Source organism: Paenibacillus sp. FSL H3-0310 (genome assembly GCF_038002785.1).
Lineage (GTDB): Bacteria > Bacillota > Bacilli > Paenibacillales > Paenibacillaceae > Paenibacillus_AQ > Paenibacillus_AQ odorifer.
In genome coordinates this window covers 57,672-115,342 of the sequence record NZ_JBBODC010000003.1, presented here as the reverse complement: position 1 = coordinate 115,342, position 57,671 = coordinate 57,672, and the positions used below count along the sequence as shown (strand labels likewise).

Genomic DNA, 57,671 nt, shown 5'->3' with positions numbered 1-57,671 from the left:
CTCACAAGAACGTTTTGTGCCGGTCAGCTCCAAATCTTCACGTATGACCTTTAAAAGCCGGCGGGAGGGTGGAATCTCCGTGGATATCGCTTTGCCATTAAGATTGCAATTAAAGGTGAACCTCTCTTCTGCAAAGGCTTCCTCAGACGATAAGGGGGCAAGGTTATCTTCATCTAGATTCGCATCTGAATTATGGCTCGACATGGATGTTCACCACCTTTTGTGGAATAAACGGTGTAGACTGCAGCCATTCGGGATCAATGGGAAGCTTGGTTATCCGCTTCCCTACAGCCTGAAATATGGCCGACACGACTGCCGGAGCTAAATTGACGGAACCCACCTCTCCAATGCCGCGAGGACCGTACGTGTCATGATCCGGCAAATCCTCTATCGGCTGCACCTGAATGCTGCCATTCATATCGGCAATGGTCGGCACCAAATAGGTGTCTAAATTTTTGGTGACATAGCTGCCGCCAGACATCACAGCATCCTCTGACAAGGTGAAACCGACCGCCATACTGCTGCCACCTTCGATCTGTCCAAGATAACCTTGCGGATTAGCCACCGGTCCCGCCGCTACCGCATGATATTGATCCAGTACACGAACACGTCCTGTAAGCAGATTAACTTCCACACGGACCGCGATTGCGGAATAGGTGTATAGGAAATGTGCCCCCACTCTTTTAAAGGGTGTGGTTGGATAAGTAAACTTTGTATTACAGACAATGGGTTCTGAAATACGCTGTGCCAAGTCCTTGTAAGTCAGAAGCAGACCGCCGTCTTTTAGCCAAATACCGCCAGGGCCGAGCTTCATTTCATAGTTATCCAGCTCTGGCTTTATCATCGCAGCTGCCTGCAGCACTCGAGCGGTGAAGTCTGGACGCAGCCGTTTTAAGGCCATCCACATCATGCTGGTTGATCGGGAAGCCGTACTAGATCCGCTATCGGGCACAACATCCGTATCGCCAATGACGATGCTTAGATCCTCTGCCGCCAAGCCAAACTGTTCAATCAGCATTTGTTCCATTGTTGCGATTAACCCCTGACCAAACTCCTCGTAACCAAACACCGCCTCAATCTTGCCCTCTAGCGTCAAAGAGAGCCTGCCACCCGCCGGATCGGGAATACCATAGCCAAGTCCTGCACCATGCATAGCTATAGCAGCACCCGTTCCAGTTACGATCCAAGGTTCCACAACACCTGAATCACTGTCTGTAGATGCGGCCTCAGTCATAAGAGGCGAACCCGCCAGCGCTTCCCACACCTGAAAGGCACCATCGGTCTGAGCAATTTCCTGACCCAGCGGCCCCAGATCTCCATATTTACGCAAATTGCGGCGGCGCATTTCCCACGGATCGATCTGCAATCGCTCAGCCAACCGATCGATTTGTCCCTCCAAAGCGAAAATCGCCTGATTGCCGCCAAAACCGCGAAATTCACCAGATACACCGTTATTGGTATATACAGCAAAACCCTTCACATCCACATGATCGATGATATAGGGGCCCATCACATGTTCTGTCGCAAAGTTGAGCACCTCCGCCCCCAGTGTTGCGTAAGCTCCCGTATCCGAAATAATTCTGACCTGATGTGCCCTGATGATTCCTTCGGGGTCGCAGCCAGTTTTCATGGTGATTTTCATGGGATGGCGTTTTAGTCCTGCACGTACCGATTCAGCTCTCGAATTATGCAGTCTTACCGGACGGAGTGTCCGCAAGGCGAGCAGCGCTCCATACGGTTGTACATTCAGCTCGTCTTTTCCTCCAAAGGACCCGCCGATAGGACTCGAGATGACGCGAATATCTTCTTGAGGAATAGCCAGAATTCTGGATAGCTGCAGGCGATCCATCAACCCATGTTGTGTAGCTGAATATACGGTAAGCCGTCCGTTATCCTCTGGGATAAACAGTCCACCTTCAGTCTCCATATAAGTGTGCATTTGGCGTGGTGTATAATAAGTCTCCTCTACCACATGACAGCAATCCGTAAATACCGCTTCCGGCTCCCCTTTCCGATATTCCGTATGATGAAGCACGTTTCCCTCGGCATGCAGCAGAATTGCGTCCTTTTTCATCGCCTCTTCCGGGTTCTCGAGTAAGGGTAGAAGCTCATAATCCACTTCGATAAGAGATAAGGCGTATTCCGCAATTTCGTCCGTCTCTGCCGCGACTGCCGCAATCGCATCGCCAGTGTAACGCACACGGTCACTGCAAAATACCGGTTGATGCGGCAAAGCTATGCCAAAGCCGTTAAGTCCGGGCACATCCTCATAAGTAATTACAGCGTGTACACCAGGGACTTCAACGGCCTTCTCAATGCGTATGGACAAAATACGAGCATGTGCCTGCTCACTGCGGAGCACGCGGCCGATCAACATTCCTTCTGCCCTCATGTCGGTCAAATACTGCAGCTTACCGGATACCTTGCCCTCTCCATCGGGTCGTGTACGCCAGCGGCTACCGCTGGATTCCTTATTCAGCAGCATTTTCCCTCTCTCCTTTCGTCGGGTTATTCACCTCTTAACTCCGTATATTCATAGCCTTCCACAGCTCAGATACAACCAAATTCCCAGCAGTCTTTTTCTTGTAAAGTTCTGTTGCAAAGGGATCACTATACGTCTCAAAGCTGTTCTCAACCTCTTCATATAAAGAAGCCAACAGCTCCTCTGTATACCTCACACCTTCAAGCATAACTTCAGCTCTACTTAGTCGCTGCGGCCGCCCAGAGCCCCCACCTGCGGCGATACGCACCTCACGGAAACGGAGTTCCTCATCGATTGATGCTGAGATTGCTACCGTTACAAGTGAAGGGGTGAACACTTCCCTGCGGCCAACCTTACGAAAAATTTCTAGCCTATCCGTTAACGGACTCTCTAAGCGAGTAGGTGAGATGCGAATCTCAGCCACAAGATCTGCCGCAGGTTTTATCCCGCTCCAGTGATTGTTTAGCCACTCTATCAAAGGTAGTGCCGTCATAAATTTGCCGTCAAAGGAGATTAACTCCGCGTCATAGACCAGTAACGCAGGTAGAATATCTCCGAAGCCAGAAGCGATATTGCCCCCGAGCGTGGCAAGATTACGCACCGACGGAGCCGCTATGCAACGTGCAGCCTCTTGCAGCGCAGGAGCCACGGCCTGCAAATGCTCATTACTGCGGCACTGGGAGAGTGGAACAAGAGCGCCCAGAGATAAGTGAAATTCCGTTAAGGTAATGTCGCCGAGATTTGTGATTTGCCGAAGATCAATCAGCTGTTTGGGCATATGATCCGTTCCATTTTCCCACCCTGTTCTCAGCAATGTTCCTCCTGCGACATATCGGGAACTGTCTCCAAACGCCGTTTTTCTCTCCCAAGCTTCGTGCAGGCTGCGGGGTTGAATTACTTCAGGTAGCCTTCCATCCTCTTCCCTTATAACTCCCATACACTCCGCCCCCCTTTTTGAGTACCAGATTGCCGCTTCCCTTCTCGTATAGCCTGCCTTAAAACCTTTGTTCCCGAATATAAGGAACTCCCAGCGCCTCCGGTGTACCGGATGGTTTGTTGCGATTGCGGTACCCCAGGTACATCAGGACCAGAATGGTCACAAGGTACGGAATCATTTTGAGAAAATAGGGCGGAACTGCACTGCCCAGCAATTGAATGCGGAAGCCAAGTGAATCCAATGCCCCAAAAAAGTAAGCGCAGAACAAGGCGCGCAGCGGATTCCATCTGGCAAAAATCACTAGCCCTACCGCAATCCAGCCTCGACCGGCTGTCAGCCCTTCATTCCAGGTTGGCGCATAGGCCAATACCATATCCGCTCCGGCCAGACCGATGAGAGCAGCACCGGTGATCACATAGCTGTAGCGGATAAGCTGCACACGGATCCCCATCACATCTGCGGTAGCCGGACTGTCTCCGACTGCCCGCAAATGCAGGCCCCATGAAGTGCGGTGAATTAGCAGATGCAGAGCAAGCACTAGCAGCAGGCTGAACCAGGTTAGGTAGTCCATGTTGCCGAATATTTTTCCGATGAACGGTACATTTTCCAGCCAAGCCAGATGCAGCTTAGGGGAGGTTCCCGGCAAAGGAATGCCGCTGATCGGTTTACCAAGATAAGCGCTCAACCCACTGCCGAACAAGGTCATCGCAAGACCGGACATCGTTTGATTCGCCCGCAAGGTCACACAAAGAAAAGAATGCAGCAAACCAAGCACAGCCGTTACAGCTACGGTAGCCAGCAGAGCCAGCAACAGGTTTCCGGAGCGAATATACACGATACAAGTGGTGACCGCCCCCATCAGCATCAGACCTTCAGCCCCAAGCTGTATAATGCCGGCTCGTTCATTTAGAATGCCTCCCAGCGTAGCCAGCAGCAGCGGGGTCCCTGCGGAAATAGCGGCAATAAGTAGCTGTGTTGTAAAATCCATCGCCTATCTCCCCCCTTTCAGCTGAACCCGGCTACGACGAATGCGGAAACGATAGATCATATCGCCAGCAATCAAGAAAAACAGGATGGAGCCCTGCAGCATTTCTGAAATTGAAGAGGGCAACCCGATGGTTTGAACACTATATCCGCCAACAATTAAGCCACCGAATAAAATAGAAGTAACGATTAGACCGAGTGGATTCAATTTGGCCAACCAAGCCACAATAATGGCGGTGTATCCATAACCCGGTGAAATGCCCTGCATCAGCTTGTGTGTAACACCGGAGACCTCCGCCATGCCAGCGATCCCGGCGAGCCCCCCACTGATCAGCATGACGATAATAATATGGCGCTTGATAGGAATCCCCGCGTATCTGGCTGCAACAGGATTGGCCCCAATCAGCCGGAGCTCGTAACCCCACTTGGTAAAACGAATCATTAAGTAATAAATCACAACGGCGATAAGACCAAATAACAATCCAATATGCAATCTTGTACTTCCGAGAACAGGCAGCGACTGAGCCGCAGTAAACATAGGTGATCCCGGGAAATTAAAACCTTTAGGATCTTTCCAAGGTCCGAATACCACGTAATCGAGCGCCAATAGGGCAACATAATTCAGCATTAATGAAGTGATTAGCTCATTCACTCCAAAATGCGTCCGCGGAATAGCAGTCAGCAGTCCCCAAAGCGCACCCGCGGCAATCCCGAACAGCAGCATTAAGCTCAGGGACCAGAATGAAGGTAAGTCAGGAAAATAAATCGTGACCGCTGTGGCCGCCATAGCCCCAACGGTTAACTGGCCTTCTGCTCCAATATTCCATACCGAAATGCGGTAAGCCACAGCAATCCCAAGCCCACATAGAAGTAGCGGGATCGCTTTAACCATCGTTTCCGTGAGCCCATACGCAGTGCCAAATGCGCCACGGAACATTTTTTCATAGACCAGCACCGGATTCATACCATTCGCCGCAATAAATAGGGCACACAACAATAGCGCTAAAACTATAGATACAATAGGTGTCCACCAAAGAGAACGGATGCGGCTGGCATCGTATTCGAAACGTAGAGAGAATCGTTTTCCGGAGTGGGAGGGGAGGGGTTCCAGTACAGCTGCTGCGGTATTTCTTCCATTCTCCGGGCTCATACGGCGCTCTCCTCTCTATTATGAATACCAGCCATTAGTAGTCCGATGCTCTCTCGATTCGCTTCCTCATGTGTACTCTCACCAATAATTGAGCCGTTATAGATCACTAGAATCCGGTCGGACAACTGAAGCAATTCATCTAAATCCTCCGAAATTAACAACACGCCACTACCTGAACCACGCAACTCCATAAGAAGATCGTGAACACCAGCCGTGGCACCTACATCCAGCCCTTGTGTCGGATGAACGGCGACCATCAGCTTAGGCCGATGACTGATTTCACGTGCAAAGAGCAGCTTCTGCTGATTACCACCTGACAACTGTTGTACTGGCGTCTCCAGCTCAGGTGTTTTGACGTTAAAGCGCTGGACCAGCTCCTGTGACCACAAACGGTTCTTCGCGGACTTCAAGAAACCAAATTTGGAGTGCTCCTCTGAGCGGTAAGACTTAAACAAAAGATTATCCACCGATCCGAGGCGTCCAGCTAAACCGCTCTTCATCCGGTTCTCCGGCACGTGGGAGATTCCTGAATCAATTGCCCCTCTAACCGAAGCCGATTTCACCGTTTTTCCATCAAACGTGATTTCACCACTTTTCCAGCCTCTAAGACCTGTTAACACTTCAGCCAGTTCCTTTTGCCCGTTGCCAGCTACCCCAGCTACGCCTACAATCTCCCCTTTACATACGTTCAGAGAGAAGTGATCCAGTGCTTTTCGCCCGTGATCGGCATATACGTCCACATCTTTCACTTCTAATAAAGAATCCCCTTCAGTGGCTTCCCGTTCTTGACGGGTGATGGTTACTTCCTTGCCCACCATCAGACGAGCCAGCTCCAGTTCATCTGTATCTGCCGTGGTCAGTGTGGCGATCATTTTCCCTTTGCGCATGACGGAAATCCGATCGGAGGACGCCATAACCTCTTTCATTTTATGAGTAGTCATAATGACCGTTTTTCCTGCCTGCTTCATGACCCGCAGCGTTTCAAATAGCTGTTCCACCTCTCCCGGGGTCAATACAGAGGTTGGTTCATCCAGAATAATAATGTCAGCCCCGCGATACAGCGTCTTAACGATTTCAACACGCTGCTGCTCACCCACGGACAGCTGCCAGATCGGGCGATCCACCGGGAAATTCAGTCCAAACCGTTCCGCTAATGCCTCGATCTCCTCGCGTTTGTTCTTCATCCACTTACGGCCGCGCCAGAAAGACGACTTTTCGCCAAGCACGATATTTTCTGCTGCTGTGAGGCTTTGCACCAGCCTAAAGTTCTGAAACACCATACCTACACCCAGCTGCGCAGCATCTTTAGGAGAACGGATCTGAGCACCTTTCTCATGAATGAAGATTTCTCCTTCATCTGCTCTGTACACCCCTGACAGCATGCTCATCACCGTGCTCTTCCCGGCCCCATTCTCCCCAAGCAAAGCATGAATCTCACCCGCATTTGCCGAAAAGTCGACTTGATCACTGGCGGTTACCGAGCCGAATTTTTTCACAATCCCCCGCATTTCAACTGAAGTTCCCCGCATGGCCTGAACCCCTCCTTCCTTCAAGTTGTAGTACGGGTGGGGAAGTTTCCGCTTAACGGAACCCGCCCCACCCATAGATTGTGCACATCTTATTCCCTATTTTTAAACATTATTGCGGGATAGTTCCTTCCACACCTTTTACGAGCCAGTTCATGCCCAGCACTTCCTCCAAGGTCAGCTTCTGACCCTCCTGAACCTTCACATTCCCTTGATTATCTGAGATCGGACCTGTGAAAACCTCAAGCTCACCACTGATAATTTTGGCTTTGGCGTCTTCGACAAGCTTTTTCACATCATCTGGGATCTTGTTCCCGAAAGGAGCCAGCTCCACCATACCGTCAGCCATATCACCGGAATATTGCTCGCTCTTCCAGGTTCCATCCATAACTGCCTGCACAGCTTTTACGTAATACGGCCCCCAATTCCATACCGGGTTCGTCAAATAATTGTCCGGAGCGTATTTGCTCATATCCGAGTCATTTCCCCCGGCAAAAGCCCCTCGTTCAGCAGCAGCCTGCAGGGTTGCAGGTGAATCCTGATAGGCCAAAAGCACATCCGCACCCTTATCCAGCAAGCTGATTGCCGCTTGACGTTCAGTCGTCGGGTCATACCATGTATTCGTCCATACCACATTCACCTTTACATCAGGATTGACACTTTGTGCTCCAAGGGTAAAAGCATTCAAGTTATAGATCACTTCGCTGATCGGAAAAGCGCCCACATAACCCAGCTGATTATTTTTGGTCATTTTCCCTGCCGCTATGCCGCTCAGATAGCTGGCCTGATAGTTTTTCCCGAAGTAGGTCCCCATGTTCTCTGCGGTTTTGTAACCCGAAGCATGCAGGAACTTCACGTTGGGAAATTTGCCCGCTACATTTAATGTAAAATCCATATATCCGAAGCTCGTTGTAAACACGATGTCGTGTGATTGCGCAAGCTCTGTGATGATTCGTTCGGCGTCAGCACTTTCAGGGACATTTTCTACAAAGTCAGCTTTAATCCCCAGCTCCTTCTCCATATACAGCCGTCCTTGATCATGTTGGTACGTGTAGCCGCCATCCCCTGGAGGTCCGATATAAACAAAAGCAACCGTCGGTTTCTTTGCAGCCGGTTCTGTTGTTGCAGTTGCCTCTGTTGCCGCTGTAGTTGTCGCTGGTGCCTCCGTTGCATTTGTAGAAGTATTATTATTGCTGCCACACCCCACCAAAGCCACCGTCATTAGAACCATTAATGCAAGACAAGATGTTATGAACTGACCCCTTTTTTTCATAATTCTCCTCCTCAAAATCATCTCTCATCATGGCTGCAACCATTAATGTACTTCTACTATACTTAGAGGTGGCCTTGGCGTAAATTTATATAACATACGTTTGTATAGGAATATAAGAATCAGAACTTTTTTTGTGTGTAATGCACTAATTGGTTTTCGGAAGGTGAGTTGCGTGTCATATTATATGACCAAAGGTGGAAAAGGAACACTGTTTCAGATTACTTTCCACACTATTCTTTACTTCACTTTCCATTTCTCAGAATCCATTGCTCCTGAATCTCACCAAAATCTTCTTTTGTATCTGCGTCCATGAAATAATGGGCAGACTCAGATTCCAGAACAATCCCCTTATAATCAGGTGAACGCAATATCCCCGCCGCTCCTCGATCTCCATCTAATCCCTGTAGTGCTGGAAACAACGTCTTCGAGAACAAAGCCGGGGGCATAGCCGACCCATTGCTGACGCTAGCGACATAGTCCATCTCCGGAGATTGTTCAAACGTTTGTATTAGACGGTTCACTAATGCTGTAGTAATAAATGGCTGATCCGCAAGCGCCACAACTACTGCATCGGGCTGTAAAGGTAATACCGCATTAAGGCCGCAGCGCAATGAAAAAGACAATCCCAGATGTGCGGTTAAGCAAGTTTCGGTACGTCTGGAGCCTTGCGGCTCAATCGCGGGTGGCAGCCATTCCAAGTTGTCATCCGCACGCACTACCACGATTAGCGGTTCTAGATTGCAACGATCCAATTCACTAAGAGCGACGCTCCCGAGTGAGACCTCCTGCGACAATTTCAGTGAAACCTTGGACACGCCCATCCGCCTGCTCTGCCCCGCTGCCAAATATATTCCTGCTACCTTCAATACTATCCGCTCCTTTGGGCAGCTCTCGTGAGCCCACCCTTCTAATTTGAATAATTTCTGCTATAATACTGACCGCAATCTCCTCCGGACCTTCTCCTCCAATCGGCAACCCTACAGGTGCATGCAAAGATGCAGGAGCCTCAAACCCTTCCAGTAAAAGAGATATTCGCGCCTTCGAACCGATAATCCCTATATATAGAGGAGCAAGCGGAATCACACTCTCCAGGAACTGTCTATCCCGCCCAAGTTGATGACTGCAAATCAATACATAATCCTCCCGAGCTACGCCCAATCGCTGAACAACCTCCATGGGGGAACAAATTACTTGTTCAGCTCGAGGAAACTTATTGTGCAAGCTTCCTTCACGCCAATCCGCAACCGCTACCCGAAAGCCAACTCTGTCAGCAAGTTCCGCAATAGGAACCACATCACGTCCCCCGCCAAAAATCACAAGCCGCGGTTTAGGTACGAAAGACGTATGGAATGCTGTCAATTCTGCTGGAGCGGCCATAAAGCGACCTGCCGCCAGGCTTTCTTTTTCCGAGTGGGATAATTTCGGATGTTTCTTGCTCTGCGGCAGTACAAGGTCTGGATCCAGCTCCAGCTTATAGGCAAAACCGTTCTCCACTGCTTCGCGGAACAGAATTAGCTTCTCTCCCCTAGCCAATCTGTCACTCGCCTGCACTAAAAGCTTGTAGAGCTGACCCTGCACGGGTTCAAGCACTACTTTGATTTTGCCTCCACAGCCGACAACCTCACCCCAGGACAGATCATCCGGAGACAGCATGTTGTATTCCACAATTTCGGGCAGCTCTCGTTCCCAGATTTCAGAAGTTCGCAGTTGCAGATCGTTTTCCAGACAACCTGGACTCAGGCTCCCAATCGTACCTCCTTCAAAAAACAACATCACCGCTCCGGGTTTACGATACGAGTGTCCCTCCACCTCTATCAGCGTTGCCAGCACCGCAGGCTTCTGATGGGTTTGAATATGCATTGCGATCTCATGTGTATTCACGAGGTTCCCCTCCTCCGTGTTTGCATTTCAACCCAGAACTTAGAACTTAGAACTTAGAACTTAGAACTTAGAACTTAGAACTTAGAACTTAGACCTTAGTCCCGTCCGAGCATCCTCCGAAACATGAATACTAACTTCAACCTCATGAGATCATTTATTTTTTTAAAATCGACGTCCAGCAGCTCACTAAGCTTCTCGATCCGGTAGGTAGCCGTGTTTCGATGAATAAACAGTTTCTTAGCCGTTTCATTAACATGACCATCGTTCTCTAGATAAACTTCCAGCGTCCGCAGCATTTCCCTGACATACTCCGGTTCTCGGCTAAGCAACCCTCTAAGACTTCCATTACAATATTTCTCCATAACCTCTGCCGGGATTTGCCCGAGCAGCAGGTTAAGCTCAAGCTGCCGGTAATGCACAACACTCCCTTTTACTCCCCCGCCCTGAAGCATTCCCATACAATCCTTTACCTCGGCAAAAGCCTCCTTCAGCCCCTCCGGCTTCGCTTTACAACTGCTTATCGCAGCTCGCGGATAATATCCCTTATCAAACTTCATGTTGTCAAAACAAAGCTGGATTAGATCCCGAAATTGTTCAGGACGCTGACGATCTCCCGGATATATAGACAAAAGTCCTTGATCTATGATCACATGAATTCCCTTTACTTCCCGCAGCCCGGGATGTTCAAGATATTCTTCTTTTAGCCTGAGTAGCTCCCCTTGGCGTTCTTCCCCAGTCGCAGCTGTATCGGTCAATAAGAGACAAAATGGTAATTGAAGCAGCTCAATCTCCAAATCGAGAGCAGCCTGCGCCAATTCTGTGTAAGATAAATTACCACTCAAACAACGTCTCAGCAATCCGCTAAACTCCCTGTGTTCTGCCTGTTCAAAATAATCTTCGTATCCTGAATGAATATGATATGAAATAAGTTCAGCTCCCTGAACAAACAAACTTTCTTCCATTGGGAGCAACAAAGGGTCGATGGCACAAAACAATAGATATCCGGAGCACTTCTCTCCTTGCAAAAGTGGTGTTCGGTAGCTCACATGATCTCCCACACGAAAGCGCTGATTCCGTTTCTGCCATGGCCACCCCTCCAGCAGCTGTGAAGGATGGTATTCAGAGTTGTTGTAGATCACATCCCCCCGCGCGCTAACCACCACAAGTGAATGGCCAATCACTTCAGACACCGAATCAAACAATGGACGGCTGCGGACAGATCTTAAGGCGAATTGCATCAGCTTTTTCTGCTTCTCCATAATGCTCTGCAGAACGTGAGTGCTGCGGCTAAGCTCGGCGCGAAACAGACCATTCATCTGATCCGAAAAAGTAAACTCGAACGGCAGCTGGATTAGAGGGAAGTTAAGACTCTCCGCTTCTGCGACCAGTTGCTCTGGTACTTCATCCCAAAACCGCCCCAGCTTAATGCCCAAGGCCGAAGATCCCCGGCGATTCAAAGTCTGTAGCAAGGCAGAGGCTTCCTCCATATTGTCCTTTATCAAATAGGCTGTCGTTAGCAGCATCTCGCCTTCTTTGATCCAATCCGAAATATCGGGGGCATCCATCACATTAATTGACTTCACAATTCGATGTTTCCCTTTAGACCCAGCGATAAGCTTCGCCTCGGACAAAGGATAAATGGACAACGCTTCTTCAACCGTAAGATGCATGCCACCCCTCCTTATTAGGATCAATAGAACCATTTCTGATTTATAATGTTATTTTATGTAACATTATAATTAAAATGAACCGTGTTGAATAGAGGGAAGTTAAAATTTCATGATTGTATGTAAATAAACTTAACACAAAATGAACATGGATGATGAATTATGAATTATGAATGATGAATGATGAATGATGAATTATTGAACTTTAGCTCATATCGTTCATGTGAATTGTATAAGGGGATTGGAAAATAGTAGGTGGAGTTGAGGGAGGGCTTTCGAGTAAAAACAAGTTTTTACGGGTTCAACATGGGAGTTGATGGGAGGGTATTCTCGGGCCATTCGAATTGACCATCGGATCGAAGTTGCAGGCACACCAGCGCTGCAAGACGGGGAATTGAGCGGTGGAGGAGATCCATACGAGTAGAGATAATACCACCCCACTGTAGCTGTGGCGGAGGTACAAGCGCTTATAGATCTACTGCTGCCGGTAGAAGTGGAGGGCTTTTTTGCCCTTCTTTTTGGCTATTCGACCGGAATTGCCGAGGTGTGAGGCATTTTTGCCCTTCTTTTTGGCTGTTTGGCCGAAACTGCCGAGATGAAGGGCACTTCTGCCCTTCTTTCCAGCTATCCAGCCGAAATTGCTGAGGTGAAGGGCACTTTTGCCCTTTTTTTTGGCTACATAGGCGTCTTCGCCACATTCTGCGGGATTTATACCGTTCTTTTAGCTTCTTTAGCCATTCCCCTAGATTCTGCGGGATTTATACTGTACTTTTAGTTACTTGAGCCATTTCCCCGACTTCTACGGGATTTATCCCGATCTTTTTAGTTACTTGTGCCACTTCCCAGACTTCTGCGGGATTTATACCGTTCTTTTTAGTTACTTGTGCCACTTCCCCGACTTCTACGGGATTTATACCGTTCTTTTTAGTTACTTATGCCACTTTCCTAGATTCTACGGGATTTATACCGTTCTTTTTTAGTTACTTATGCCACTTTCCTAGATTCTACGGGATTTATACTGTACTTTTTAGCTTCTTTAGCCATTTCTCCGATTTCTGCGGGATTTATACCGTTCTTTTCTCTCCAGCGACGTATTCACTTAATTCCACTGGTCTTACACCACACAATCGAGCGCTGAATTTATCTTTTTCACACTACTGCCCCACTATTGAGCTAACTCCAACTACCTTAGTATTAAAAGCAACTCCACTAGGCTCCCCGGTGTCAATAAAACTAAAAGCAGGAGGGAATGACATGTGCATTTCGTTAATTTGTGAATGAATAAGTGAGTGTGGCGTTAGAGTGTATTGCTAGAATGTAATCCAAGAGTGTACTCCTAGAGTATATTCCAAAAGTGTATTCCAAGAGTGTACTCCTAGAGTGTATTCCAAGAGTGTATTCCAAGAGTGTACTCCTAGAGTGTATTTCTAGAGTGTATTCCAAGAGGTAATGGAGGAGTACCGGTTAATAGTAACTAGAAAAGTATCATCAAGCTATGTTGTTCAGTAGCTACGATCTGTTTAGTATCGCTTTTTCAAGGCCGCTATACCCAGCTTCTCAGGACTGCTGCCACACTTCATTTACCCAAGAGAGTAACCGGAGATCCTGACCATGTCCGGCAATAACGGATAATCCCAGTGGCAATCCACTTGTGGAGAGCATAGGTATTGTTACCTGAGGCAAACCCGCCAACCCTGCTATGCAACTCAACATCATCGCACCGCTACGATTCTCCTCCAATTGGCGCAAATCCCCTCCACGCAGCGGCGCTGGTCCCGGAACTGTCGGAATCACAAGACAATTGTCCTCACCTAGCAGCAAGCGCATCTGATTAAAAATCTCTTTTTGCTTACATTTCGCAACACTATGATCCTCTTCCGCCAAACTAGCAGCCCACGAGAATCGCGCTGCAATATCAGGTCCAAAGACTGGTTTCTCGTTCTCAATCCAAGCGCCATGAGTTTCCCAAATTTCATTCCCCTGCAATTCTCTAAAAACATCCATCCAGACCTTTAAACCCTCCAAAGCAATCTCTATCTCCATGAGATGATCTGCCCCTGATCGCAAACACCTTAATCCCTCCGATAATATAGCTGCATCCTCCAGATTAACCAAAGCCCAGCAGTCAGTAGCAACAAATAAAGTACCCATTGTGTTTTTGTCTTCCATATTCTTTTTTACCTTGTTCTCCGGGCCAATCTCTAAAATTTCCTCCGTACTCTTCTCAATACGCTTCTCTAAAATCGTTTCTAAACTTTCCTTCTGGCTCATTTCTAAATTATTTTCATCAGTCTTCACCATGTCTCCCTCTAGGTTGTTCTCTAAATTTTTCATTACATTCTTCTCCATGCTCTTCCCTACAGTTTCCTCTATACTACTTTCTATTTTCTTCGTCGTCTTCACAGATGTACTCCCAGCCACAAGCAACACTTCCCCTACCTGCTGGAGCACATCCAAACGATCTGACATCCAGCCAATGGTATCAAAAGCCGGAGATAATGGAATAACACCTTGAAAATCTACAGCTCCATGCGTTGGTCGAAAGCCATATACTCCGCAATAGGAGGAAGGTACTCGAATTGAGCCACCGGTGTCCGTACCGAGCGCAAAATCAACACTACCAGAAGCTACCGCTACTGCCGAACCACTTGAAGATCCGCCCGGGATACGACCTACAGCACGCGAATTAATCGGCGTTCCAAAATGATGGTTCTCGCCGCCCAGACTATACATCAGCTCATCCGTGTGGGCAGCACCACGAAGTGTAGCACCCGACAACAGTAAACGATGTACAGCCACCGCATGCTCCGTGGACGGATGGTGGCTATGCAGCCAATCAGGATTCCCTGCTGAAGAGCTGTGTCCAGCTACAGCGAATACATCTTTTACTGCAAAGGTCAGTCCATCCAATATCCCGCTACCTAAACTCTCAACCGTAAGCTCAGGATCTATAAACGCACCATACCGATTATCCAAAACCATAACTCCCCTCCTCCCTTGACCATTACTATTACAATCCCTCTAGTAGCCTTTCGGATCCCACACAATCCCGCCTACGATTGCTCCAGCAGTCCCTTCGCTCCCTGATCTTTCCACCTAGGCCCCCCTCCACTCCTTTCGACCCCTCATCTTTCTTCTACGACTCCTTCATAGCCCGTTAGCCTCTTAATCCTCCCTCTTACGATTCCTTCAGAGTTCTTCCGGCCGCTCCATCATTCCTATACTTACCACCCAATCGCCGCACCATCGCAGCGCGGGTCCGTTCCCCCACTGCGGTATCCATTGTCATCTATCGAAATCACGTGAGCATGACCCATAACCCCATCATAGTCATCTACTTTCCGGACAGTATGACCGGCTGCGGCCAAATCTGCCAGCACCTCATCAGCTACCCTGCTCTCCACATTCAGTTCTTGCGTAGGCTCTCCCCACGTTCTCCCCCACACAAAACGCGGCTCATTCACAGCCATTTGTGGATTCATGCCATAATGCAGCATCCTTGTGAGCAGCAGAGTTTGAGTCTGTGGTTGACCTTCGCCACCTTGCGTCCCATACAGAATTGCAGGTTTTCCCTCGCGGCAGGCCATCGCTGGCATCAGTGTGTGGAAACTGCGCTTATGCGGCTCAAGCGTATTGATGTGCCCGGGATCCAGCGAAAAAAACGAACCTCGATTCTGCAGCAAAATCCCCGTATCCCCAGCGATCACGCCCGAACCAAATTCAAAATACAGACTCTGAATAAAAGAGACCGCATTCCCGTCTTCATCCACAACCGCAGCATAAGCTGTATCACTGCCGATAGGCTGACTTGTCAGTTGTGCAGCTTTTTGCATCGAGATCGCAGACGCTAATTGTCCTGCATAACGTTTATCCAGCAGCTGCTCCAAAGGTATAGCACTAAAATCCGGATCCGTAAGCACCCTGTCCCGATCGCGGAAGCTTAACTTCAACGCTTCAACAAGCAGGTGATAATATTCATACGATCCATGCTCGATTGCTTCAAAATTGAAATATTCCAACATATTAAGACTCATTAGTCCTGTGAAACCTTGAGAGTTAGGCGGCACTTGGTACACTGTATGCCCGTGATAATCCGTATGAAGCGGCTCGCCCCACTCGCCCTGATGATCCGCAAAGTCATCCCGAGTCAGATACCCGCCAGATGCCAGCATAAAGTCACAGATGTCCTCCGCAATCTTCCCCTTATAAAAAGCGTCCCGCCCACCCGCCGCCAATGTCCGCAGGGTGGCCGCCAGCTGTTTTTGCTGGAATCGCGATCCAGCACAAGGAATCACGCCGCCTGGCGTGTAAATCGCTGCCGCCTCCGGCGACAGCGCAGAGCCCGCAACAGCCGTGTTATTCCGCTGATCCGGAGACAGCGGAAACCCCTCCAAAGCGTAACCAACGGCAGGCTCCAGTACTTCCGCCAGCGTAAAGCGGCCATACTTACTCAGTATGGCATCCCAACTGTCCGCCATCCCCGGCACCGTAATGGCGCTGCGAATCCCCCGCCGTGGGATGAAAGCTTCCCCGGCGTAGCTGCTTCTGCGGACTCCGTACCCGGAGCGCCCGCTTCCGTTATAGGCCCGAACACGCGCCTCTTGCGTGTTATAGGTCAACCAAAAGGAATCTCCGCCTAGCCCCGTCATATGTGGATATACTACAGCTAATGTCGCACTGATCGCCACCGCTGCATCAAAGGCATTCCCCCCTTTTTCCAGCATACGTGCACCAGCAGCCGAGGCTAAATAATGGGGGCTAACTACCATAGTTTTTGTGCCTATTACGGGTTTCTCCGCCATGTCCCATCCCCCTATGTTTTACGGGTTTTTCCGCCATGTCCCAACTCCTTATTTTTTTGCGGCGGGTTTCTCCATCATATTCAATCTCCTATATTCTGCGGCAGGTTCCTCTGCGAGCCCCCTATATCTTCTGGTTTAATTAGTGTCATTTAACATTACACGAAAATCCTTTGTCAATCGGTTACGCTGAAACGCAAAATAAACCTCTTCTTTTTGTGAGCTATGCACAAATAAGAGGTCATCTTTGTTTAACCTTGTAGATTCACGCCTACGAATATTATAAAATCATTTTAATTACAGGGAGCTGCATACACCCATGGCGTACTACCGTGACCTTTTGCCGCCAAATCGCTACCTATCTCGAATATATATAGTCACCTTTTGCCGCCAAATCGCTACCCATCTCGAATATATATAGTCACCTTTTGCCGCTATATAGCTACCTATCTCGGTTATGTCTTGTGGCTGCCTATCTCAGATATATCTAGCTGCATCTAACCTTAGTAATCTTAGCCACTTTTACTTAGGGGGGCTTGTGCTTTGGAACACCAAATAAACAATTTATTTTAAAATATATTGCGATAACACGGCCTGCACCTCGTAAATATTTACGGATTTATTGAAGGTCTTCTTCACCGGAAGCGTGCTGCTGGAAATGTAGATACATAGCTCCGCATCCAGATCAAAATGCCCTGCCGTCTCCACGGAATAATGCGAGATGCTTTTGTAAGGGATCGAATGATATTCTGTTTTTTTGCCCGTCAGACCTTGTTTATCCACCAAAATAAGCCGCTTGTCCGTAAAAATGAACATATCTCTAATCAGCTTATAGGCGCGTTCAATTTTCTCCTGAGGGGCAAGAATTTGTGCGTATTCCCGCTGGACCTCCGTAAGATTCACTTGCGATGCATTGCCCATTAATCCGTCAAAAAGTGCCATATCTCTTCCTCTTTTCATCCGTTAAATTTAGCCACTTGCCCCCCACTACAGAACCATATTATTCTATTTTTCATATTCTATGCTGTGTAAAAATACTCTCTGACATCTTTTTACTTGCTTATTTTTTGATTTTTGATTACACTGTCATTAAATTTACTAAGAGAGGGGTGTGGAAGGAATGGATCACAATTGGACCAACAGTGTTATGAGTCGGCTACCTAAAGCGATAGCTGGCATTGCTCATGTAAATGGCGATAACGGGAGAAGTCTGTCCATTTGTATGAATTTAATAACACTACACAATTGTGAAATGCCTTTCCTGCCATCACCCGGACGGATCAGTTAACCGGAGAATGATAAGGCCGTGGGGAAATTTCCCTACGGTCTTTTTTTATGGTTTTTTACAGGATTTCGGAGCCATTTAGGGTACTGGCGGTGCGAAGGGCATTCTTAAAGGAGAATATATATGATCATCCAATGCCAAAATGTTCAAAAATACCACGGGGCACAACTCGTGCTGAATAGCATTACCTTCGATATCCGCCAAGGGGAAAAAATTGGCCTGATCGGCCGCAACGGTTGTGGCAAAACGACACTATTCCACCTGCTGAACGGGGAAGAACGTCCGGATGAAGGGCAAATTTCAATACGCAAAGGTAGCGTAGTAGGCCTGCTGGCTCAAATACAAGAAGTTAGCGAAAAAGAAACCGTATATGATGTTCTACAGCGCAGCTTTGCTGAACCTTTGCAATGGCAGCACCGCCTGCGGGAGCTTGAGCTGGAAATGTCCAGCTTTAACAGCGGAACGGATGAAACCCTCTGGAATCGGCTGTTAAAAGAATATGGCAGCTTGCAGGATAAGTTCGAGGCCGCCGGAGGTTACGAGATCGAATCCTCTATTCAGCGCGTAGCCTCGGGTCTCGGGATCGGAACCGGACAATACAGCCGACTGTTCGCCTCTCTTTCAGGAGGAGAAAAAACAAAAGTCGGACTTGCGGAGCTGCTGCTACGCCGTCCAGACATCCTTCTACTGGATGAACCAACCAATCATCTCGATATGAATGCCATCGAATGGTTGGAGCAATTTTTACAGAGTTATGATGGAACAGTGCTGGCGATCTCCCATGACCGCTACTTTCTGGACGCTGTAGTCAAGAAAGTCATCGAGATTGAAGATGGCGAGGCTTTTACCTTCCACACCAACTACAGCGGCTATCAAGTGGAGAAGGAAACACGACTTCTTCAACAATTTGCTGATTATCAAGAGCAGCAGAAAAAAATAAAACAAATGCAGGAAAGCATCAAACGTCTCATTGAATTTGGCAATCGCGGGACTCCTCCTAACCCTTCCTTTTACCGGAGAGCAGCATCCATGCAAAAAGCACTGGATCGTATGGTGAAGGTTAAACGTCCCATTCTGGAGCGCAAATCAATGGATTTGCAGCTACAGCAAAATGACCGTTCCGGTAATCAGGTTGTCATTTTGGAGGATATCGGAAAAGCATATGGTCAGCGAAGCCTTTTCACAGAGGCAAACGAAGTGCTTCGCTACGGAGAGACTACGGCACTCATCGGCGGTAACGGGGCAGGTAAAAGTACACTTTTAAGAATTATTTTAGGGCAGGAAACCCCGGACAGCGGAAGCTGTACACTCGGTTCAAGAACTGTGGTCGGCTACCTCGCACAAGAGGCTGTTCCGGAAAATAACAAACAGTCTGTACTCCGCTACTTTCGCGAAGAAGCTGGACTTGAAGAAGGTGAAGCTCGCGGGCAGCTTGCACGTTTCCTATTCTATGGTCCCGATGTATTCAAAGACATTACGAATCTGTCCGGTGGTGAATGGACCCGCCTGCGTTTCGCTGTACTAATGCATCGCAAGCCAAACCTGCTGATTCTCGATGAGCCGACCAATCATCTGGACATAGATTCTCGTGAAGCACTCGAAGAAGCATTAGAGGAGTTTCCAGGCACAGTTCTGGCGGTATCTCATGACCGTTATTTCATCAATCGTCTATTTCACAAACTATGGTCCATTGAAGACGGGCGGTTTGGAGTGTTCAACGGAAACTATGAATATTACAAGGAAAAACAAGCTGAAAAAGCATTATTAGCTCCCTCTTTTGCGGATCAAGCTAAACCTTTCTCTGCAGAACGAACAAGTTCAGGCTCTGATAAGCCTCAATCTAACAATTCAGGGAAAGAAACCAACGCTAAATCCTCCAGTTCCCGTAGGAAAAACACCACCTTCGACTGGGAAACGGCCATTGCAGAGGTAGAGAAACGCCTTGGCGTGATCGATGCCAAGATGTTAGAGCCCCTGATCAGCAGCGATGCAGTTGAACTTGCTGAACTGCAACAAGAACGTGATGCGATACAGGAACAGTTGGATGAGCTCTATACAGGATGGATGGAGACAACTGATCTATAAATTGATCTATAAGGAGATGAGCATATGAGCAACAAAGAGAAAATTAAGTTGTTATGGAAAGAATATACCCACCTTCATCCACAAACAGCGGATAAATATGACGCCTGGGCCTTTGGTGACAGTCCCCAGATGGCCGATAAACTGCTCGATCTGGTGATTCGTGGGATCAAGACAGGAACTGCTTCAAATTATGATATATTTGAAACTTGTGACGAGACGTTTCCGCAAGTTGGCAGGCACAGTATCGTGCTGGATGGTTCTGGTGATCCGCAGGCAATAATTATTACTGCAGAGGTACAAATTATACCTTTTGATGAGGTTAGCGCTGAGTTTGCCTATACTGAAGGAGAGGGTGACCGGACGCTTAAGTCATGGCGTCATGATCATGAGCAGTTCTTCACCCGAGAATCCTTAAAATTCTTAAACAAACCCTTTGATCCAAAGATGAAAGTTGTTTGTGAGAATTTTAAAGTGGTATATACAAAAGGCTAAGATCTTCAGAAAACGCAAAAGGCTGTCTCTTCCATAAGGAAGGGACAGCCTTTTGTGTATACTATAAATTCAACAGAATTAGATCCTCATTAATTTATGGTTTAGTGCCAAAATCCCAAAATCCAGCCAATAACAGAGATCCATAACGGAATGCTGATTAAGATACCCCAAACCAGCCCAGTGGCAATATTGCCTTCTGCAGGACGCACCACATTTTCCTGTTTCAATGGAATGCTCAATTCTTCTTGTTCCATGCGATCCCCTCCTAAAATATCTTATCGTCACAGTAGAGGAAAAAATGTAGACCGCTCGACCCAAAAAATTAAAATTTTGAATTTTGGTAGATATAAAGGCTCAGCGGCCAAACCGTTGTAAGTGCTTACATATTAGATATTAACCAAATTTTGAATAATTAAAAACTTAAATTTGCGGAAGTCATACAGTATATGCAGATTCTTAGTCCAATATTACTACTTTTTCCGGATTTCGTAAATATTCAAACATCGTCCGAATCTGCGCCTCTGTATTCCGCTCTGCTGAGAGCTCAGGCAGCTTATCTTCTGCAAAAAAAGAAACTTCGCTTGTCTCTACCCCTTCCATTGCCTCTCCGCCCACAATGCGGCATAAAATAAAGAACTTATACACGTGATAAGGCTCCGGTGGATGGTTATGAAATTTCTTATCTAATACAGCCAGTAAGCGAACTGCTTCTGCCTCAAAACCCGATTCCTCTTTGATTTCTTTCACAACAACCTCACTCGGGGACAGTCCAATGTCTCCCCAGCCACCAGGAAGCGCCCAATTCCCGTCCAACTTCTCGCGAACAAGTAGAATTTCATCCTCCCGGAATACAACACCACGGACATCAACTTTTGGAGTAGCATAACCCCCTTCACCCGCAAAGGAGAGTCTAATTCTCTCCTTGCTTTCGAAGGTATAATTAGCGAGGATATCTACACTGAGCTCCCGCAAAGCTTGATACCGTTCTATATCATAAACATCCTTAGCATAAGTTAATCCAGTCTGTGCGATGGCCTGAATTTCTTTGGCCCACGTTAACCATTTCTGCTCCATTGCTGCACCCCTTTTTCGGTACCTTGATTAGGATTACTGGCAAAGCATTAAATGACGCGAGAAGGCTCCTTTTTTAGCTTCACAACGGTCTATGATTGTAAATCCAGCTTCAGTGATCATCTCGTCCATCGGTTCAATCGCAACGATAACCACCCGATCTGCAATCCGGCGCGCATTCACTAGAATCGCGAACTGCTCCTCAGGTGTAATACTAGAATATAGATTATATGGCATATCTACAATGGCTACATCGTAATGATCAGTGATATCCGCAATATCCCCAAGCGTTACCTCACTGGTGAATCCAAAATGGGCAATATTTGTTCTCGCACCGGTAGCAATCATAGGGTTAATATCACGTCCAACCATGTCGATTCCCATTGACAAGGCTTCTACCATTACAGTTCCAATACCACAGCAAGGATCTATAGCACGTATACCTTCAGGATTCGGAATAGCCATATTAACCGCGGCACGGGCAACACGTGTACTAAGCGCGATAGAATAGCTGCGTGGCTTCTTCATTTGGCGGAACCAAGTTGCCTTGTTTTTATGATAAGATCCGAAGTACCAGCGTCCACCCAGCGTAACAATGCCGTATACCAGCTCCGGATGGTTAACATCCGCTTCTCCTTCAATCCGCAACCCAATTTCCCGCTCGATCACTCTGCGCTCATCATACTCTATTTTGTATGCAGGGCCCAGATCATTGGTCTTCACAAAAATAACCTTAAACGTCTTGCCGTCAAGCTCCACCTGCTCCGTTTGATCATAAATCTCAGGCAGACTATCCCCTTCATACATTACATCAATCCGCTCTTTAATGAAGGGACTGCGGCTGACATCCACTTCAACCTCACTCTTAAAAATAGCAGTCGGCACCTGCTCGCCAAAAAGACATCGCAGCTCCATCTGACACAGCGATAACTCGTCCTCTGAACAGGTGTAAGTATAAATAAATGTGTTTGTTCCACTTTCCTTATGCAATATAATCCATCCTCTATCCCAGTGAATTGTTCTGCTGTCTTGTTACTCCTGTGTGTCGTGCTGGTGGTCATAATCTATACGCGCTTTGGCGATCTTCCCATTGTTTTTGTTGACCCAGTCCACAAGCGAGGTTAAAGGTCCCAACAATGATTCTCCTATGCTCGTCAGACCATATTCCACAGTCAATGGGACTGTAGGCGTTGCTTTACGCCAAACTAACCCATCCCGTTCCAAATGGCGCAGGGTCTGGGTCAGCATCCGTTGTGATATCCCTCCAGAGCGCCTTTGCAACTCTTTGAACCGCAAAGCTTCAATACCTAAATTGACTATGATCAGCACACTCCATTTGTCTCCCACCCTGTCCAGAATCTGGCGGGTAATGGAGCAATCCTCCAGCATCGGCATGAACCGGGTGGGTTCTTCCTTTGAATGTTCCAACTGTGGTTACCTCCATGTAACTTAAGCATGTAATAGTGCCTTCTTGTCCCTCAAGCCTATTCAGCTTATCATGGTTACTGTTAGTAATCAACAACCGGAAAGGAACTAATAAATCATGAAAAAGACCATTGCCATCATGGGTGCCGGACCCGGCCTAGGACTCTCAATCGCCAAAAAATTCGGAGCCAACGAATTTCAAGTGGCATTAATCTCTCGAAATGAAGAGAAGCTGAACACCCTTGTTCAGGAACTGCAAGCACTGAATATCGAGGCTGCTGCTTTTCCTGCCGACGTATACAATAAAGAACAAGTAGCCACAGCCTTCGATAATATCAAGAAAAAATACGGCTTTATCGATGTGCTCGAATTCAGCCCGACAAGTGGAAATTACCCTCCTACTCCTGCTTCACAAGTAACCGAAGAAAATGCACAGGATGCCTTTCAGGCACTGGTTGTAGCCGCTATCCGCAGCGTAGCACAGGTATTGCCTGAGATGCTGGAGAAACGCAGCGGCGCACTGCTGTTCACAACCGGATTGTCCTCCATCTATCCCATGCAGATGATGGGTAATGTTGGCATTGCGCTTAGCGGATTAAGAAACTACGCACTTAACCTGCATGCAGATTTGGCTCCACAAGAAATCTATGTAGGTCATTTAGCACTTGGTGTATTCATTAAACCCGGCACCGCTACAGATCCAGGACTCATCGCTGATGTTTGGTATGAGATGTATATGGACAAAAGCAAAGCTGAGGATACTTTTCCCAAAAGTGTGACACCGGCTACAATCATCTGGTGAGAGGTTTGCCCCATCGCTTTTGATCCATAGTGAGTTCTCCAGTATAATGGTTCCTATAGAATGCTAAACAAGACGGTCACGCATGGCCAATAAGCTTATGCCCAGGCGCTTACAAAGCCGGTTTTGCGCAGCAAAACTTAAGGAGGTACATACTCACTATGTCATACGAAACTTATTTTTCAACCCACCGGGATGAACATCTCGAAGAACTAAAACAATGGCTCAGAATTCCAAGTATTTCTGCCTTATCTGAACATAAGGACGATGTACTGAAGGCAGCCCATTGGCTGACAGACACCCTGAAAAAAGCCGGACTTGAGAACATTGAGTTGCATCCGACAGCGGGACATCCCGTTATATATGCCGATTATCTTCATGCTCCAGGCAAACCAACCATTCTCGTGTATGGTCACTACGATGTACAACCAGTAGATCCATTAAACCTATGGACCACACCTCCATTTGAACCAGAGATTCGTGATGGCAAGCTTTATGCACGCGGAGCAACAGATGACAAAGGACAAGTATTCGTTCACCTCAAAGCCATTGAGGCGATCCTGAAACAAGAAGGTACTCTTCCTGTGAATCTCAAGCTTTGCATCGAAGGTGAAGAAGAAATCGGCAGTGTGAATCTGCCTCCGTTCCTTGAGGCCAATAAAGAAAAGCTCGCTGCGGATGCGGTGTTAGTCTCCGATACATCCCTATTGGAACGCGGTCGTCCTGCCATCTGCACTGGGCTACGTGGACTAGCTTCCCTTGAAGTTGATGTAACTACCGCTTTGACAGACCTGCACTCTGGTTCTTACGGCGGCGGTGTTCCGAATGCACTGCATGCCCTAGTATCTTTGCTAAGCTCGCTTCATGACGACAAAGGACGTGTATCTGTAGACGGATTCTATGATGGTGTTCCTGAACTTTCCCCAATGCTGCGGGAAGAATTCGTGAAGCAAGGTGTGAATGAAGATAAAATCCGCGAAGGTCTTGGATTGGAATCGTTATACGGGGAAGAAGGTTATTCCTTTGTAGAACGGATTGGCGCTCGTCCTACGCTTGAGCTTAACGGCGTATACGGCGGTTTCCAAGGGGAAGGCAGTAAGACGGTTATCCCTAAAGAAGCACATGCGAAGATTACCTGCCGCCTAGTTGGCGATCAGGATCCACAGCATATCCTCGATGCCGTTGAAGCACATCTGAAGGCTAATATTCAGACCGGAGCGAAAGTGCATGTTAAGCAAATGGAGAAGGCACGTGCCTTTAACATCGATCCGTCGAATCCTATTCTGCAAACTGCAGCAGACGCATATGGCAAAGTATATGGAACCCGTGCCCTCTTCACCAAAGACGGCGGCTCCATTCCGATCATGGAGAGCTTCTCCCGTGTACTGGAAGCACCTGTCGTTCTGATGGGCTTTGGTCTCGATGATGAGAACCTGCATGCACCGGATGAGCATTTCAACCTGGAGAACTTCGACAAGGGATTACTCACCATTGTTGAGTTCCTAAAGACTGTATAAGCTCCCTACAAACAATTAAAGCCAGGTTCCCTAAATTGGGAGCCTGGCTTTTTAGTATGCGGCCAAACAAAAGAGCATCATTGCTTAGTCCATTTATAAAACCACCATACCATTGCTATCACCATTATTATTAAAAGAAAAATCAGGCTTTTAACTGAGCTACTTATTATTAAAGGTCTTAAATAAGCGATCATTATCCGTCCCCCATATAGAATGAATATAAAAGAGATATAATCACCATATCACTTAATACAAAATATTGAAATAGCAGAGAAACTCTGTGCTTAATCACAATTCTTATCCTTCATGTAATATCGGTTTGTTAGCCAACTGTTCATGTTCGGGTTCAATGTGAATTAACACTTGAGCACGTTCAAATATGCCTTGAATGGCTAGTTCAATTTCGTCGCATAATTGATGCGCAGTAGCAACACTCATTTTAGAAGGAATCACAAGATGGAAGTCGACATACTCTTCTGGACCAGATCGGCGGGTACGAAAATCATGAAATTCAATATATCGCCCTTGAAATAACTTAATGACACGTAATATTTCGTTTTCTTCTACCTCAGTTAATCGTGCATCCAACAGCGGAGGAAATGACTCCTTTAGAAGCTTATAGGCTTCACCCATAATATACAGAGCCAACACAATCCCAATGACAGGGTCGAGTATCGTCCATCCAGTGAGGGTGACCAATAATAAACTGAATGCAACACCCAAAGAGGTGAAAACATCCGTATGCAAATGCAGAGCATTCGATTTCATAGCCACAGAGTGAAGTTCGTCTGCCTTCTTTTTAACCTTGCGTGAAACCATATAATTGATCCCCGCTCCGACCACCATCACAATAATGCCCAAAAAGGGAAGTTCGAGCGCGGTTGGATTCATTATTTTATGAACACACTCATTTATAATCCAGAATCCAGCTACAAAAATAAGCAACGTTTCAATCGTCCCTGAGATATTCTCCACTTTGCCATGACCATAAGGATGAGCTTTATCCGCAGAGCGACTCGACCATCGGACCGAGAAAAAAGCAATCAACGAAGCAACTAAATCTAAGGAGGAGTGGATCGCTTCCGAGATAATTGCTACTGAACCTGTAAGTACTCCGACCATAAGCTTTAAAGAAACGATAAATGTATTGCTAAGTACAGATAGGAACGCAATCTTTGCACCATTCAAAAGTTTCACAACCTTTTCTTAAAAGTACGCTATATTAAAGTTTTTCCATTAGGCAAATAGTATAAACAAAAAGATCCCACCAACCATTAATAGGCTGATGGGATATAAAAAAACCCTTGCATCGCAAGGATTTGGAAGTTTGAATTATGGAGCGGGTGATGGGAATCGAACCCACGCTATCAGCTTGGAAGGCTGAAGTTCTACCATTGAACTACACCCGCACTAGAAAGTGAATACAAGAGTTATTGTATCATCTCTACAAGTAAAAATCAACATTTTTTTAGTTTACAGGGAAGCGCCGAGGGGTGCTTTTTTTAAAAATATCGCCTCAAACTCTGCTGGTTGAATAGGTTTGCTGAACAGAAATCCTTGAGCTTCATGACAATGCTGCTCACGCAAAAACTGCAGCTGCTCCTTGTTCTCAACACCCTCAGCCGTAACCTTCAGCTTCAAATGATGCGCCATAGAAGTGATTGTAGAGACTATAGCAGCATTGTTGCTGTCCTCCATAACCTCTGATACGAACGACCTGTCTATTTTCAATCTGTCGATCGGCATGTTCTTTAGATAATGCAGGGAGCTGTAGCCTGTACCAAAATCGTCAATACTGATGAAGACACCAAGCTCTTTCAGACGCTTCAGCTGATCAAAGGCTGTTTCTTTATCCAAGGTCATACTCTCAGTAATCTCAAGGTCGACATAACACGGATCTAATCCAATGTCGGTTAAGATGGTATGAATCCTCCCTGCTAGATTAGGCTGAAGGAATTGCCGCATAGATAGGTTGATGGAGACGCAAATCGGCACATAGCCGGCCAGCTGCCATTTTTTATTCTGCAGACAAGCTGTTTTGAGTACCCATTCCCCAATCGGAACAATGAGTCCACTCTCCTCAGCTAACGGGATAAATTCCGCCGGAGAGACCAGACCACGTTTCGGATGATTCCAGCGGAGCAGAGCTTCCATTCCTACGATCTCTTCCGTCTCCAATAAAACCTTTGGCTGATACACCAGAAAGAATTCATTGCGTTCAAGCGCTCTGCGGAGGTCATTTTCCAGCTTTAGACGTTCCTTTGCTTTCATCTGCATAGCTGGGATATACCGGCGAATTTCCACTCCCTGTTCCTTGGCATTATGTACAGCCGTATCAGCATTCTGAATTAGATGTTCCGCAGTTTCACCGTCACCGGGATAAATACTTAACCCCATACTAAGCGAAATATGGTACTCCCCCGACTCTAAGGCAATAGGTACCTCAAACAATCGATGCAGCTCCGTAGCTCGTACCAAACATTCTCCAAGACTTGCTCTCTCCATCATAAGAAAAGCGAACTCATCCGCCCCCATACTATAAAGCTCTTCAGTAGATTTGGCCTCATTCACAAGGCGCTCAGACACCAGCTTCAGTAAATGGTCTCCGGCAAAATGGCCCAGGGAGTCATTTATATTCTTGAAATGATTAATATTCATAATAGCTAACGCTGAGAATTTATCGCTCGTTTTCTTCTCTCCAGCAATAATCATCTCTTCTACACGCTGCGTCAGACGACGTCTATTGGGAAGTCCCGTTAAATCATCATGATAGGCTAAATAATTGATCCGCTCCTCAGCCAACTGCTTTTCGTAAAAAGGTTCTTCAATCGTCAGACGATATACTCCGGTAAGCAGCAAGTAGTAAGCAACTCCGCTACACACCATTCCAAAAAGATCATCTATATTGCCACTACTGAATGGACTCATAAAAAAGGCTTGGCCCAAAGAGAAAAAGATAAGTGCTCGAATAATAATAAGCAGTGAGGCTGACTTTTCACTTTTTTCAGGAAATACAATAACCGCAACACCTGCCAAGTAAACAAAAAGAACTGCTAAATCAGCAATCTGCTTCAATGGATTCATCCAAGGCTTAGTTAATAACTGAGGCAATGCCGAGTGGCTGAAAATAAACAAAACAATGGAAAGCACAATCAACATGAAGGCTATTCTAAACAATTTTCTTTTTTCAGAGACAGACACGGGCTTATCTTCCCTGCTAAAAATAAACAACATTCCTAAACCGCTGATTAGTCGTGAGAGGGTTCGCAGCCACAACGATTCTTCAAAAGTTATGAATGATGAAATCAACGGGACGCCGACAAAACCCAGTGTATGCAAGAAATCAATAATACATATTCCACCAAAAAGAGCAGCGGCATATAATCTTCCTTTAGATAATCTGCTAGAGAAGAATAACCAGCCCTGTGCAAATATTGCAAATCCAAAAGCAACATTACAGCAGCCGACAATGAGATAGAGAGAAGAAATAATATCCCAATCGTCCAATCGGTTAAGCGATGTATGGAAAATTTGAATTAAAAGGAACAGCAAGGCGCCTACAGCAGCTGCTTGAATTGTCTTTTTCTCTTCTTGTCTCATAAGTCCCTCGCGTCTGAAAATAATATCTATTAATTAACATTCAAGTATAGTTATGTCCTATGTATAAATATCGGCGGGATAGGACTTTTAAGTTACATTTCTTTTATGGGCATTCAAATGGAAGGCGCGTTTATAAGTTATATATTCATAAATCTTGCATAAATATAAACCATTTTCTGCTAGCAGGCAACCAAAAAAGCACTTCCCCCTACGAAAGGGTTCAGTGCTTCTAAGAAACTCAAGTTTATTTGTCACCAAAGGTTACTTCTGGTGTTGTAAGCTTATCAAAAAAATCAACGGATTTATCCTTGTCTGCAGATGCACGAAGTGCCATTGCTGAACGTGGATGCTCATCAAGTGTACCTGTGATCATATAAGGAATGATATAGCCCCACTCCTCTTTCTCACGCAAAGGAATCATCAGGCGTTCAATAATATCAAGCACAGGGCGCAAGGAGTAACGTGTATTCTTCAAATGAGTTACTAACAGCTCTGTAGGGCAATTTCCTGCAGCTCGTCCCATTCCATAACAAGAAGCATCCAGTAACTCTACACCATTCTCAGCAGCAATCAACGTGTTGGAGAACGCCAACTGAAGATTATTGTGAGTATGTACGCCTAGACGTTTGTTTGGCAGATGTGTCTTGAACTTCTCAACCAGATAATTCATGTCATTGTGATCCAAGCTGCCGTATGAATCTACAATATATACCACATCAACAACGCTCTCACGGATCATTTCAAAAGCTTCCAACAATTCATTCTCCATAACATTAGACAAAGCCATAATGTTGATCGTTGTCTCATAGCCTAGATCATGGAAAGTTTGTACCAATTGCAAGGCTTTCTCTACATCTTTGCTGTAGCATGCCACACGAATCAAATCCAGCATACTTTCGCTGCGGGGCAAAATATCATTCTCATCCACGCGGCCGATATCAACCAAAGCAGATAGCTTGGTGTGACCTTTTTGCGGAATCACTTTACGCAGGAAATCATCGTCCAGAAAACGCCATGGTCCGGCACCCTCTGCTCCTTTGAGCAATTTTGGTGAATTTTTATAACCGATTTCCATATAATCAACACCAGCTTCATTCAAGCCGGCATATAAGTTTTGTACAAATTCCACACTAAAATCCCAGTTGTTCACTAGGCCCCCATCTCGGATGGTGCAGTCAACAATCTTACATTGATTAGTCTTCATAATTATCTCCCTTCAACTATTGCAATCATTATAACCGCGAATATAGCTTTACTATGCAATTTATATCGTATAATCATACTTTAATGAAGAATAAAATGTAAAGGAATTTCATCTTCTTCTCTTTAATGCTATTACCACATCGTGTCAGCGACAATGATCACAGTAAATAAGCCCTAAAAATGCTACATTACAAGAAAATCATTGAGATTGATTATCAGTCTCTTTTGGAGGGATAAAAATGGCTTCTACCTCTTGCTCATTACTGCGACTACAACCGGGTTCGACCGGATATATTCATAAAATAGAAGGAATCAACCCCATCCTGCGTCGTCGTCTGGCTGATCTTGGAGTGTCCGAGGGTGTGAGCATTCGCCTGAAAGGAAAAGGACCTTTTTTAGGACCTATTACCTTGGAATGCAATGGACAACTGTTCGCCATCCGCCGGAAGGAAGCTTCATTGATTGAGGTGAACGTGTCTTGAGTTCAATAGCACTTGTAGGTAACCCCAATACAGGTAAAACCTCTCTCTTCAATACATTGACCTCCTCATACGAATATGTTGGTAACTGGTCAGGGGTAACGGTAGAAAAGAAGATCGGCAGCCTGAAGAACGGCGCTGGCAAGCTCATTGATTTGCCGGGCATCTATTCCTTGCACCCACTCTCACGTGATGAGGGAGTTGCTGCCCAGTATTTAATAGAAGAATCTCCTGAAGCCTTAATTAATATCGTGGATGCTTCACAGCTGGAACGAAATCTGCTGCTCACGCTTCAATTACTTGAGTATGGCAAACCTACCTTACTCGGACTGAATATGATTGACGTCGCCAATGCACGTGGAATTCGCATCAATCATGAAGTCTTACAATCACGACTGGGTATAACTGTCCTCCCGCTTGTTGCAAGAACGGGAAAAGGCTGCGCACAAGTCCTCAGTATTTTAGAGAAATCCTCTGCGATTCCCGCTGTAAAGTTCAAGTTGAACTATGGTGAGATTGTAGAGCATGCGATATCTTCTATAGAAAAGGAATTACTTCCTATCAAGGACTTACCCAATCACCGCTGGATTGCTCTACAGCTTATGGAGCAGAATCCGGTTATTCTTCATTTTCTAAAGACACGTATGGACACCTCTCGCCTGCTAAACATCTGTGAATCCTGTCAGAGTGAGCTACAGATCAAAAAGCTGGCCCTGACGCTCCCCCAATGGATTCGCTCACAGCGGATGGATTATATCCCCTTCATTTGTGAGGTTGTACTTGATACAACAACGCAGAAGCCTCATAACTTAACAGAAAGATTAGATTCCATATTGACGCATCGTTTTCTAGGACTGCCCTTATTTATCTTCTTTATGTATGCTCTCTTTAAGACCACATTTGACTGGGTTGGCGGACCTCTATCAGATCTCCTCGATGGCCTGATCTCCGGACCGATTAGTGATGGAGCCAATTCCCTGCTACAGACGCTTGGAGCATCCAGCTTCACGCATGCCCTGATCGTCGATGGATTAATTAGCGGTGTAGGGGGCGTCCTCGTCTTTGTCCCGCAAATCTTCATTCTCTTCCTGATCATTTCCTTCTTGGAGGATTCAGGATACATGGCTCGGGTTTGCTTATTAATGGACAGCACGATGGAACGTATGGGACTAAACGGAAAAGCATTTATTCCATTCATCATTGGCTTCGGCTGCAATGTACCTGCCATAATGGCGGCGCGCAGCATCGAACAGCCCAAAGACCGAATGCTGACCACCTTGCTAATGCCACTGATGTCCTGTTCTGCGAGACTGCCTGTTTACGCTTTATTCGCAGCAGTATTTTTCCCGGCGCAAGAGGCCGTAGCAGTTCTGTCCATGTATGTGATGGGTATTGTGTTTGCGCTGATTCTTTGTAAGGTATTCTCTAAATATTTATTCAAAAATGAATCCTCAGTTTTCATGATCGAGCTTCCACCTTATCGTATGCCGCAGATCAAGACCTTATCGCGCAGCACTTGGGAAAAGGGCAAAGGTTTCCTGCGAAAAGCTGGAACTATTATTCTTGCAGGCTCAGCAATTATTTGGTTTATGTCTTATGCGGGTCCTGGCGGGTTTGATGTGGACATGGATCACAGCTTCCTGGCTAAGTTTGGAGGTATGATCGCACCGCTACTGGCACCGCTTGGTTTCGGAACATGGCAGGCTGGCTCTACATTGGTTCCGGGCTTTTTGGCAAAAGAGGTCGTAGTCTCTACCATGAATATCATCTATCATGCACCAGATGCTGCTGGTTTAGAAAATCAAATTTCTCAAGTCTTCACACCATTGAGTTCGATCAGCTTTATGGCCTTTATCCTGCTATATATTCCTTGTTTGGCTACTGTAGGGGTGATCAAAAAAGAAACAGCATCTTGGAAATGGACCTTCTTCTCCATGGGGTATTCTCTCGTTCTGGCGTATATCGTATCTTTAATTATTTTTCAAGGCGGACGGTTATTAGGATGGTCGTAGACTTGTAAATTATAAGATTCTCATGATGAAAGTGGGGTACCATTATGATAAATGTTGTGATTGTCGCCTTAATTTTCGGTTATTCTGGCTGGACCATCTATCGACATGTGCAAAAGGGGAAGCAGGGCGCTTGTGCAGGCTGTGATAAAGGAAAAAGCTGCTCGGCAGCATCGATGGATTCCCCTCTTTCTTGTTGTTCAACACCGGTTAACAACAAGAAGTAAGCTTGTAAAACGAGCAATAAATAGAGATTTATCGTTTAGCCTCCTTAACTAACGGGTATGTTTGTTATAAGCAACTACAGACAATACCAAGGAGGTAATTCCTATGAATACCAAAAAGACATTATTTACAACAGTCGCATTGGGAGCAGTATATTTACTGAAGAATAAGGGAACTCGCGATAAAATTATGAACGGCATTCAATCCTACACTTCCCAATCGAAGGCAAAAAAATCCAGTGGTACTGTTTAAGCTTCTGCTCTTGGATTTCAATAAAGGGGTGTTCCCTAAACCAGACTCTGGTTTAGGGAACACCCCTTGTTGTTTAGAACGGACAGCTCCCCGGATGTTTAGATCTCGCTTTCGCTCAGCAGCCACTGAATGATAGAACGAACCATGACACCTGTTGCTCCCTTAGGATTAACTCCACGTTCTTTAGATACATATGCAGTGCCAGCAATGTCTAGATGAATCCATGGCAAGCCCTCAGCAAACTCACCTACAAATAATCCGCCTGTAGTAGCTCCACCATATCTTCCAGCAGTGTTACGGATATCGGCAACCTCGCTCTTTAGCATCTCACGAAATTCCGGGTATGCCGGAAGCGGCCAGACCTTTTCCCCTGAATAGCTTGAAGCGGCCAGAAATCGCTCCAGAAACGCTTCATCATTAGTCACAGCACCCGTTGCTATATCTCCCAAAGTGGACAACACAGCGCCTGTCAGCGTAGCTACATCGATAATACGTTTCGCTCCCCATTCCCTAGCATAAGTCAGAGCATCTCCCAGGACAATTCTGCCTTCAGCGTCGGTATTCAACACTTCTATCGTTCGTCCGCTCATGGAGGTAATAACATCTCCAGGCTTAAAAGCATTGGCCGATGGCATATTCTCCGCAGAAGGAATAACCATAACGACATTAATTCGTGGACGTAAGCGGCCAAGTGCCTCCATTACTCCGAGTACTGCCGCTGCCCCTCCCATATCACTAATCAGCTCTTCCATACCTGATGCTCTTTTTAAGGAGATCCCGCCGGTGTCAAAGGTAACTCCCTTCCCTACAAGCCCCACTACGTTATCCCAATTCCCTGTCCCCTGATAACGGATGACGATCATTCGTGGAGGGTTTACACTTCCTTTTCCGACGGCGAGCAATCCGCCCATTCCTTTTTGCTCAATTTCCCGTTCATCCAGCACCTCAGAAGGAAAGCCATATCGCTCAGCAACCTCTATAGCGGCCACAGCAAGGTCTGAGGGAGTCAATAGATTACCAGGCATGTTGGTCAAGCTCCGCGCCAAATTCGTGGCCTCACCGAAAGCTAGCCCCTTCTGAATGCCTTGAGTCCAATCCCGCCCGGCAGTACCCTCTAATTTCTCTTTTATAGTGAAAACAACTGCTGTTGGGCCTGTATAAAAAGACTGCACCTGCTTATAGGTAGCCCGACGATAGGAACCAAGCATTAGCCCCTCCGTCAGCGCATAAGCAATAGAAGTCACATCCTTCTCTACGGTAAGCTCCTGTAATTTTTCCGGCACTTCAAATACCAGCTTGAGCGCCTTCAAACGAAGTGCTGCACGGGCTGTCTGAGCCCCCATTTGCCTTAGATCCTCAGTCGTGAGAAGTTGGTCCCCCCTGCCAACCAAAATAACAACAGGACAACCAGATGAATTCTCAGCAGGTAGTACATAAGTCTGATTAAGCTTGCCTTTAAATAAACCTGCCTTTCCCAATAGGCGAATTCTGTCATCCCAGCCCTCGGAAAAGCCTCCATTTTCGACCTCAGACTCAGAAATAATAAGGATAAGGGCATCACCCTGCACATTGTTGGCAACACCACTGTTGTATTCTATATTCATTGTGATTCCCTCCATTTGTTTCCCCAAACCAACACCCATTGTAACATAAGCAAAGGCTGATCTCCGCATCTGTATTATCCGCAGGGATCAGCCTCTTATTACTTATTCTAATGGATTAATGGCAAAGAGATCACAAAATGAGTACCCTCGTTGACTCTGCTGCTAACAGAAATGCATCCGCCATGATTTTTGATGATGCGGTCACTTACGGAAAGACCCAATCCTGTACCATTCTCTTTGGTAGTAAAGAAAGGATTAAATAACCTGTCCAGTGTACGAATATCCATTCCTTTACCGTTGTCAGATATGAACATACGGACCTCAGAGCCTTCTCTGCGGGCACCAACCTCGATTTTCCCCATCGAATCATCTTCTCGATCCGCTACAGCCTCCATTGCATTTCTAATCATATTAAGCACAACTTGCTTCATCTGTTTGACATCGCCAGAAATCACCATGTCCTCTTGAAGAGGATGAAGATTGATCTGGCAGCCCTTCATTAAAGCTTCGCTCTCTGTAAGGAGAACAACCTCCTTGAGCAATGCGGACACGGGTATCATCCCCACCTGCGGAACTGACGGCTTAGAGGAGGACAGAAATTCATGGATAATATCGTTCGCACGATCGATCTCGGCCAATATAATCTTGGCATATTCCTCTTTCCCCAGTTGATGCAAGTATGGATGAAGCAGTTGAATAAATCCCCGGATCGCGGTCAACGGATTGCGGATTTCATGGGCAATAGATGCGGATAATTTGCCTAGCATAGCCAAGCTATCGTTCTGGTAAGCCGTTTGTTCGATTAACTTATAATCCGAGATTTCCTTGACAGTGAACAAATAACAGCCTTTCATTTGCTCTCCGCAGCATAAAGTAACCTTCCAGTAACGGCCATACTCGTCTAGAAACTCATAATTTGATTTTCCTTTGTATACCATCTCTCTGTAGCTCTGCAGTACTTGTTTTTTCTTGGAACGGCTCAGTCGAACATTAGACAGCAGATGGGAAAATGTGCAGCCCACAAGAGAGTGACGGGTAAGCTCAAGCATCCCGTACATTTGCTTATTTACAAAACTTATAACTCCCTCTTCATCAAAAAGCATGATTCCGCTGTCAATATTCTCTAGAACATCCTCGTATGTAGTATCCACAGGTCCAGTTTGATAGGTTCTTCCCGGTAATAGAAGACTTTCTTGATATTGGCTAATCACGATACGAAGTTCCCCCTTTTACTGCATTTGACGAAGACGCTTAAGCGACATCAAATTACTATGTATTTGAGTGTATGACGAAGCCGCCAGAACATTCGGTAATCGTTGCACTTTTTCCAACCGGTTCAATTATATTCCAATCATATCCAAGAGAACTAGACAACGCAATCGGAGAAACTGTCGAATGGTAAAAAAATTCATAAAATGATTCCAAAGACATATGAAACATCACATCAAATTATATTTATCGCTATTTATTCGCCTAAATGATTTAAAAAAATCTAAAAAGGATCACGAAAAACTAAAAAGGATTATAAAAAGCTAAAAAGCCCCCGCGATTGCGGAGGCTTACATGGAAAAATGGGGCATGCCCAAAAAATTAGTAATAAACTTATGCCTTTTGTTGCAGGCGTAGACGGCGCTGACTCATCACAGCTAACCTTTTTTTCAATTCCCGTTCCCACTTGGTATCCTCAATCTGTTTGGCTACAGCTAGCAGGTCAAGCGCCATATCGATTTGATTGCGTACAACGGCTAGAGGATCTTCACTCTCGACGTTAATGACGTTCTCGAATATTGCAGTTTCGTCTTCCATGACATAGTCCTGAAAGTCCACGTCGGTAACACCATCTCCATGTGCATATTCCGCTAAGATCTCATATTCATTCTCGACCTTGTAGTGAACCTCCACACGATGACATACCGGACAAAAAAGCAGGGGAACATTATGGACTTGCGTGCGATAATGTTTTAGGGTCCCCTTTGTTCCTACCATACTCGCTCCACAGCAAAAGCTCATATTTGTTCGCCCTCCTTAGAAATAACCCTTTGATTGTTTATTATTGTATTACATTACCCCAATGGAGATTCCTCCACTCGAGGACATAATATAACTTTTCGCGCCTATTTTCAAATCTATTTAGATATACAAGATCTTTTGGAGCAAAAAACCCCCTTACAGAAAATTTTCTGCAAGGAGGTAGAAATCAGAATATCAAGGATCACTATGATAACGGTCTAAAATTTACAGATTCTTATCTCCCGGCTTCCAGTTCATTGGGCATAAACCACCAGATTGCAAGGCTTGCAGAACACGAAGTGTTTCTTCCACGCTGCGGCCTACATCATTGTGGTTAACGACTTGATATTTCAATTCGCCTTCAGGATCGATTATGAACAAACCACGCAATGCGATACCTTCTTCTTCAATCAGAATGCCATAGTCTTTAGAGACTTGTTTCGTAATATCAGCTGCAAGTGGGAAATTCAAACGACCCAGGCCATTAGAATCCTTAGGGGTATTGATCCAAGCTTTGTGGCTGTGGATCGAATCGATGCTTGCGCCGAGAATCGCTGTATCAAGTGCTTCAAACTGTGCTGCTGCGTCACTGAGAGCTGTGATTTCAGTTGGACACACAAATGTGAAATCAAGCGGATAGAAGAAGAATACAAGCCATTTGCCACGATAATCAGACAAGCTTACTTTACCAAAATCCTTACCATCACCTGATACGGTTTCCATAGTAAAATCGGGAGCCGGTCTACCTACTAAACGTTCCGCCATTGCTAGAATCCTCCCTCTGATTATGTAAGAAAAAGTACCATTTGTATCTCTCAATATACTGAAATATATTGAAATTTGCAGAAATCGATAATATCTTGTCTACTAAACAAATGGTATCATCGCACAAAATCAAAGTCAAGATTAGATCAATTATTTATTTGTAATAATTATAAACTAATAATTAAGCTGTGCGGATTGCTGCAACAATCAGGTCGCCCATTTCAGTTGTACTGATCGCTTTGCTCTTATCCACGGCGATATCACTTGTACGGTGCCCTGCATCCAATACTGCAGCAACTGCAGCTTCGATTGCAGCAGCAGCATCCTCATAACCAAAGGTTAAGCGGAACATAAGGGCCAGCGACAAGATTGTTGCGATCGGGTTCGCAAGCCCTTGTCCGGCAATATCAGGAGCAGAGCCGTGAACGGGCTCGTAGAGACCATAGTTGCCGTCACCCATCGAAGCCGAAGCAAGCATACCGATAGAACCTGTCAGCATAGCAGCCTCGTCGCTCAGGATATCACCAAACATGTTCTCAGTAACGATAACGTCAAAGCTAGATGGACGGCGCAGCAACTGCATTGCGCAGTTATCAACCAGTACATGCTCTACCTCTACCTCCGGATATTCTGGAGCGATCTTATTCACAACCTCACGCCACAAACGTGAAGTTTCAAGTACATTCGCTTTATCAACACTCGCCAGTTTATTGCGGCGCTTGCCGGCAATTTCAAAAGCTTGGCGGACAATTCGTTCTACTTCCATTACGTTATATACACAGGTATCCACAGCTTCTTCACCATGTTCTCCTTGACGGCGCAATTTATCTCCGAAATAAATCCCGCCAGTCAGTTCGCGAACTACCATAAGATCTGTGCCTTCCAGGACTTCAGGCTTCAAAGTCGAAGCATCCTTAAGACAGTCAAATACGACAGCTGGACGCAGGTTGGAGAACAACCCCAGTGCTTTGCGAATTCCGAGCAGTCCGGTTTCAGGACGAAGTTCCTTTGGATTATTATCCCATTTCGGTCCACCAACAGCACCCAACAACACAGCATCTGCGCTACGACAGATTTCAAGTGTATCTTCCGGCAGCGGAGTGCCCTTCTCGTCTATAGCGATACCGCCAAATAATGCATGCTCTGTTTCAAAGGCATAACCGAATACTTCTTCTGTTACTTTCAATACTTTTTCCGCTTCTGCTACAACTTCTGGTCCAATACCGTCCCCTGCGATAACGGCGATTTTTTTAACTTCACTCATCTCAGTCACTCCTCAAGTTTTCTGCTCTAACAGACATAGTTCTTCTTTATATTGTTGTATCATACCCAGTCGTAAAGGACAAAGATATAGATTCTATTGATCTGATAGGTATAGCCTATAAACAGTGAGAATCAGAACACCACCGTGAATGCTGAGCATATTTGCTCTTAGTTCTGAAGATGTTTACAATTACTATGAAGTCATCTATCAAAGGAGTGAATGCGAAGTGCATTATACAAAGCTTGGCAAATCCGGCATGAAGGTCAGTCGCCTATGTCTGGGAACGATGAATTTTGGCCCACAGACGGATGAAAAAGAAGCCTTCCGCATCATGGACGCTGCACTGGATGCAGGTGTTAATTTTTTTGATACCGCTAACATTTACGGCTGGGGCGAAAATTCTGGCCTGACTGAAACCATTATCGGACGCTGGTTTAAACAAGGCGGCGGGCGGCGGGAAAAGGTTGTACTAGCCACTAAAGTTTATGGAGCCATGAATGATAAGCTTGATGGTCCTAATGATGAAGAAGGATTATCCTCATATATCATTCGCCGCCATCTTGAAGGGTCCCTGCAGCGTCTTCAGACCGATCATATTGAATTGTACCAGATGCATCATATAGACCGCAGTACGTCCTGGGAAGAGCTCTGGGGGGCTTTCGAGCTGGCTGTGAGTCAAGGCAAGATTGGTTATGTCGGTTCCAGTAACTTTGCAGGCTGGGATATCGCCATAGCACAACAAGAAGCAAAGGCTCGTGGTTTTCTTGGACTAGTCTCAGAGCAGCATAAATACAGTCTGACCTGTCGGCTTCCTGAACTTGAAGTTTTGCCAGCCGCTCGCCATCTGGGACTAGGTATTATTCCTTGGAGCCCACTCGATGGAGGTCTGCTCGGAAGAAATGCACTCAAAAAAATAGAGGGCAGCCGAAGTGGCGGAAATGCAGATCGTGTAGAGCAGCACAAGAGCCAGCTTGAGGCTTTTGCCAGCTTATGTATGGAGCTGGGAGAACCACAGGATAATGTCGCTCTTGCTTGGCTACTGGCTAATCCTGCTGTAACAGCTCCTATTATCGGCCCCCGCACACTGGAGCAATTTGAGAGTGCGCTGCGCAGTCTTGAGATTGTACTAGATCAAGCTGTGCTTAAACGACTAGATGAAATATTCCCTGGACCCGGCGGTGAAGCCCCTAAAGCCTATGCTTGGTAGGTAAGTTCTATCATAAAAGGAGCTGAGGCCTCAGCAGAATCCATTCGCTGAAGCCTCAGCTCCCTTTTACTCATACTTATTCAGCTGTGTCCACGGTCACACTTCCATTACTCGTGCTTAAATCCACAGTATACGTGGCTTTACCAAGCACAGCGGTACCATAGCTATCGCCGTCCCGATCCCAGGGTACATTCCCCTTCAGCGAGCCATTGCTTGTATCTGCAATAATCTTCGCATCCGACACGGCCGGCAAGCCCACTATAATCTTTCCGTTACTGGATGTACATTTCCAGTTTCCGGTCACTGCTGAGTTTATAGTAATTTTGCCGTTGCTGCTCTTGGCTGACAACGCCCCATCAATGTTATCCAATACTATGGCTCCATTAGAGCTCACAAGTTCAACTTCACCTTGGATATTCTGTACGGATAGTGACCCATTGCTGGTATGCGCATCCACTTCGCCGATAATATCATGAATATTTAATGCACCATTACTTGTCTCAACCTCTATACCTGACTTAAGATTCCAGGCTTCTATAGAGCCATCACTTGTCTCAACCTCAACAGAAAGGTTATTGGGTGCACTTATATTTAAATAAGGACTTTTGGTATTGAATCCAAACTGAATGTTAGAGAACCAATTATGATCGGTATCAAGCTCCATAATCAGTGTATCTCCTTCAGTACTAACCTTCCATTTCTTTTCCAGTGCACTTTCAGCATCACTTTGCGATTTTCCAGGCAGCAGTAAACTCCCCTCATAATCCAAAGAACCTCCAGCTACACCCTCAACCTTTACTTTTCCACTTGGAAGTACGATTTTGAGCGTCGTAATATTCTCTTTCACTTCCACATTCCCACTAAGCGGAGTTAGATGTGTATTACCGATCAGATTGCTGAGTGAACCTCCAGCCATTACTGTCTGAGCAGCACTTGCTCCGATCAGTACAATAATTAACAGGATGGCCCAGCCGCTTACACGGCTTTTGACATCGGATTTGATAAAAAGTCTAATCAACATCTCAATTCCGAATAAGACCAACAACGCCGGCCATAAAAAACCAAGCACCTCATAGCTGATCATATCATACTGAGCCATCACGATAATGACACCAAGGGCAATGCAGCCCAAGGCTGCTGTGAAACTTCCTATTTTCCATCTCCCCATAGTTAAATCCCCGTTTCTTATGCTCTCGTATTATTCCTTAACATCTTCAGTCCGTACGCAATCAGACCCACTGATAATAAGATCGTGCCGATGTTGATCTCAGTCAGCATATCCCAAAGGGTAGGGAAAGCTGTGATTACCAACATGAGGAATCCAGCAACAACACAGCCGATTCCCACCCAAGCTGGATTGATCTCTTCATGTGGATATCCAGGCATAGAGGACATACCCATGGTCCAAGGGGCTCCGAAGCTGTCTGGATGAAACATCATTCGTTCGTGTTCAGCAGCCGTTATTTTCATCCAAGCCGCCTTCTGCAGGGCATCAAACAACTGATAAAACCACAGCGCCGCCAGGGCAAACGGGAAGATCAAGGGCTCGGACGGAATAAACATTATACATAAGGAGGCCCCGATCATAAACTGTAAACCCTGCTTTTTAAAGCCTAAGTACAAATGACCTACTCCAGGTATCATAGCCAGCATAAAAGTGAGCCAACGTCTCTTCTTAATCATAATACATCCTCCTAAAATTTGGGTAGCAAAACTTTAGCCAATTTAAACATCTATTGATGATCAATTATTTTATTACTATCTCCCAAAGCCACCAAACCACTGGGTTACTGAATTCGACATATGGCCGTTTATTTCGGTAATGCCATAGGCCAAATTCTCAAATACCCCAAACTGCAACAATAACAAACTGAGGCAAGCAGCCACTCCATAATGAATCCATGAGGTTTTTGGGGCAGAACGACGTCTTACATTGGTTGCCTTAGTCGCTCGTGATCTGCGACCTGTTTCGAGCTGCTCAATATGTGTCATAACATCTGCTGCGAGATCCGGGAAGTCCATCTGCGCCTGCAACTGTTCTCTGTCAGCATCCATTTCCGACCACAGCTCCGACATTGCCTTGGCTTCCTCCAGCCACTCTGCGCAATCAGGACATGACTCTATGTGCAATCGGATACTCAGCTCCATCTCTGGAGACAGTAGGCCGTCTATATAATGTGGCATCCATTCCTTCACTATTGCACAATTCATCGCCATTCCTCCCTTTGTTTACGCATCATCTGTCTGGCTCGATAAAGCTGCGATTCGATTGTTTTCACGGAAACTCCCTTTTGCTCTGCAATCTCTTGATAGGAATTGCGCTGAAAATAGTACAGCTGGACGACCGACCGGTACGGTTCCGCCAGACTGTTCACATTCTCTCCTAATTCAGCTGATGTTTCCTGCTCAAGTACCTCATGCTCCGGAGTTTGAGACGTTACCCAATCATTTTCTGTGTAATCAGCTGCACTTCGGTACTTCCACTCCCTATCGTTGGCCCGTTTCCAGTCCAGACAGGTTCGGTAGGCAATCCGATACAGCCATGTCGAGAAGGAGGATTGTCCTCTGAAAGAGGGGAGCGCTTTATATGCTTTTATAAAAACCTCCTGGGCCATATCTTTGGCCGATTCGGCTTCTCCTGTGATTTTGACACATACTCTGTATACCATGCCTTGGTAACGTGTCACCAAATGCCCAAAGGCTTGATGTTGACCGTTCAGCACAGCAGCAATCCATTCTGCCTCTTCCAGCTTTCTCCCCTCCTTCACCTTCATAACGTTAGACGCCAACCAATCGTTCTCCCCTGCAACCTATACATAAATTTTTTTGGTTTTTTTGAAATAGGCTGAAGAGAGGAATATATAGTTTGTTGTCGAATAATGTTTAACTACTATGACTAAAAGAAAACTCTTCTTAATTATCGCATTGTTTCTTATTATACTCACTGGATTCCGTATCCTATGGGTAAAGATTTCTCCGCACACCACACAACCACCACTGATCAATGGTGTGTTGGATTTACGGGATAAACAATGGAATCAGGACAAACTCCTTATTTTAAATGGGCAGTGGGAGTTCTATCCGGGTATGCTGCTTCCTTCATTCAACGAACAATCTGTAAATGCTGCTCCTGCAAAATATATACAAGTCCCGGGGAACTGGAAAGATGCCCTTAGCGATAGCGATAAATCTGCTTATGGCTACGGCTCCTATCGGCTACGTGTCCTAACAGATAATCATAAGAAGCAATCCTATAGTCTTCTAATTTCCGGAGCTCGGTCCTCTTCAGAAGTGTATATCAACGGTGAACGGCTGGACAGCTCTGGCACTCCTGCTGAGAGTAAAGAACACTATATTCCGTACATACTGCCTTATTCAGTATCCTTTACAACCGATAAAAGTGAACTTGAAATTGTGATCCATGTAGCCAACTATTCCTTTTCCCAAACGGGAGGAATTTCTAAAACGATTGTATTTGGCAGCGAAAAAGCTTTAACACAGGAAAGACTGCTCTCTATTAGCCTACAGTTGCTATTATGTGTTGTTCTAATACTGCACGCTGTATATGCTGTTATTTTATATATAATTGGGCTGCGGCAAAAGATGTTGATCTATTTTTTTCTACTGGTAATATCCGCTATAACTACCGTACTCATAGATGATGACAGGCTTCTATTGCACGTATTTCCCTTGAACTATCAATGGAATTTCAAACTATTTTACATCTCTTATATTGCTGTATTTATTTTTATCCTGCAGACAAGCAAACATCTTTTGTTCACGGATTTAAAAATAAAAAGTATTCGTATCCTAACCATCCTGTCCGTAGTAGACATCCTGTTCATATTATTTGGACCCGTTGTTCACTATTATGAATTTCACACACTGATTTTCGGCATAAATTTATTAGTTTTAGCATTAGGTGTCGTAATTCTTTTTCTGAGATCTATTGTTAAAAATTACGAAGGCTCTATTTTCCTGTTGTTATCTATGTTTGCCATCGTTAACAGCACACTTTGGGGAATGTTCAAGAATTATAACTGGGTTAACGTTACCTATTATCCTTTTGATCTAATTATCGCCTTTTTGTGCTTTGCGACTTTTGGATTTAAGCGATATCACTGGAATACTAAGGAGACAGAAAAACTGGCGCACAGCCTGCAGAGAAGTGTTACACAAAAGGATGCTTTTTTGGCTAACACCTCACATGAATTAAAAAATCCGCTGTACAGTATCATTAACATTGCCGAAACTGTCCTGGGCAGCGAGCGTGACACTGTAACGCATCAAAATGCTGAGAATTTAAAACTGCTCATTACCGTTGGAAGACGTATGTCTCTTCTGGTAGACGATCTGCTGGATCAATCCCAGCTCCGTGAAAGCAATATACAATTGCAGCTCAGAGAACTTAAGATCCAATCCTTCGCAGTGGGTGTGCTTGATATGTTCAAATTCTTAACGGAAGGGAAATCTTTATCCTTAGTCTCAGAAATACCAGATTCATTCCCTTCTATTGTGGCTGATGAAAAAAGACTCATTCAGATCTTGTTCAATCTGCTTCAAAATGCTGTTAAATATACGACTGTAGGCACGATAAGAATCCATGCAGATATTCATAAAAAATCGGCGCAGATTCATATTACGGATACGGGTCTTGGCATGAACGAGGAGACGTTGCTCAGAGCTTTCCAGCCCTATGAACAGGGCGATTCCAGCATGAACGAAGTTAGCGGTGGCATCGGGCTTGGATTAAGCACCAGCAAGCAGTTAGTTGAACTTCACGGCGGGAAAATAAGTGTAGTCTCCACACTTGGAGAAGGTACTACCTTTACATTCACAATGCCATTATACGATTCAACCAGCCGGGTATTGAGTTCAGAACTGCCCTCTATGACTGAATTCTCAGACACGCCATCTATGATCACTTTATCCAAATTAACCGCACCGGGTATCGTTTCATCAGCCCATGGAAGGAGACCAAAGCTTCTGGCTGTAGATGATGATCCGGTTAATCTAAAAATACTTACCAACGTACTTTCCATCAAGGACTATGAAATCGTTACGGTGACCAGCGGAAACGATGCTTTACTATTGCTGGATACCGTTCAGTGGGATTTAATTATTACAGATGTAATGATGCCACAAATGTCCGGGTATGAGCTGGCGCATAGAATTCGTGAACGTTACACCATTGCTGAGCTTCCCATTCTGCTTCTGACGGCACGAGGCCAAGCGGAAGATATTTATACCGGTTTTATTTCAGGTGCAAATGACTATGTAATGAAGCCTATGAATGCAATAGAGCTGAAGGCCCGTGTACGCTCCTTAACAGATCTAAAACAGTCCGTAAACGAACGGCTTCGTGTGGAAGCTGCCTATCTTCAAGCGCAAATACAACCACATTTCTTGTTCAACACATTAAATTCAATATCCGCGCTGGCTTCTTTTGATATTAATAGAATGAGTCACCTTGTGGATGCCTTCAGCTCTTATTTGCGTTTAAGCTTCAATTTCCTGAATGCTGAGCCTATGATACCGATTGAACGAGAGCTTGAGCTTGTTCATGCCTACCTCTACATAGAAAAGGAGCGCTTTGAAGATAGGATGACCATTCTTTGGGATTATGAGGAAAGCTTGCATTTTCAGCTGCCGCCCCTGACTATACAGCCACTGGTTGAAAATGCTGTCCGGCACGGTATTTTGAGTCGCTCCCAAGGAGGAACGGTGTCCATAACCATCAAGGAACAAGCTGGCGATATTGAAATCACGATATCAGACAACGGCCAAGGCATGAAAAACGAACAACTCCAGCAGTTGCTCAGCAATCCGTCTAATGATGCAAGAGGAATCGGATTTTTAAATACACATAAACGGCTGTTGCGGGTCTACGGAAAAGGGCTGCAGATTAAAAGCTCCGAAGGGAAAGGAACTTCTGTGAGTTTTATTATTCCTTCTGACAAAAAAAATCCGCTTCGAAAACTTTCTGATTAACAGACAAACTATTGTGAACCGAAATATCAAGTAAGGATTCGACGTATTTTGGCTAAAATACTATATCTGAGTGGTGATTAATAATGATTCAGGCAATATTAGTTGACGATGAACGGCTTGCCCTTGTGAAATTAGAGTTTATGTTAAAAAAAATACCATCTTTACATATAGCCGCTTCCTATACGGACCCCTCACAGGCCATTCAAGAGGCTCCGTCTTATCATCCTGACGTTATTTTTATTGATATTGAAATGCCTGAAATTAATGGTCTTCAAGCTGCGGAGATGCTCCAAGAGGCCTGTCCAAATGCAAATATTATCTTCGTTACCGCGTATAACCATTATGCTGTGGAGGCTTTTGAGATCAATGCGCTCGATTATATTTTGAAGCCTGTGCGAAATGACCGACTATTGAAAGCTGTCCAGCGGTTAGAAGAAAGATTGTCACTTGCACCAAAACTCATAATTGCAAAAGAAGAGGTAACCATTCGTTGTCTTCAATCGCTTCGTTTTGAACGAGGCGGACAATCTCTGAATAATCTGCGTTGGAGAACCTCTAAGGCCCAAGAGTTATTTGCCTTTTTGCTCCATAATCGCAACCGCTTCGTAAGTAAAGACATGCTGATTGAACTGCTGTGGCCAGACTTCAATCTGAAAAAGGCCTCTACCCATCTCTATACAACAATTTATCAAGTCCGGCAATGCTTAAAGCAGAATGAAGTCGACCTGCATATCAGCAACCTTAGCGGGGGGGAAGGCTATACCCTTGAAACCGGATCAATGTTGATTGATGTAGATAAGTGGGAACAGGGTATCCTGGCTCTGGAAACCATCAGTGAAGTTAATTGTGCGGAGCATCAAGTTTTATTCGAGCTTTATTCTGGAGATTACTATGACGATTATGATTATTTATGGGCTGAAAGTGAGCGGCAACGTCTTCGTACCATTTGGCTGCACCATGCAATGGGCATAGCCCAATTTTATATAGAAAGCAACAGAATTGCCGAGGCCGTTACTGTCTATCAACGAGTAGTGCAGTTACAGCCTTATTTTGAACAAGGGCATTTAGGATTAATGAAGGTCTACGACAGCATTGGAGAACGTTCCGCTGTGGAAGAGCAATACAAGCTGCTAAAGGGTTTATTCCATCAGGAGCTTAACATTAATCTTCCAGCCAGCGTTGAGCACTGGTACGAGCAATGGGAACAGCTTAACCATAGAGTGCGATGAGCTAAATACCCTATCAAGACATAATAAAGACACCCGGATAAAACCGGGTGTCTTTATTATTACCTTCCTAGTTATTACGTTTGAATCGTCTTGTTAATACAAACCCTAAAAGCACCAGACTTCCACCAGCCAAGTAGATCGGAAACGCGCTGTCTTCTCCTGTTTTCGGAAGCTGAGTCGGTTTATTGCTGTTATTTCCCGGCTCAGTAACTGTACCCTTTGGTACTTCCTCCACATCAATCTCTATGAGGATTTCTTCTTCATTTCCATTCTCATCTGTAACAATAATGGTGAACTTATCTTTACCAATATAGCCCGGATCAGGTGTGTAGACCCATTTGCCATCCTTAGTAATAGTCACTTTACCATGTCCCGGCTCATCTCCCAAGCTTGGCACTCCCCCAAGTGGAATTTCACCTTCAATAGGAACATCTTCATTGGTAATCTCTTTCTGCACAGGTGGGGTTACCTGCGGAACAACAGGCGTACTAGTTGCCACAGGCTGGCTTGGAGTAGCTGTTGGCGTAACCGTTGGCGTTGCCGTCGACACTGGCGTTACCATCGGTGTTGGCGAAGGTGTTGCCACCACAACTGGTGTTGCTGTTGGTGTAGAAGTAACGACTACTTCCGGTGTCGGTGATGGTGTCCAGATAGGACCTGTCGGTTCCTCTGGCGTCGACGTTGGTGTTGCTGTTGGCGTCGACGTTGGTGTTGCTGTCGGCGTCGACGTTGGTGTTGCTGTCGGCGTCGACGTTGGTGTTGCTGTCGGCGTCGACGTTGGTGTTGCTGTCGGTGTCGACGTTGGTGTTGCTGTTGGTGTCGACGTTGGTGTTGCTGTCGGTGTCGACGTTGGTGTTGCTGTTGGCGTCGACGTTGGGGTTGCTGTCGGCGTCGACGTTGGTGTTGCTGTCGGTGTCGACGTTGGTGTTGCTGTCGGTGTCGACGTTGGTGTTGCTGTTGGCGTTGGCGTTGGTGTTACCGTTGGTGCGGGCGTTACGGTCGGTATAGGCGTTGCTGTTGGTGTCGGAACTTTGTTTTTTACCTCAAGGCTTATCCCTGTCGTCGAAGAAATAGTCACTTCATGTGGTGTTTGATCAAGAACATAACCAGCAGGCGCTGTTTTCTCAATTAATATATATTTCCCACCTGTTAGTTTGGTAAATTCAAGTATCCCGTTTGTATCCGTAGTGCCTTCCTTAATCCAGATCTTATCGGCATCAACTACCCGATACAGATCAAAAACGGCCCCACTTAACACCTTACTCGTATTCCCGTCTTCTACTTTGGTAATCGTCAACGGTCCTCTTACGCCGCTTCCTGTGCCGGAGCCGCTAGAGAGCTTAACGATAATTTCCTCGGTGCTTACACCTGGAACTACCTTGATGTTTTTACCATCGAAACTAACCTTATTGGTTACCTTATCATTGTTTTGTGCTGTGATCAGGGAGTCATATTTCAAAATATAAGCTTCGGAAATATCCTTCAGGAAACTAAGCTTAAAGCTTTCTTTTCCGTCATTATCCGTAGTGATTTCCAGCTTATAATCTGTACCACTCACCAATTCTTGGTTGGTCGATGTTACATCCCCATTGCTTGCAACTTTCGTTTTGTAGACATGGAATGTATTGGACAGCAGGATTTGATTATCGCTTGGAATATCCGTAATTACCGCTTCTTTTACAAAAGATTGGTTACGGTTGATGTAAACCGTCCAATGAATTTTATTGCCATCCTGCGCACCTTCTTTGTTAACGTATTCCCCGCCCTGAGGGATATTAACAGAAGCTTGCAGTTTAGCGGACTCTACTTTCGCACCGTCATATAACGTAGCTGTATTTTTAATTTCATTTGAATCAATCGCTTGATCCGCGAACGTTGTTTTGAAAGTGACGTAGAACGCATAATTAATCGTTTTATTAAATGTCACCTTCAGCTCACTGCCATCCAGCTCCACTTTATAGTCCGCGGAATTCACACTAGCTTGAGGAGAAGGATTTCCATCCTTTCCATACTCCCATTTATTCACTTTCACAGAATCCATATTTACAACTTGGCCAGCTGAAATGGTATCAACCAGTTGAGCTTGGATTAACGTTTTCTGATTATAATTAGCCCCAATGTTCCAAGTGATTTCCTTAGTTACAGCATTGTAGGAACCACTCTTCTTCCCATTGTTTTTAACCTCATCTCTTGGATTAAAGGTTACGGTCGCTTCTTTATGCTTAGACTCCTGCACCCCATTAACCGTTTCTTTCCAATCGAGTGCACCTGTATTAGTGAATTGAGTTTTGCCCGGAGCCAGCCAATCATAGTTAAAGCTTGTTGTATAAGTAATTGTGTAAGGCTCATTTATCGGCGCATTAAAAGTAATCACAAATCCATCGTTTACTGCAACCGGATCATGCGCATTGTAAACAACACTATGGACGGTAGCAGTTCCACCTTTAGTTGGTTGAACCTTTAATGTACCCGGGACAAGCTTTAATCCAGCATTGCCAAAAGTATCTGTCACCACTAGATTTTCCATAGTCTTGCTGTCATCGTTAATTTGGATAGTCCAATCGAGGGTCTTAGTCGCATAATTAACGTTACTATAATTTTTATGGAGAATTTGCTGCTTGATATCACTGTAACCCGTTTCTGTTTTTCCATCATAAGTAATCTTGTTCGTAATCTGACCATCAACAAATACTCTGCCGTTTGCCTTTGTCTGATATTCAATACGGTAGGCAGAATTTATATCATTGTTAAATTTCAGATCAAAACCATTTAATCCCGTTGCAGTTGTTGGAGTTATTGTATATTCGCTTGAAGCGATTTCCGCGCCTTTAACCCCGTTGCCATTACTGTCGATCGTTACAGGATAAACTTTAACCGAGTTGAGAATTAGATCTTGAGTGTTATTGAATGTATCCTTCAAAATAGCATTTGCCGCTAAAATTGTTTTTTCATTGTAATTGAAATTAACAGCCCAGGAAATCACCTGATTCGCTGCATCGTAATTGGTGGACTCTTTCGATAGTGGTTTGCCACGTCCTACTGTAACTGTAGTGCTAGCCTTTTTAGAAAATCCGTTATCTCCTGTTAAGACTGCCTCATTCAAAAAGGTTTTCGCATCTACACCAGTACCAGTAATATCCGTAGAGAAGCCAATCCGGTAAGCTTTAGTAAGCGGGTTATCCGCAAATTTCAGCTTTAACTCTCCCAAAGTGGATCCTGTCACATCATACTTGCTGCTGTCCACTAGATTGCCAAGACTCACAGTCCCATCGACCTTCACATCAAGCTCATAAACAGCAATAGATACCGTATTCAGTGATAATCCCGCAGGGAGTGTGTCTGTGACCACTGCATTTTTTACGCTTTCCAGTGCCTTATTCACATCAACCGTCCAAGCGATGCTTGTTGGGTTATAATACTGCGGTTTAGGCGAACCGTCTTTTTCTATAGTAGAGCTAACCTTCGGCTTAAAATTAAGCTCAATGGTCTGAGTACCGCCTTGTATCGGGAAAATCAGGGTTTGCTTCGTGGAGCCTGTAATTTTCTTGGAGCTCAAAAGCGACCTAACGGAGAAAGTCCCTCCCACTTTATCGTGGGTTTCGATATAAGCATTAAATGTAAATACAACGCGGTTAGTATTTTTGTCGACGGTATAAGTCCCTACAGGCTCATCGTCAAAAATAAGATCACCATTCAGATCGTTATAAAGTTCAAACTGTGTTGGAAGATCAAAGGTATAGGTGGACCCATCCTTATATCCATGCCCATCTGGAAGTGACCATGTATAGTTCAATTCCGAATAGGAATCAAGTTCATATACACTTTCTGTAACCGTATTTGTGTATTTATCATCGGTGTATACAGCAAGCGTAACACTAGTAATGAGGTCATCTCCAATTACAGTACCGTTGCCACTCGCATATGCCTGCGAATTGACTCCAAAGCCAAAGCTGTAAGCCCATTGCGTCACAAGCAAGAATACTACGAGCAATGCGCTAATTTTCTTTTTTGATAACATTATTAAAAATGCCTCCTTTGTCACTCCGTTTATCGTGCTTTTCCTAAGCTTTATCCTTTGAATCCCGTACTCTACTCCCCCGCATTAACCTCCTTGACGCTTTCTCATGATATAAATTTGCAACCTAACAACTATTGTAAATAGTCCATCTATACATAATCTGAACAGCGTCCTATTGCAGTCTTGGAGATCTTTTTATTGCAAAAAAAAACAGGGATATGCGCAATAACTCGCATATCCCTGTCGTATTTACTACTTAGTGGAAAATAAAAATAACATTGTACATCTTATAGACTAGCGTGATCACGTTTGGTGTAAGTCTTACGCTTCTCCAGAAGCTTGTTCAGCGCATCAATATAAGCGCGGGCACTTGCTTCTAGAATATCGGTGCTAAGTCCACGGCCTTGTGCAGCTACTTCTCCCTGCGAAAGCACCACATGAACCTCACCCTGCGCATCTTTACCACGGGAGACCGATTTAATCGAATAATCTCCAAGGGTAACTTCCTCATTCGTGGCTTTATCAATAGCATTGTAGATGGCATCTACTGAACCATTACCTTCGGCCTCAGCTACAATCGGCTGGTCTTCCGGACCCGCAATAATAACCTTGGCGGTTGGAACAGCTTCATTACCATAAGTAACGAACATCGTTTGCAGCTTAAAGACTTCTGGCGTATCAATTAATTTCTCTTCAATCAAAGCCAAAATGTCTTCATCTGATACTTCTTTTTTCTTATCTGCCAAATCCTTAAATCTAGAAAAAGCGGTGTTCAGCTCTTCTTCGGACAAATCATACCCAAGATCACTCAACTTATCGCGGAAAGCGTGCCGTCCAGAGTGTTTGCCGAGTACCAGCTTGCTCTCTTTAAGTCCAATAGTCTCCGGTGTCATGATCTCGTAGGTAGTTTTCTCTTTTAGCATCCCGTCCTGGTGAATACCCGATTCATGAGCAAATGCGTTAGCTCCTACAATCGCTTTATTCCCTGGAACCACCATACCTGTAAGCTTGCTGACCAGACGGCTTGTGCGAGAGATCTCAGATAACGTAAGCGATGTTTTTGCACCAAAAAATTCAGCCCGTGTCTCAAGCGCTAGCGCAACTTCTTCAATCGCTGTGTTCCCGGCACGTTCACCGATACCGTTGATCGTTCCTTCGATCTGATCTGCACCATTCTGAATCGCAGCCAACGTATTTGCTGTAGCCATACCAAGATCGTTATGACAATGGGCACTAAGCTGTACGCGTTCAATATCAGGCACATTCTCTTTTAGATATTTAAAGATAGCTCCGTACTCCGAAGGATTCAAATAACCTACAGTATCCGGGATATTAACAACATTAGCGCCTTCCCGGATAGCCATGCCGACCATTTCAGCCATGAAATCATACTCCGTACGGCCCGCGTCTTCTAATGAAAACTCGAGCTTAGGGAAATATTTTTTAGCGTATCGGATAGCAGACTGTGCAGTTTCCAGCACCTGAGCCTTATCCATCCGTAGCTTATGCTGGCGGTGAATAGGAGATGTAGCCAGAAAAATATGAATACAAGGGTCCTGCGCTCCCTGTAGTGCTTCTTTTACAGCATCAATATCTGTCTCTCTAGAACGAGAAAGGCCGATTACCGTGACGTTCTTCACAGCTCTTGCCACCGCATTAACAGAAGCTAGATCACCTGGAGAAGCTGCAGGAAAACCCGCTTCCATGCGATCAATTCCCAGCTTCTCTAACTGGTAAGCGATCTCCACTTTCTCACGCGTGTTGAGGTTCACACCTGGTGACTGCTCTCCATCTCGCAGTGTCGTATCGAACACATAAATTTTCCGCATGCTAAGCACCTCCCAAAAATTGTGCTGAAACTCTCAAATGCGGCTCGCAAAGTCACGGCCGCATTTGAAGGTAATACTATTTAATCATAAGTATGATTATGATTATTTCTTAATCCAGTGCATCATTTCACGCAATTGGCTACCTACAACTTCTACTGGGTGAGCAGCTTCGTTGCGGCGAGTAGCGGTAAGGAAAGCACGTCCGGATTGGTTCTCAAGGATAAAGTCACGAGCGAATTTACCTTCTTGAATATCTGTCAGAACAGCTTTCATAGCTTTTTTAGTATCTTCAGTTACAATACGTGGTCCAGTTACATAGTCACCGTACTCAGCAGTGTTACTGATAGAATCGCGCATGCTGGACAATCCGCCTTCGTATACCATGTCAACGATCAGCTTCAATTCGTGCAGACATTCGAAGTAAGCCATCTCAGGAGCATATCCTGCTTCTGTCAATGTTTCGAAGCCAGCTTTGATCAGTGCGGATACACCACCGCAAAGTACAGCTTGTTCACCGAACAAGTCAGTTTCGGTTTCTTCACGGAAGGAAGTTTCGATAACCCCTGCGCGTGTACAGCCGATACCTTTTGCATAAGCAAGACCGATTTCTTTAGCTTTTCCAGTTGCATCTTGTTCGATAGCAATCAAGCCAGGAACGCCAAAGCCTTCAACATAAGTACGACGAACCATGTGACCTGGAGATTTTGGTGCTACAAGCAGCACGTCTGCATCTTTAGGAGCAACGATTTGTCCAAAGTGTACGTTAAAGCCGTGGGAGAACATCAAAGCTGCGCCTTTTTTAAGGTTTGGTTCTACTTCATTTTTATATACCGAAGCCTGTGTTTCATCTGGCATTAGGATTTGCACAACATCTGCACGGGATACTGCTTCAGCTACTGGCAATACTTCAAAACCGTCATTTTTCGCAGTTTCAAAAGATTTACCTTCACGAAGACCGATGACAACTTGAAGACCACTGTCACGCAGGTTTTGTGCTTGGGCATGTCCTTGGCTACCGTACCCGATTACCGCAATTGTCTTTCCTTTTAATACACTAAGTTCTGCATCCTGTTCATAGTACGTTGTAACTGCCATTGTCAATATCCTCCTTTAATTTGAGACCCATCATAAAGAGCGGGTGCCTCAAGAGAACTGGAATCATAGAAGATCTAGCTGCTCCTCAAGCTCCCGCTCTTTAGCGGGAAGTTCATTCATATCATATCAGATTAATGCAATCAAGCAGTAATCCGTTAAAGTCGCAAAATAAAATATTTAAGAGTTACCGCGTACCATAGCCGTAATACCCGTGCGAGACAGTTCTCTGATTCCATAAGGTTTCAAAAGCTCGATCATCGCATCAATCTTCACTGTATCTCCAACTACCTGTACTAACAATGTAGTGCTACCAATATCAACAACTGAAGCCCGGAAGGTTTCTACAACGCCCATAATTTCCGGACGCTCACTTGGATCAGCATTCACTTTAATCAGAGCCAGCTCACGAGCAACCATGGGCTTAGATCCAAGATCAACGACTTTAATTACATCAATTAACTTGTAGAGCTGCTTCTCGATTTGTTCAAGCGTATGCTGGTCTCCAAGAGTAACGATAACCATCCGGGACAATCCAACCTCTTCAGACTGGCCAACCGTTATACTCTCAATATTAAATCCGCGGCGACCGAACAAACCCGACACCCGTTGAAGCACACCCGGCTGGTCATTTACGAGTACAGAAATCGTATGTCTTGTCACTGTTATTCATCCCCCATCAGCATATGATCGATGGTTGAACCTTGAGTTACCATCGGGTAGACATTCTCGTCTTTTGGAACAACGAATTCTACCAATACTGGACCCGGTGTTTCCAGTGCTTTCTGCCATGCATCACGTGCTTCTTCCTTATTCGTCGCCCGTAGACCTTTTACACCATAGGCCTCAGCCAGCTTAACGAAGTCCGGACTGCCTGCGAGGTCTGTAAAGCTGTAACGTTTATCATAGATAAGATTCTGCCATTGGCGAACCATGCCAAGCACCTGATTGTTAATTACTACAATTTTGACTGGTATATTGTTAATCGCACATATCGCTAGCTCTTGGGAACACATTTGCATGCCGCCATCACCATTAATCGATACTACCAACCGTTCAGGATGTGCCATCTGTGCACCGATAGCTGACGGGAATCCGAAGCCCATCGTTCCAAGACCGCCTGAAGTAATCCATGAACGCGGATGATTGAACTTATAGTATTGTGCAGCCCACATTTGATGCTGACCAACATCCGTTGTAACAATCGCTTCACCTTTAGTGGTGTCATTGATCATTTCAATCACCCATTGTGGTTTAAGCTCTGTTTCTGAATCCTTATACCGAAGCGGCTGATCTAGCTTCCACTGAGCAATCTGTGTTCTCCAAGCATCAGCATTAGATGCGCGGCCAACCTCAGGATTCAGCATTTCCAATACCGTTTTCACATCGCCTACAATCGGAATATCAGGCGATACATTTTTCCCGATTTCTGCAGGATCGATATCGATATGCACGATTTTGGCTTTTGGCGCGAAGCCGTCCAGTCTGCCAGTAACACGGTCATCAAAACGTGCACCGATATTAATGAGCAAATCGCACTGTTGGATCGCATTATTCGCGGTATACGTACCATGCATACCCGGCATTCCCATCCAAAGTTCTTCTGCACTAGGGAAAGCTCCGAGACCCAGCAAGGTTGTAGTAATTGGAATCTCTGTCCGTTTCACGAATTCGAACATAGCTTCATGTGCTCCGGAGTAAATAACTCCACCACCTGCAATGATGATCGGACGTTCAGCAACCGCAATCGCACGAACCAATTTATCAAGCTGCAGTTTGTTTGGAACTGTACAAGGATTGTAGCCCCGAAGATTCACTGTTTTCACTGGTGTGAACAACGTCTTCGCTGCTGACACGTCTTTCGGAATATCGATCAACACTGGACCTTTACGACCGGTATTCGCCACATGAAAAGCTTCATGTATAACACGGGGGAGATCCTCAACATCTCTTACAAAGTAGCTATGCTTAGTGATTGGCATCGTTATCCCGGTAATGTCTGCTTCCTGGAAAGCATCTGTACCGATCAGGCTGGAGAATACGTTACCTGTGATTACAACCAATGGAGTGGAGTCCATATATGCTGTAGCAATACCTGTTACAAGATTCGTTGCTCCGGGACCTGAGGTAGCTATACATACCCCTGGTTTGCCACTTGCTCTAGCGTAACCGTCAGCTGCATGAATAGCACCTTGCTCATGACGTGTTAACACGTGATTGAAATCCGTAAAACCGTACAATGCATCATAGATGTACAGTACAGCTCCACCCGGATATCCGAATACAGTGTCTACACCTTCTAATACAAGGCTGCGGAGTAATATCTCGGAACCGGAAATGACCTCCGGCTCCATCCATTTTTCTTTTAACTGCTCAGTAGACCGTAATTCCGGTATTTGCGCGCTCATCAGTATTCCTCCTCCGATATTTAACATTCATTATGCAAATGACGGACCGTCCTTTATACATCAGCAAATGGTTCCTTATAAAACAAAAAAACCTTTCGCCTCCCACGCACAGTATTAGCGCGTGAGGGACGAAAGGTTGATCTTCCGTGGTACCACCCATGTTTGCATTACATCTCGCGATGCAACGCCTTATCAGGTATACAAAAATCCATCGATGTAGGCAAGGGCCCTAATCTCTGTAACCTGAAGTCCCTAACGCGGACTAAACGATTTCCCCTAATAATTCCACCACTCTAGCCAGTGGACCTTTCAGGAAAACAGCTCCGAGGTGAGCTCGTATATAAGGGATTTCGGTGGAGGTTGCAGCAGATCCTCACACTCTCTGAGCAAAAGAGCCCTTAAAACTTCGTCCTCATCATTGCCGATACATGTATGTTCGATAAAATGTTTAGACACATTATATGATTCCTAACATGGATAAGTCAATACCCTTATTTTTAATATTGTCACAACTCCTACTTCTACGTGCTGGGAACCCCCACCACGCTCCCGACATATGATGTACGACAATGCGTAGAAAGGGGGCGCTCTATGATCCGTTATCGTCGACCCAAGCAGGATGACGTCATTATCCTTGATTTAATCGAGCGACAGCTTGTACCATTATCTCATTTACCAAAGACTGAAATTGCCAAAATCAAAAAAGATATCCCCCGTCGTCTGGGACACGGTATCACCTTAGTCGCCTGTCCCGACTATGAGAGTGATCCAATGGGGTTTGTCCATTTCCTGCTGCATGGTGATTTACTTTATATCGATATGTTAGCCATAGCACCCGCAGCACGGCGCAAACACTTGGGGAATATGCTCATGGATCGAGCAGAACGATTTGCACTATCACGCGGATGTCATCGGGCTAAGGTATCCGTCGATTTAGGAAACACAGCAGCTCTTGCCTTTTATCAAAAATTGGGCTACAGCGTAGCCCGTTATCAATCCCTAAGCTTCTGTTACGAATTGGAGAAAAGGTTCATCTAGTTAAATCGAATTTCAACTGAACTTAAAAGAATCCGAAAGGTGGATAGGGTGTGCCTCCGTACCCGTAACCTCCAT

Annotated in this window: 49 protein-coding genes and 1 tRNA gene (2 of these 50 cut by a window edge); 13 read left to right on the top strand and 37 right to left on the bottom strand. The window is 45.4% G+C overall.

All coding sequences use genetic code 11. From position 1 onward, the window contains the following. The 14 genes from MHH63_RS26670 to MHH63_RS26605 form a co-directional block, all read right to left on the bottom strand. Positions 1–204: the start of a (2Fe-2S)-binding protein gene (locus MHH63_RS26670; RefSeq protein ID WP_081383303.1), read on the bottom strand. The gene continues 333 nt to the left of window position 1, outside the view; only the first 204 of its 537 coding nucleotides appear in the window; the start codon lies at positions 202–204; its stop codon lies beyond the left edge, outside the window. Next, positions 191–2,485 (bottom strand): xanthine dehydrogenase subunit D, encoded by a 2,295-nt coding sequence (gene pucD, locus MHH63_RS26665; protein WP_076302168.1) that lies wholly within the window; start codon positions 2,483–2,485, stop codon positions 191–193. The genes MHH63_RS26670 and pucD overlap by 14 nt, the downstream gene beginning before the upstream one ends. A 34-nt stretch (positions 2,486–2,519) precedes the next feature. Continuing rightward, entirely contained in the window at positions 2,520–3,419 is a 900-nt protein-coding gene (locus tag MHH63_RS26660; RefSeq protein ID WP_248547812.1) for an FAD binding domain-containing protein, read from the bottom strand. Positions 3,420–3,477: 58 nt separating this feature from the next. Beyond that, positions 3,478–4,407, bottom strand: a complete 930-nt coding sequence (locus MHH63_RS26655; protein ID WP_042185778.1) for an ABC transporter permease — start codon at positions 4,405–4,407, stop codon at positions 3,478–3,480. 3 nt (positions 4,408–4,410) lie between these two features. Then, positions 4,411–5,553 carry an ABC transporter permease gene (locus MHH63_RS26650; RefSeq protein ID WP_341172262.1) on the bottom strand — a complete coding sequence of 381 codons (1,143 nt, stop codon included), beginning with the start codon at positions 5,551–5,553 and terminating at the stop codon, positions 4,411–4,413. Next, on the bottom strand, positions 5,550–7,082 hold the full coding sequence (locus MHH63_RS26645; RefSeq protein ID WP_076298216.1) for an ABC transporter ATP-binding protein: 1,533 nt from the start codon (positions 7,080–7,082) through the stop codon (positions 5,550–5,552). The genes MHH63_RS26650 and MHH63_RS26645 overlap by 4 nt, the downstream gene beginning before the upstream one ends. Before the next feature lie 109 nt (positions 7,083–7,191). Continuing rightward, positions 7,192–8,352: a BMP family ABC transporter substrate-binding protein gene (locus MHH63_RS26640; protein WP_036680038.1), complete on the bottom strand. Its 1,161-nt coding sequence runs from the start codon at positions 8,350–8,352 to the stop codon at positions 7,192–7,194. A gap of 242 nt (positions 8,353–8,594) precedes the next feature. Continuing rightward, positions 8,595–9,173: an NTP transferase domain-containing protein gene (locus MHH63_RS26635; protein WP_081383304.1), complete on the bottom strand. Its 579-nt coding sequence runs from the start codon at positions 9,171–9,173 to the stop codon at positions 8,595–8,597. Beyond that, positions 9,109–10,233: an XdhC family protein gene (locus MHH63_RS26630; protein ID WP_248547814.1), complete on the bottom strand. Its 1,125-nt coding sequence runs from the start codon at positions 10,231–10,233 to the stop codon at positions 9,109–9,111. Before MHH63_RS26630 ends, MHH63_RS26635 begins: the two co-directional genes overlap by 65 nt. A gap of 95 nt (positions 10,234–10,328) precedes the next feature. Next, positions 10,329–11,903 (bottom strand): PucR family transcriptional regulator, encoded by a 1,575-nt coding sequence (locus MHH63_RS26625; protein WP_076279511.1) that lies wholly within the window; start codon positions 11,901–11,903, stop codon positions 10,329–10,331. Positions 11,904–12,658: 755 nt separating this feature from the next. Next, entirely contained in the window at positions 12,659–12,790 is a 132-nt protein-coding gene (locus tag MHH63_RS26620) for a hypothetical protein (RefSeq protein WP_341172261.1), read from the bottom strand. 667 nt (positions 12,791–13,457) lie between these two features. Next, on the bottom strand, positions 13,458–14,882 hold the full coding sequence (locus tag MHH63_RS26615; RefSeq protein ID WP_341172260.1) for an amidase family protein: 1,425 nt from the start codon (positions 14,880–14,882) through the stop codon (positions 13,458–13,460). A 242-nt stretch (positions 14,883–15,124) separates the two neighbouring features. Beyond that, positions 15,125–16,702 carry a gamma-glutamyltransferase gene (gene ggt / locus MHH63_RS26610; protein WP_341172259.1) on the bottom strand — a complete coding sequence of 526 codons (1,578 nt, stop codon included), beginning with the start codon at positions 16,700–16,702 and terminating at the stop codon, positions 15,125–15,127. A gap of 561 nt (positions 16,703–17,263) precedes the next feature. Continuing rightward, positions 17,264–17,641: a PH domain-containing protein gene (locus tag MHH63_RS26605; protein ID WP_036680049.1), complete on the bottom strand. Its 378-nt coding sequence runs from the start codon at positions 17,639–17,641 to the stop codon at positions 17,264–17,266. 178 nt (positions 17,642–17,819) lie between these two features. Between MHH63_RS26605 and MHH63_RS26600 the strand changes: the two genes are divergently transcribed. The 3 genes from MHH63_RS26600 (at position 17,820) to MHH63_RS26590 (ending at position 20,561) form a co-directional block, all read left to right on the top strand. Then, positions 17,820–17,987, top strand: a complete 168-nt coding sequence (locus MHH63_RS26600) for a hypothetical protein (RefSeq protein WP_162636617.1) — start codon at positions 17,820–17,822, stop codon at positions 17,985–17,987. A gap of 120 nt (positions 17,988–18,107) precedes the next feature. Continuing rightward, positions 18,108–20,069: an ABC-F family ATP-binding cassette domain-containing protein gene (locus MHH63_RS26595; protein ID WP_076125458.1), complete on the top strand. Its 1,962-nt coding sequence runs from the start codon at positions 18,108–18,110 to the stop codon at positions 20,067–20,069. A 24-nt stretch (positions 20,070–20,093) separates the two neighbouring features. Then, on the top strand, positions 20,094–20,561 hold the full coding sequence (locus MHH63_RS26590; RefSeq protein WP_339281792.1) for an ASCH domain-containing protein: 468 nt from the start codon (positions 20,094–20,096) through the stop codon (positions 20,559–20,561). A gap of 101 nt (positions 20,562–20,662) precedes the next feature. On the opposite strand, the gene MHH63_RS26585 is transcribed toward MHH63_RS26590, so the two are convergent. The 4 genes from MHH63_RS26585 to MHH63_RS26570 all read right to left on the bottom strand — a co-directional run bounded on the left by MHH63_RS26585 (position 20,663) and on the right by MHH63_RS26570 (position 23,060). Next, positions 20,663–20,815: a hypothetical protein gene (locus MHH63_RS26585; protein WP_155288093.1), complete on the bottom strand. Its 153-nt coding sequence runs from the start codon at positions 20,813–20,815 to the stop codon at positions 20,663–20,665. Positions 20,816–21,017: 202 nt separating this feature from the next. Further along, positions 21,018–21,635 (bottom strand): NUDIX hydrolase, encoded by a 618-nt coding sequence (locus MHH63_RS26580; RefSeq protein ID WP_076125462.1) that lies wholly within the window; start codon positions 21,633–21,635, stop codon positions 21,018–21,020. Between the two features lie 33 nt (positions 21,636–21,668). Then, a complete protein-coding gene (locus MHH63_RS26575) occupies positions 21,669–22,622 on the bottom strand; it encodes a TRM11 family SAM-dependent methyltransferase (RefSeq protein WP_339281791.1) in 954 nt (317 codons plus the stop codon). A gap of 42 nt (positions 22,623–22,664) precedes the next feature. Further along, positions 22,665–23,060, bottom strand: coding sequence for a winged helix-turn-helix transcriptional regulator (locus tag MHH63_RS26570; protein ID WP_256721018.1), 396 nt, complete (start codon positions 23,058–23,060; stop codon positions 22,665–22,667). A 115-nt stretch (positions 23,061–23,175) separates the two neighbouring features. Here MHH63_RS26570 and MHH63_RS26565 point away from each other — a divergent pair, with 115 nt between their 5' ends. Together MHH63_RS26565 and MHH63_RS26560 are read left to right on the top strand one after the other, a co-directional pair. Next, positions 23,176–23,859 (top strand): SDR family NAD(P)-dependent oxidoreductase, encoded by a 684-nt coding sequence (locus MHH63_RS26565; RefSeq protein WP_341172258.1) that lies wholly within the window; start codon positions 23,176–23,178, stop codon positions 23,857–23,859. Between the two features lie 158 nt (positions 23,860–24,017). Then, on the top strand, positions 24,018–25,373 hold the full coding sequence (locus MHH63_RS26560) for a dipeptidase (protein ID WP_036680069.1): 1,356 nt from the start codon (positions 24,018–24,020) through the stop codon (positions 25,371–25,373). 297 nt (positions 25,374–25,670) lie between these two features. Here MHH63_RS26560 and MHH63_RS26555 read toward each other — a convergent pair whose 3' ends face one another. The 4 genes from MHH63_RS26555 to MHH63_RS26540 form a co-directional block, all read right to left on the bottom strand. Next, positions 25,671–26,561: a cation diffusion facilitator family transporter gene (locus MHH63_RS26555; protein WP_341172341.1), complete on the bottom strand. Its 891-nt coding sequence runs from the start codon at positions 26,559–26,561 to the stop codon at positions 25,671–25,673. 147 nt (positions 26,562–26,708) lie between these two features. After that, positions 26,709–26,782, bottom strand: a tRNA-Gly gene (locus MHH63_RS26550). 64 nt (positions 26,783–26,846) lie between these two features. Then, positions 26,847–28,973: a putative bifunctional diguanylate cyclase/phosphodiesterase gene (locus MHH63_RS26545; protein WP_076192986.1), complete on the bottom strand. Its 2,127-nt coding sequence runs from the start codon at positions 28,971–28,973 to the stop codon at positions 26,847–26,849. A 244-nt stretch (positions 28,974–29,217) separates the two neighbouring features. Beyond that, on the bottom strand, positions 29,218–30,177 hold the full coding sequence (locus tag MHH63_RS26540; RefSeq protein ID WP_170914180.1) for an aldolase catalytic domain-containing protein: 960 nt from the start codon (positions 30,175–30,177) through the stop codon (positions 29,218–29,220). A gap of 238 nt (positions 30,178–30,415) precedes the next feature. On the opposite strand from MHH63_RS26540, the gene MHH63_RS26535 reads away from it, so the two are divergent. The 4 genes from MHH63_RS26535 to MHH63_RS26520 all read left to right on the top strand — a co-directional run bounded on the left by MHH63_RS26535 (position 30,416) and on the right by MHH63_RS26520 (position 33,141). After that, entirely contained in the window at positions 30,416–30,658 is a 243-nt protein-coding gene (locus MHH63_RS26535) for a FeoA family protein (protein WP_036680093.1), read from the top strand. Next, entirely contained in the window at positions 30,655–32,667 is a 2,013-nt protein-coding gene (gene feoB / locus MHH63_RS26530) for a ferrous iron transport protein B (RefSeq protein ID WP_341172257.1), read from the top strand. The genes MHH63_RS26535 and feoB overlap by 4 nt, the downstream gene beginning before the upstream one ends. Positions 32,668–32,711: 44 nt before the next feature. Beyond that, positions 32,712–32,891, top strand: coding sequence for a FeoB-associated Cys-rich membrane protein (locus MHH63_RS26525; protein ID WP_038569228.1), 180 nt, complete (start codon positions 32,712–32,714; stop codon positions 32,889–32,891). 103 nt (positions 32,892–32,994) lie between these two features. Further along, on the top strand, positions 32,995–33,141 hold the full coding sequence (locus tag MHH63_RS26520) for a hypothetical protein (protein WP_172628785.1): 147 nt from the start codon (positions 32,995–32,997) through the stop codon (positions 33,139–33,141). 98 nt (positions 33,142–33,239) lie between these two features. On the opposite strand, the gene MHH63_RS26515 is transcribed toward MHH63_RS26520, so the two are convergent. From MHH63_RS26515 to leuB, 5 genes are all read right to left on the bottom strand, one after another. Beyond that, positions 33,240–34,745, bottom strand: a complete 1,506-nt coding sequence (locus MHH63_RS26515; protein ID WP_179086310.1) for a leucyl aminopeptidase — start codon at positions 34,743–34,745, stop codon at positions 33,240–33,242. Positions 34,746–34,852: 107 nt separating this feature from the next. Beyond that, positions 34,853–35,956, bottom strand: a complete 1,104-nt coding sequence (locus MHH63_RS26510) for an ATP-binding protein (protein ID WP_036680098.1) — start codon at positions 35,954–35,956, stop codon at positions 34,853–34,855. Between the two features lie 391 nt (positions 35,957–36,347). Then, positions 36,348–36,755, bottom strand: coding sequence for a hypothetical protein (locus tag MHH63_RS26505; protein ID WP_036680100.1), 408 nt, complete (start codon positions 36,753–36,755; stop codon positions 36,348–36,350). 225 nt (positions 36,756–36,980) lie between these two features. After that, entirely contained in the window at positions 36,981–37,520 is a 540-nt protein-coding gene (locus tag MHH63_RS26500; RefSeq protein ID WP_036680102.1) for a peroxiredoxin, read from the bottom strand. 181 nt (positions 37,521–37,701) lie between these two features. Next, positions 37,702–38,784: a 3-isopropylmalate dehydrogenase gene (gene leuB, locus MHH63_RS26495; RefSeq protein WP_076185413.1), complete on the bottom strand. Its 1,083-nt coding sequence runs from the start codon at positions 38,782–38,784 to the stop codon at positions 37,702–37,704. 226 nt (positions 38,785–39,010) lie between these two features. On the opposite strand from leuB, the gene MHH63_RS26490 reads away from it, so the two are divergent. Next, complete coding sequence (locus tag MHH63_RS26490; protein ID WP_341172256.1) at positions 39,011–39,991, top strand: aldo/keto reductase; 981 nt, start codon at positions 39,011–39,013, stop codon at positions 39,989–39,991. A gap of 76 nt (positions 39,992–40,067) precedes the next feature. Here the strand turns inward: MHH63_RS26490 and MHH63_RS26485 are convergent, their stop codons facing one another. The 4 genes from MHH63_RS26485 to MHH63_RS26470 all read right to left on the bottom strand — a co-directional run bounded on the left by MHH63_RS26485 (position 40,068) and on the right by MHH63_RS26470 (position 42,780). Then, positions 40,068–41,159 carry a DUF4097 family beta strand repeat-containing protein gene (locus tag MHH63_RS26485; protein WP_341172255.1) on the bottom strand — a complete coding sequence of 364 codons (1,092 nt, stop codon included), beginning with the start codon at positions 41,157–41,159 and terminating at the stop codon, positions 40,068–40,070. A 17-nt stretch (positions 41,160–41,176) separates the two neighbouring features. Next, entirely contained in the window at positions 41,177–41,674 is a 498-nt protein-coding gene (locus tag MHH63_RS26480; protein WP_076125480.1) for a hypothetical protein, read from the bottom strand. 75 nt (positions 41,675–41,749) lie between these two features. Further along, positions 41,750–42,202 (bottom strand): anti-sigma factor family protein, encoded by a 453-nt coding sequence (locus MHH63_RS26475; protein WP_038569222.1) that lies wholly within the window; start codon positions 42,200–42,202, stop codon positions 41,750–41,752. Beyond that, positions 42,199–42,780 carry an RNA polymerase sigma factor gene (locus MHH63_RS26470; RefSeq protein WP_076125482.1) on the bottom strand — a complete coding sequence of 194 codons (582 nt, stop codon included), beginning with the start codon at positions 42,778–42,780 and terminating at the stop codon, positions 42,199–42,201. The genes MHH63_RS26475 and MHH63_RS26470 overlap by 4 nt, the downstream gene beginning before the upstream one ends. 103 nt (positions 42,781–42,883) lie before the next feature. On the opposite strand from MHH63_RS26470, the gene MHH63_RS26465 reads away from it, so the two are divergent. Both MHH63_RS26465 and MHH63_RS26460 read left to right on the top strand, forming a co-directional pair. Then, positions 42,884–45,982: an ATP-binding protein gene (locus tag MHH63_RS26465; protein ID WP_341172254.1), complete on the top strand. Its 3,099-nt coding sequence runs from the start codon at positions 42,884–42,886 to the stop codon at positions 45,980–45,982. 83 nt (positions 45,983–46,065) lie between these two features. Next, complete coding sequence (locus MHH63_RS26460) at positions 46,066–47,211, top strand: response regulator (protein ID WP_076302180.1); 1,146 nt, start codon at positions 46,066–46,068, stop codon at positions 47,209–47,211. A 67-nt stretch (positions 47,212–47,278) separates the two neighbouring features. Here the strand turns inward: MHH63_RS26460 and MHH63_RS26455 are convergent, their stop codons facing one another. The 5 genes from MHH63_RS26455 to ilvB form a co-directional block, all read right to left on the bottom strand. Continuing rightward, positions 47,279–51,229: a collagen binding domain-containing protein gene (locus MHH63_RS26455; protein ID WP_341172253.1), complete on the bottom strand. Its 3,951-nt coding sequence runs from the start codon at positions 51,227–51,229 to the stop codon at positions 47,279–47,281. 287 nt (positions 51,230–51,516) lie between these two features. Further along, positions 51,517–53,058: a 2-isopropylmalate synthase gene (locus MHH63_RS26450; protein WP_038569217.1), complete on the bottom strand. Its 1,542-nt coding sequence runs from the start codon at positions 53,056–53,058 to the stop codon at positions 51,517–51,519. A 102-nt stretch (positions 53,059–53,160) separates the two neighbouring features. Next, positions 53,161–54,153 (bottom strand): ketol-acid reductoisomerase, encoded by a 993-nt coding sequence (gene ilvC, locus MHH63_RS26445; protein WP_036679485.1) that lies wholly within the window; start codon positions 54,151–54,153, stop codon positions 53,161–53,163. Positions 54,154–54,330: 177 nt separating this feature from the next. After that, positions 54,331–54,819 carry an acetolactate synthase small subunit gene (gene ilvN / locus MHH63_RS26440; protein ID WP_170914191.1) on the bottom strand — a complete coding sequence of 163 codons (489 nt, stop codon included), beginning with the start codon at positions 54,817–54,819 and terminating at the stop codon, positions 54,331–54,333. Next, positions 54,816–56,558 carry a biosynthetic-type acetolactate synthase large subunit gene (ilvB, locus tag MHH63_RS26435; RefSeq protein WP_036679490.1) on the bottom strand — a complete coding sequence of 581 codons (1,743 nt, stop codon included), beginning with the start codon at positions 56,556–56,558 and terminating at the stop codon, positions 54,816–54,818. The genes ilvN and ilvB overlap by 4 nt, the downstream gene beginning before the upstream one ends. A gap of 591 nt (positions 56,559–57,149) precedes the next feature. On the opposite strand from ilvB, the gene MHH63_RS26430 reads away from it, so the two are divergent. Next, positions 57,150–57,596, top strand: coding sequence for a GNAT family N-acetyltransferase (locus tag MHH63_RS26430; protein ID WP_036679492.1), 447 nt, complete (start codon positions 57,150–57,152; stop codon positions 57,594–57,596). 22 nt (positions 57,597–57,618) lie between these two features. On the opposite strand, the gene MHH63_RS26425 is transcribed toward MHH63_RS26430, so the two are convergent. Next, positions 57,619–57,671 carry the final stretch of a hypothetical protein gene (locus tag MHH63_RS26425; RefSeq protein WP_076128060.1) on the bottom strand. 277 nt of this gene lie beyond the right edge of the window, so only the last 53 of its 330 coding nucleotides appear in the window; its start codon lies beyond the right edge, outside the window — the gene reads right to left on this strand; its stop codon occupies positions 57,619–57,621.

What these genes read in the sequence shown, in the direction of transcription:
- pucD (WP_076302168.1), bottom strand. Translation starts at nt 2,485, where the DNA reads ATGCTGCTGAATAAGGAATCCAGCGGTAGCCGCTGGCGTACACGACCC.
- MHH63_RS26660 (WP_248547812.1), bottom strand. Translation starts at nt 3,419, where the DNA reads ATGGGAGTTATAAGGGAAGAGGATGGAAGGCTACCTGAAGTAATTCAA.
- MHH63_RS26655 (WP_042185778.1), bottom strand. Translation starts at nt 4,407, where the DNA reads ATGGATTTTACAACACAGCTACTTATTGCCGCTATTTCCGCAGGGACC.
- MHH63_RS26650 (WP_341172262.1), bottom strand. Translation starts at nt 5,553, where the DNA reads ATGAGCCCGGAGAATGGAAGAAATACCGCAGCAGCTGTACTGGAACCC.
- MHH63_RS26645 (WP_076298216.1), bottom strand. Translation starts at nt 7,082, where the DNA reads ATGCGGGGAACTTCAGTTGAAATGCGGGGGATTGTGAAAAAATTCGGC.
- MHH63_RS26640 (WP_036680038.1), bottom strand. Translation starts at nt 8,352, where the DNA reads ATGAAAAAAAGGGGTCAGTTCATAACATCTTGTCTTGCATTAATGGTT.
- MHH63_RS26635 (WP_081383304.1), bottom strand. Translation starts at nt 9,173, where the DNA reads ATGGGCGTGTCCAAGGTTTCACTGAAATTGTCGCAGGAGGTCTCACTC.
- MHH63_RS26625 (WP_076279511.1), bottom strand. Translation starts at nt 11,903, where the DNA reads ATGCATCTTACGGTTGAAGAAGCGTTGTCCATTTATCCTTTGTCCGAG.
- MHH63_RS26615 (WP_341172260.1), bottom strand. Translation starts at nt 14,882, where the DNA reads ATGGTTTTGGATAATCGGTATGGTGCGTTTATAGATCCTGAGCTTACG.
- ggt (WP_341172259.1), bottom strand. Translation starts at nt 16,702, where the DNA reads ATGGCGGAGAAACCCGTAATAGGCACAAAAACTATGGTAGTTAGCCCC.
- MHH63_RS26605 (WP_036680049.1), bottom strand. Translation starts at nt 17,641, where the DNA reads ATGGCACTTTTTGACGGATTAATGGGCAATGCATCGCAAGTGAATCTT.
- MHH63_RS26600 (WP_162636617.1), top strand. Translation starts at nt 17,820, where the DNA reads ATGGATCACAATTGGACCAACAGTGTTATGAGTCGGCTACCTAAAGCG.
- MHH63_RS26595 (WP_076125458.1), top strand. Translation starts at nt 18,108, where the DNA reads ATGATCATCCAATGCCAAAATGTTCAAAAATACCACGGGGCACAACTC.
- MHH63_RS26590 (WP_339281792.1), top strand. Translation starts at nt 20,094, where the DNA reads ATGAGCAACAAAGAGAAAATTAAGTTGTTATGGAAAGAATATACCCAC.
- MHH63_RS26585 (WP_155288093.1), bottom strand. Translation starts at nt 20,815, where the DNA reads ATGGAACAAGAAGAATTGAGCATTCCATTGAAACAGGAAAATGTGGTG.
- MHH63_RS26580 (WP_076125462.1), bottom strand. Translation starts at nt 21,635, where the DNA reads ATGGAGCAGAAATGGTTAACGTGGGCCAAAGAAATTCAGGCCATCGCA.
- MHH63_RS26565 (WP_341172258.1), top strand. Translation starts at nt 23,176, where the DNA reads ATGAAAAAGACCATTGCCATCATGGGTGCCGGACCCGGCCTAGGACTC.
- MHH63_RS26560 (WP_036680069.1), top strand. Translation starts at nt 24,018, where the DNA reads ATGTCATACGAAACTTATTTTTCAACCCACCGGGATGAACATCTCGAA.
- MHH63_RS26545 (WP_076192986.1), bottom strand. Translation starts at nt 28,973, where the DNA reads ATGAGACAAGAAGAGAAAAAGACAATTCAAGCAGCTGCTGTAGGCGCC.
- MHH63_RS26540 (WP_170914180.1), bottom strand. Translation starts at nt 30,177, where the DNA reads ATGAAGACTAATCAATGTAAGATTGTTGACTGCACCATCCGAGATGGG.
- MHH63_RS26535 (WP_036680093.1), top strand. Translation starts at nt 30,416, where the DNA reads ATGGCTTCTACCTCTTGCTCATTACTGCGACTACAACCGGGTTCGACC.
- MHH63_RS26525 (WP_038569228.1), top strand. Translation starts at nt 32,712, where the DNA reads ATGATAAATGTTGTGATTGTCGCCTTAATTTTCGGTTATTCTGGCTGG.
- MHH63_RS26520 (WP_172628785.1), top strand. Translation starts at nt 32,995, where the DNA reads ATGAATACCAAAAAGACATTATTTACAACAGTCGCATTGGGAGCAGTA.
- MHH63_RS26515 (WP_179086310.1), bottom strand. Translation starts at nt 34,745, where the DNA reads ATGAATATAGAATACAACAGTGGTGTTGCCAACAATGTGCAGGGTGAT.
- MHH63_RS26505 (WP_036680100.1), bottom strand. Translation starts at nt 36,755, where the DNA reads ATGAGCTTTTGCTGTGGAGCGAGTATGGTAGGAACAAAGGGGACCCTA.
- MHH63_RS26500 (WP_036680102.1), bottom strand. Translation starts at nt 37,520, where the DNA reads ATGGCGGAACGTTTAGTAGGTAGACCGGCTCCCGATTTTACTATGGAA.
- leuB (WP_076185413.1), bottom strand. Translation starts at nt 38,784, where the DNA reads ATGAGTGAAGTTAAAAAAATCGCCGTTATCGCAGGGGACGGTATTGGA.
- MHH63_RS26485 (WP_341172255.1), bottom strand. Translation starts at nt 41,159, where the DNA reads ATGGGGAGATGGAAAATAGGAAGTTTCACAGCAGCCTTGGGCTGCATT.
- MHH63_RS26480 (WP_076125480.1), bottom strand. Translation starts at nt 41,674, where the DNA reads ATGATTAAGAAGAGACGTTGGCTCACTTTTATGCTGGCTATGATACCT.
- MHH63_RS26475 (WP_038569222.1), bottom strand. Translation starts at nt 42,202, where the DNA reads ATGAATTGTGCAATAGTGAAGGAATGGATGCCACATTATATAGACGGC.
- MHH63_RS26465 (WP_341172254.1), top strand. Translation starts at nt 42,884, where the DNA reads ATGACTAAAAGAAAACTCTTCTTAATTATCGCATTGTTTCTTATTATA.
- MHH63_RS26460 (WP_076302180.1), top strand. Translation starts at nt 46,066, where the DNA reads ATGATTCAGGCAATATTAGTTGACGATGAACGGCTTGCCCTTGTGAAA.
- MHH63_RS26455 (WP_341172253.1), bottom strand. Translation starts at nt 51,229, where the DNA reads ATGTTATCAAAAAAGAAAATTAGCGCATTGCTCGTAGTATTCTTGCTT.
- MHH63_RS26450 (WP_038569217.1), bottom strand. Translation starts at nt 53,058, where the DNA reads ATGCGGAAAATTTATGTGTTCGATACGACACTGCGAGATGGAGAGCAG.
- ilvC (WP_036679485.1), bottom strand. Translation starts at nt 54,153, where the DNA reads ATGGCAGTTACAACGTACTATGAACAGGATGCAGAACTTAGTGTATTA.
- ilvB (WP_036679490.1), bottom strand. Translation starts at nt 56,558, where the DNA reads ATGAGCGCGCAAATACCGGAATTACGGTCTACTGAGCAGTTAAAAGAA.
- MHH63_RS26430 (WP_036679492.1), top strand. Translation starts at nt 57,150, where the DNA reads ATGATCCGTTATCGTCGACCCAAGCAGGATGACGTCATTATCCTTGAT.